The organism is Collinsella aerofaciens (assembly GCF_039062365.1).
In the GTDB taxonomy this organism is placed as follows: Bacteria; Actinomycetota; Coriobacteriia; order Coriobacteriales; family Coriobacteriaceae; genus Collinsella.
The window spans coordinates 1-40374 of record NZ_JBCJBI010000017.1 but is presented as its reverse complement, the minus strand read 5'-3'; the positions used below and the strand labels follow the sequence as shown (position 1 = coordinate 40374).

General features: G+C 59.3%; 31 protein-coding genes. 30 read left to right on the top strand and 1 reads right to left on the bottom strand.

The genetic code is table 11. From position 1 onward, the window contains the following. Nucleotides 1-256 precede the first annotated feature (256 nt). From ABCN01_RS08420 to ABCN01_RS08330, 19 genes are all read left to right on the top strand, one after another. Nucleotides 257-1414 carry an AAA family ATPase gene (locus ABCN01_RS08420; protein WP_343014251.1) on the top strand — a complete coding sequence of 386 codons (1158 nt, stop codon included), beginning with the start codon at nucleotides 257-259 and terminating at the stop codon, nucleotides 1412-1414. Nucleotide 1415: 1 nt separating this feature from the next. Next, nucleotides 1416-2084: an RloB family protein gene (locus ABCN01_RS08415; protein ID WP_342996821.1), complete on the top strand. Its 669-nt coding sequence runs from the start codon at nucleotides 1416-1418 to the stop codon at nucleotides 2082-2084. 314 nt (nucleotides 2085-2398) lie between these two features. After that, nucleotides 2399-3142 (top strand): hypothetical protein, encoded by a 744-nt coding sequence (locus ABCN01_RS08410; protein ID WP_342996822.1) that lies wholly within the window; start codon nucleotides 2399-2401, stop codon nucleotides 3140-3142. Between the two features lie 48 nt (nucleotides 3143-3190). Continuing rightward, nucleotides 3191-3763: an AbiH family protein gene (locus ABCN01_RS08405; RefSeq protein WP_342996823.1), complete on the top strand. Its 573-nt coding sequence runs from the start codon at nucleotides 3191-3193 to the stop codon at nucleotides 3761-3763. Nucleotides 3764-4413: 650 nt separating this feature from the next. Continuing rightward, the gene (locus ABCN01_RS08400; protein ID WP_342996824.1) at nucleotides 4414-5514 is read left to right on the top strand and encodes an AAA family ATPase; all 1101 of its coding nucleotides are present in this window, start codon (nucleotides 4414-4416) and stop codon (nucleotides 5512-5514) included. A 2-nt stretch (nucleotides 5515-5516) separates the two neighbouring features. Further along, nucleotides 5517-6335: a hypothetical protein gene (locus ABCN01_RS08395; protein ID WP_342996825.1), complete on the top strand. Its 819-nt coding sequence runs from the start codon at nucleotides 5517-5519 to the stop codon at nucleotides 6333-6335. A gap of 295 nt (nucleotides 6336-6630) precedes the next feature. Then, the gene (locus ABCN01_RS08390) at nucleotides 6631-8769 is read left to right on the top strand and encodes a DUF4118 domain-containing protein (protein WP_342996826.1); all 2139 of its coding nucleotides are present in this window, start codon (nucleotides 6631-6633) and stop codon (nucleotides 8767-8769) included. After that, the gene (locus ABCN01_RS08385; protein WP_342996827.1) at nucleotides 8766-9671 is read left to right on the top strand and encodes a tetratricopeptide repeat protein; all 906 of its coding nucleotides are present in this window, start codon (nucleotides 8766-8768) and stop codon (nucleotides 9669-9671) included. Before ABCN01_RS08390 ends, ABCN01_RS08385 begins: the two co-directional genes overlap by 4 nt. After that, nucleotides 9668-11548, top strand: a complete 1881-nt coding sequence (locus ABCN01_RS08380; protein WP_342996828.1) for a DUF2194 domain-containing protein — start codon at nucleotides 9668-9670, stop codon at nucleotides 11546-11548. The genes ABCN01_RS08385 and ABCN01_RS08380 overlap by 4 nt, the downstream gene beginning before the upstream one ends. Beyond that, the gene (pelF, locus tag ABCN01_RS08375) at nucleotides 11545-12972 is read left to right on the top strand and encodes a GT4 family glycosyltransferase PelF (RefSeq protein ID WP_342996829.1); all 1428 of its coding nucleotides are present in this window, start codon (nucleotides 11545-11547) and stop codon (nucleotides 12970-12972) included. Before ABCN01_RS08380 ends, pelF begins: the two co-directional genes overlap by 4 nt. Nucleotides 12973-12975: 3 nt before the next feature. Continuing rightward, nucleotides 12976-14520, top strand: a complete 1545-nt coding sequence (gene pelG / locus ABCN01_RS08370) for an exopolysaccharide Pel transporter PelG (protein WP_342996830.1) — start codon at nucleotides 12976-12978, stop codon at nucleotides 14518-14520. Continuing rightward, complete coding sequence (locus ABCN01_RS08365) at nucleotides 14510-16279, top strand: CotH kinase family protein (RefSeq protein WP_342996831.1); 1770 nt, start codon at nucleotides 14510-14512, stop codon at nucleotides 16277-16279. The genes pelG and ABCN01_RS08365 overlap by 11 nt, the downstream gene beginning before the upstream one ends. After that, nucleotides 16266-16541 (top strand): VTC domain-containing protein, encoded by a 276-nt coding sequence (locus tag ABCN01_RS08360; protein WP_342996832.1) that lies wholly within the window; start codon nucleotides 16266-16268, stop codon nucleotides 16539-16541. Before ABCN01_RS08365 ends, ABCN01_RS08360 begins: the two co-directional genes overlap by 14 nt. Further along, entirely contained in the window at nucleotides 16510-17058 is a 549-nt protein-coding gene (locus ABCN01_RS08355; RefSeq protein WP_342996833.1) for a polyphosphate polymerase domain-containing protein, read from the top strand. Before ABCN01_RS08360 ends, ABCN01_RS08355 begins: the two co-directional genes overlap by 32 nt. A gap of 3 nt (nucleotides 17059-17061) precedes the next feature. Further along, nucleotides 17062-17727, top strand: a complete 666-nt coding sequence (locus ABCN01_RS08350) for a DUF4956 domain-containing protein (RefSeq protein WP_195568033.1) — start codon at nucleotides 17062-17064, stop codon at nucleotides 17725-17727. Between the two features lie 271 nt (nucleotides 17728-17998). Next, nucleotides 17999-18970 (top strand): LacI family DNA-binding transcriptional regulator, encoded by a 972-nt coding sequence (locus ABCN01_RS08345; RefSeq protein WP_342996846.1) that lies wholly within the window; start codon nucleotides 17999-18001, stop codon nucleotides 18968-18970. Nucleotides 18971-19154: 184 nt separating this feature from the next. Continuing rightward, the gene (locus ABCN01_RS08340) at nucleotides 19155-20555 is read left to right on the top strand and encodes a PTS transporter subunit EIIC (protein ID WP_342996834.1); all 1401 of its coding nucleotides are present in this window, start codon (nucleotides 19155-19157) and stop codon (nucleotides 20553-20555) included. A gap of 107 nt (nucleotides 20556-20662) precedes the next feature. After that, nucleotides 20663-22195: a glycoside hydrolase family 32 protein gene (locus ABCN01_RS08335; protein ID WP_342996835.1), complete on the top strand. Its 1533-nt coding sequence runs from the start codon at nucleotides 20663-20665 to the stop codon at nucleotides 22193-22195. A 95-nt stretch (nucleotides 22196-22290) separates the two neighbouring features. Beyond that, a complete protein-coding gene (locus tag ABCN01_RS08330; RefSeq protein ID WP_342996836.1) occupies nucleotides 22291-23280 on the top strand; it encodes a PLP-dependent transferase in 990 nt (329 codons plus the stop codon). Between the two features lie 114 nt (nucleotides 23281-23394). On the opposite strand, the gene ABCN01_RS08325 is transcribed toward ABCN01_RS08330, so the two are convergent. Next, complete coding sequence (locus ABCN01_RS08325) at nucleotides 23395-23739, bottom strand: winged helix-turn-helix domain-containing protein (protein WP_342996837.1); 345 nt, start codon at nucleotides 23737-23739, stop codon at nucleotides 23395-23397. Nucleotides 23740-23932: 193 nt separating this feature from the next. Here ABCN01_RS08325 and ABCN01_RS08320 point away from each other — a divergent pair, with 193 nt between their 5' ends. The 11 genes from ABCN01_RS08320 (at nucleotide 23933) to rpoD (ending at nucleotide 40167) form a co-directional block, all read left to right on the top strand. Next, a complete protein-coding gene (locus tag ABCN01_RS08320) occupies nucleotides 23933-25444 on the top strand; it encodes an IMP dehydrogenase (protein WP_342996838.1) in 1512 nt (503 codons plus the stop codon). 369 nt (nucleotides 25445-25813) lie between these two features. Beyond that, nucleotides 25814-28390: a leucine--tRNA ligase gene (gene leuS / locus ABCN01_RS08315; protein WP_342996839.1), complete on the top strand. Its 2577-nt coding sequence runs from the start codon at nucleotides 25814-25816 to the stop codon at nucleotides 28388-28390. Between the two features lie 256 nt (nucleotides 28391-28646). Then, complete coding sequence (locus ABCN01_RS08310; RefSeq protein ID WP_152068090.1) at nucleotides 28647-29141, top strand: ribosome maturation factor RimP; 495 nt, start codon at nucleotides 28647-28649, stop codon at nucleotides 29139-29141. A gap of 1 nt (nucleotide 29142) precedes the next feature. Continuing rightward, nucleotides 29143-30390 carry a transcription termination factor NusA gene (nusA, locus tag ABCN01_RS08305; RefSeq protein ID WP_006234042.1) on the top strand — a complete coding sequence of 416 codons (1248 nt, stop codon included), beginning with the start codon at nucleotides 29143-29145 and terminating at the stop codon, nucleotides 30388-30390. A 91-nt stretch (nucleotides 30391-30481) separates the two neighbouring features. Then, nucleotides 30482-33196, top strand: a complete 2715-nt coding sequence (gene infB, locus ABCN01_RS08300; RefSeq protein WP_342996840.1) for a translation initiation factor IF-2 — start codon at nucleotides 30482-30484, stop codon at nucleotides 33194-33196. An 11-nt stretch (nucleotides 33197-33207) separates the two neighbouring features. Then, nucleotides 33208-33618: a 30S ribosome-binding factor RbfA gene (gene rbfA, locus ABCN01_RS08295; RefSeq protein ID WP_006234038.1), complete on the top strand. Its 411-nt coding sequence runs from the start codon at nucleotides 33208-33210 to the stop codon at nucleotides 33616-33618. Further along, complete coding sequence (locus ABCN01_RS08290; protein ID WP_342996841.1) at nucleotides 33611-34654, top strand: DHH family phosphoesterase; 1044 nt, start codon at nucleotides 33611-33613, stop codon at nucleotides 34652-34654. The genes rbfA and ABCN01_RS08290 overlap by 8 nt, the downstream gene beginning before the upstream one ends. Before the next feature lie 15 nt (nucleotides 34655-34669). Beyond that, the gene (truB, locus tag ABCN01_RS08285; protein ID WP_342996842.1) at nucleotides 34670-35602 is read left to right on the top strand and encodes a tRNA pseudouridine(55) synthase TruB; all 933 of its coding nucleotides are present in this window, start codon (nucleotides 34670-34672) and stop codon (nucleotides 35600-35602) included. Next, a complete protein-coding gene (ribF, locus tag ABCN01_RS08280) occupies nucleotides 35599-36606 on the top strand; it encodes a riboflavin biosynthesis protein RibF (protein WP_342996843.1) in 1008 nt (335 codons plus the stop codon). The genes truB and ribF overlap by 4 nt, the downstream gene beginning before the upstream one ends. Further along, complete coding sequence (gene dnaG / locus ABCN01_RS08275) at nucleotides 36599-38707, top strand: DNA primase (protein ID WP_342996844.1); 2109 nt, start codon at nucleotides 36599-36601, stop codon at nucleotides 38705-38707. The genes ribF and dnaG overlap by 8 nt, the downstream gene beginning before the upstream one ends. A gap of 110 nt (nucleotides 38708-38817) precedes the next feature. Continuing rightward, on the top strand, nucleotides 38818-40167 hold the full coding sequence (rpoD, locus tag ABCN01_RS08270; RefSeq protein ID WP_342996845.1) for an RNA polymerase sigma factor RpoD: 1350 nt from the start codon (nucleotides 38818-38820) through the stop codon (nucleotides 40165-40167). Nucleotides 40168-40374: the final 207 nt, after the last annotated feature.

The window sequence follows — 40374 nt, the reverse complement described above, 5'->3', positions numbered from 1 at the left end:
GGGTATCGGGTTCCCACATTCATCCGCACATGTGCGGATGAATGTGGGAGGTGTTCGGATAAAGTTGATAATCAAGGATTACCTGTATTCCTCTATTCTAAGTTCAGTAAACTCTTGATTGACTAAACTTAAAGTCTATAATCAAAGAAAAAAACTGAAATATCTTTTCAAAATAATGAAAGGAATGTTGAGGACGATGCTTTGCCAGTTCACCTTCAGGAATTATAGATCCTATCGCGACGAGGCGGAGCTTTCCATGCAGGCGACTTCGATGAAGGAGTTTGAGCGCTCTCTCATCGCGTGTCCCGACGGGCAGAGCTTCTTACCGGTGGCTGCGGTTTACGGGCCCAATGCAGGTGGCAAGTCCAACCTTCTAGAGGCTCTCGATTACGTTCGTTCGGCAGTGGCTAGACCGGTCAGGATGTTGTCTGCCCGTGATGGGGGACTCGATGAGGAGTGTCCCTTGATGCCTCGATGTTCAGCGTTTGAGTTTGATGACGTGTCTGTTTCTGAACCTACTGAGTTCGAGCTCTATTACCGCGCAGGCAATCATGAGTATCGCTATGCCCTGTCCGTGCATGCGGATGAAATTGTGTATGAGGGCCTATGGCGACGTAAGCTAGGGGCGTCACGCTCGGCGATGCTGTTCGAGCGCGAGGGCGTTGAGATTAAACTTGGCCCCACACTGCGTAAGCTCGCGACAGCCGCATCTTTTAATCCGAGTCTTCCGTACCTGTCATTTCTCTGTATCAACTTCGATGCCCCGGTGGTCAAGGAAGCTGCCAGCTGGTTTCTTAACGGGGTGTTCTTGAACTATAACTGCTCGTTTTTGGAGCGGGCGCTTGAGCAGATACTCGATGAGGCTGACTCGCCTGAGATCACGCGTTTTCTTAGCGCTGTTGACGTGCGTATCGATGGTTTCAGGGTTGAGAAGGCCTCGGAGGGCCGTAATCGACGCGTGTTCGTGAGGCATAACGTGGGTGGCAAGCACTATGAGCTGCGCTTGCCCGAGGAGTCGGCCGGCACTCAGAAACTCTTGGGGCTGGCGGCTTTTTTGCTGATAGCTTTCAATCGCGGTGCTACCGTTGTGATAGACGAGCTCGATGCCAAACTGCACCCGAAGCTCCTTCGTTATGTGATCCTGCTGTTTAAGGATCCTGAGGTCAACAAGAGTGGTGCGCAGCTCATCTTCTCGTCCCAGGATGTGTCAACCATGCGAAATGACGTGTTCCGCCGCGACGAGATATGGTTTGCAGCGCGCGGCGAGGGGGAGGCGAGCCAGCTGTGGTCGCTTGCCGATATCCACGAGGCAAACGGCAACCTGGTCAGCAGGAATGCGGCCTTCGACAAGCAGTATCTATCCGGCCGTTATGGTGCCGACCCGTACCTCACTCGAATTGAGGAGTGGGATTAACATGGCGGCGAAGAAGTCGAAGAACTGGCGCAGCGGCAAGCGAGAGGTCCGCTCGCGCATGGTCCAGATGACGCGTCATCTCGTAGTGAGCGAGGGCAAGGAGACCGAGCCTCGCTACTTTGAGGGTGTGCGTGCGGCGTTAGGCGCGGCGAACGAGCGTAAGGTTGCCATTGTCGTTAAGGGAACCGGCAAACACACGCTTGATCTGCTTGACTTCGCCGTCGAACACTGCTGCTATGCGCCCGAGACGTTCGACCATGTGTGGCTCGTGTATGACAAGGATGACTTCCCTGCGTCCGACTTTGACGCGATGGAGCGCAAATGCACCGAGCTCTCCGATGGATCGAGGACCTTCCACGCGTTGTGGTCGAACCCCTGCTTTGAACTGTGGCCGCTTCTGCACTTTCGCTACACGACTGCGCACATGTCTGCATCTGACTGCCAGCATTCCCTCGCTCAGGAGATGTCGAAAAGTCTGGGCATCGAGTACCGCAAGAACTTGGACGGGCTGTTCGAAGCGGTGGACGATAAACGGGGCGAGGCACTTCAGCGTGCTGGGCGCCTCGATACGTACCATGGGGAGCTGGGTAACATTAAACCGTCTGCGCAAAATCCTGCAACCAGAGTGGGCGAAATATTCGATGTGATTGGGCCGTATCTGGTTGGATAGTCGAGTTCGATCAGGTTTGCTAGGGCGTGGGGTTCATGAAAGATGTTACATGCTGACTTGCTGTCTTGAATTGGCCCTTTGGGACCCGGGCATTAGAGTAGGGCCAGCGGTACTGACGTAGTCAACCTACGGGCCTGCGTCCTGCGGAGAGGCGGCTGTTCTTTTGGATGGCCGTCTTTCTTCATTCTGCTTATTGTGGGGGGCTTATTACGCCAAGGTTGGCGGACATAAATTCGTTAATTACATCAGAATGGTCTGGATGCCTGAGCGTTATCTGACTGAGAATGAGTTTAAACGGTGTATTAAGGACTAATGTGAGTGCAGAAGATATCAGGCTTACCGGTGAGGGCGATGGGAAGAGATGCCGCAATCACCACCTTATAGTGATTGGCAATGGCTTCGATCTTTCCTGTGGCTTGGCGTCTTCATTTAAAGATTTCTTTGAGCCTCGGATGAGGGTTATTGGCTCTCTTGTTTCGGAAGGGGGCGCTTACGATTATGAAGCCATCAAAGCGAGGGGCCTGACTGCTTGGGATCTAATTCTTAGAAGTCGAAAGGACATGGAGGCAAGAGCCTTCAATGTGAATTGCTGCGATGTCGAGACGTCTATTGCCAATGTGTTTGGCATCAACCTGCCCGAGGACGGCATCGACGATGAGGGCGTAATGATTTCCGACTATGCCGTCTCGTTCGGTTCTTTGCAGGACTACTTTTATCTAGCAAATGAAGCGAACGATCTCGATGCAAGTGACTACATCGAGAATCGGGTCGACGAAATTGAACGGCTCAGAGACGGCATCGACTATGGCGATCAAGGGGTTCTTTCTGAGCTGGGCATTGAAGCTTCTGAAGACTCGGATGTCTCAGAGGCATATTTCGATTTATTCAGAGAGGGGTCTCAACTTTTGGGGCACAGGCCCAATCCTTGGACCGAACGTGTTGGGCATTACCTCGCTTCTGTATTCCCTCGGGTCCTTGAGGATCCCGAGGGGCGGTTATCTTCCATCCTCATGTCAGAACTCGAGCGTATGGAACACTACTTTAATTGCTATCTCTAAGATGAGGTTGCCCGCAAAGATGGCTATTCAGATTGTTCGGACAACTTAATGCGTAAGCTGATTGAGCATACCGTGGTGGCCGATGGTATGCCCGATGATGCGGTGACTGTTCTCAACTTTAACTACACGTCTCCATATCGGTGGCTTAAACAGCGGTTTGGGGATGCCGATCTTGTCAATATCCACGGCATGCTTGATGGTGAAAGCATTTTTGGAATCGACGGTTCCGGTAATTTGGATAATCGGGATATCCTCCCGTTCACCAAGACATATCGTGTGTTGAAGTCTGCTCGAGGGGTTCCAAGTGGCTCGATTGCTTATCCTTCGCAAAGGGGAGGGGATGGTCTTAAGACATCTTCGATTATCTTTTTTGGCCATTCGCTCTCGCGAGCCGATTATTCGTACTTTGAGTCCATTTTTAGCACGGTGGATTTGTATAACGGGCATACCAGCCTGGTCTTCCTATACTCAAACTACGCCAAGGGTGTTCGCGAGTCAGAGGTGGCCAAGGTACTTGCCCTCCTTGATTACTATGGCAGTTCGCTCGGTATTGCTGGACGTAGCAACAACCTCGCACACAAGCTCATGCTGGAGGGCAGGCTCGTCGTTCGGGAGATTTAGCCTGTGGGGGTTCGAAAGCATCGCTTGGGCTATCATAGGCACACAATGAAAAACAGAAGCCTGCTTGCTAAGGCCAAAGTTTTGTAAGGGGGTTCCTTCCCAATGGAGGGCATCCCCTATTTTTATGACGTCTCGACCTTGAGGTCTCCGTTGAAAGACGCGCCTGTAGACAAGCTAAGGATATCAACTAGAATAAAGTCAATTGCGGTGGAAGCCTTCGGGCGACACCTGAAGAGGGTTGATGCGTCGGCCCTCTTTTTGTTTGCATGTAAGACTCGGCCTATCAAAACTTATATCCCAGTTGGGAAAAGGCGAAATTGCGGGTGTTTTTCTGCCAGCATGTAACTTTACTGATGCGTTGTTGCTCAGCCTTAATTCGCTACGGTTTGTCGGTAAAGGATTGACTGGGACTGGGCTTTTCCTTACTGTTCCAGCTGTGATGAGGCCTTGCGACGGTACGTCCGGCTTGGTCCGTGGAAACCGCCGAAAGGCGGTTTTTGCGGTTAAGGGCTGTTTTCCAGCGGCTTTCGTAGCGGGTATTCATGGTCCGCATGGACTCTGCTCACATTACTTTTCTCGTAATGGAGTATTTGATGAGACTCTCCTATCTCTTGCCGTAATATAATTACGGCAAGAGATAGGAGAGTCTAATGCTTAAGTGTTTTACTGTTGAGGGCTATAGGAATTTTTCGACTCCGGTTTCATTTAATTTTGCAGCTTCTCGTGATTACCAGTTTGCAGAAAATAACGTTAAAAACGGAACCGTGAAAACCGCGCTTCTGATCGGCAGAAATGCGTCTGGTAAATCGAATTTCGGTTCAGCTTTATTCGACATTACGTTCGGCTTTCCAGAGGCATTCGATTATTCTGACCAGGATGCTCGTCTGTTTTTGAATGCTGATTGTGGGCGAGGCGCGGCACAGTTCACTTATGTCTTTGAATTTGACGGTCGCGAAATCAATTACAGCTATGAGAAGACTTCTCCGACTACTTGGCTTCATGAGAGCCTATCGATTGATGAGAGTCTCATTTTCGATTTCAATAACGCACGCGGCGTTTTCGAAGAGAACCATCTTGAACGAATCGGTGCTGCTGGGATCAATTTTGAATTCTCCGATACTTCGTTGAGCCTTCTTTCATATATAACGAGCAGTCTTCCAACTAATGTTTTAGGTGTCTTGGCGGAGTTGCGACGATTTGTCTCGCGCATGAGGCTGATTCGCATGGACTTTTTTCGATTAAAAGGGTTTGAAACAAGAAGGGTAATCGACAAGATCATACGCGAGAACAAAGTTGCGGAATTCGAGTCATTTATTCGCAATTTTGGAGTCGATGAGTCTCTGATCGTTATTAAAGAGTCCGACGGCTCGCCTGTTCTGTATTTCAATCACCCTATTCGATGCATCCCGTTTGTCGAGGCATGTTCTAGCGGTACAAGAACCCTGGTTAAGTTGTTCTCTGAGCTTGAGCTTAACGAGTCGGCCAGTTTTTTGTTCATAGATGAGTTTGACGCTTTTTGTCACTTTGAGATGGCAGAGAGCCTTTTGAAGTTCTTTGCTTCAAAGGCATCGTGTCAGATACTGTGCTCGACCCACAATACCTCGCTTGTTAAGAATGGCGTAATGAGGCCTGACTGCGTTTATCAAATCTCTGCAAAAGGGGGCATTCGTACTTTGGCCGATTCCACCGATCGCGAGTTGAGGCTTGGCAACAACATTGAGAAGCTCCTCCGTGCCGGAGAGTTTGACTAGTCATGAACAATGCGTCCGTAAAGAACGTCCTGCTCATTGTCGAAGGTGCTAAACGCGAGCCTCAGCTGATGGAGCGCATGTTTGATACTTTTAGCCTCGCAGATGATCATCAAATTGTTCATGTCGAGATTAATGTTCATGACTTTCTAGACAAGCTCTTTCAAGAATACGGTTGCGATTTTGAGGCCGTTGATCTTAGGTCCTTTGTTGCCGAGCTTCTTCCGGATAAAGATGATGCGACAGAGCTTCTCGAATCCAGTTTTACTGACACCTTGCTCATATTTGACTTAGATCCTCAAGACAATCGGCACGATTTTAAGCGGCTTGAGCTAATGCAAGACTATTACTGCGATAGTACTGATATGGGTCAACTATATCTAAGCTATCCATCGGTTGAAGCATATCGTGATTTTGATCCCCTGAAGTATCGCTCTCTGGATGATGCCCTTGTTCCTTCAGATGTGATTTTTGGTCAGCGATCTTATAAGGACTGGGTTGCCAGGAGGGGAGATTCGCTTGCAGATATTGGGCGTATTGATGGTTTTACATTTGCTTGCATTATTGCCGTCCATGCCCTGAGGTCGCTTTTGCTAACCAGTGAGCAGGTGACGCAAAATGCAAACGAGTCTGTGGCTGACTTGGCTGCGGCTGTGGCCGGCGTCGACCATTCTGAACTTTTGCTCAAGGAGATTGGTCGTTTGCAGAACGGTTCATTTTGTGCTTGTTGCACCTGCATTTTCTTTATCGCAAATTGGCCCAAGAGGCTTAACGACGTTTGGAACAAGGCGATTAAGAGGGGCTTGGGTATTCGTTTGCTCTAAAGAACTCCCTCCGCCTTTTATTTTCGGAAGTGCGGGGAAAAATCGAAACTCGCCGAGCATAGCCCGATTTTAGGTAACAAAATCGCAGGTCGCGGAAGTCTAAATAGGGGCTTGGTCGGCAGTTCTCGGATTTTCACCGCACTTCCGGATTGGGCGCTCATTTAGCGCTCTCGATGTCCCCACATCCTTTAAAAAAGTTCTTAAAACAGCCTTAAAGGCGCCCCAGCTCGCGTTGACAGCGTAAAATACGCATGTTTGACTATGACAAAAGTGGTTTTTAGGGGAGGAGTACGCCATGGAGGTGCTGGTTGTTGGCAACACCGCATATGTTGACGATGACTTTTGTGCCAAGGCGTTCCCCGGGGACCATGTGCAGGTCGTAGCCGCGCAGGACACGCGCCGCGATGAGTCGTCGCCCCATGCCTCGTGGAAAGAGCTGCTTCAGCACTTGGACCAGGCCTACGAGTTCGACCGCGTGGTCTACCTGTCTAATTACCTTACCCCGCATACCGATACCGTGGGCGATATCGAGCTACTGCGCTCGGTCTTTCGTACGTGCGCGGGTCGCCGGGTCCAACTACTGTATGTAGCGGGGCCCGCGGGTGCCGAGGGTGCCGCCGATGCCGCGGGGCGAACGGGCAAGGGCATTATCGCGCACGCAGCCAACGACCTGTGCCGCTACTACGCTGCTCGCGAGGGCGTTCAGACCAAGATCCTGCGCGTGCCGTTCCTGTATACCGCGTCTGCCGCGCTGGAGGACCCGTTTTTGGTGCCGATGTTCGACGCATGCTCAACCGGATCGGCCGCTCTGCAGGGCGCGCAGGATGCCGCGTTTCCCCTGCTGTGTGCCGAGGAGCTTTCGGTGCTGGTACGCCGTATCTTCGACAGCTGGAATGGTAACTTTGAGACGCTCGACGTAGCCGATACCTTCCATCATACGGCGGGCGAGGTGGGCGAGGCCCTCAAGGCACTGTTCCCAGGGCTCTCAGTTGCCTATGGCGATTCCGCCGGCTACACCCTGCCCGCCAGCGACGTCGCTCGCGTGCACTATGGCTGGTTTCAGCGCTACGACTTGCTGCGCGATCTTTCGACCATTCAAACGCGTTGGGATGCTGGTCGCGCAAAGAAGGTCAACCCCTTGCGCGCCGCCATCGACCGCATCCAAATGCGCACGCTGCCTATTAAATGCCTGGAGACGGCAGCCGCCTGGGTCCTGTTCGAGGTGCTTGAGCATCTGTTCTCCCTATCGGCCCAGCTCAACGTGCTCGATTATCGCCTACTCTACGTGGTGCTGATCGGCACGCTGTATGGCTTGGACTTTGGCCTGGTTGCGGCGCTGCTGGCGTCGGTGGGTTTGGCCGCGAGCTACTTTACTCAGTACGGCTATACCTTCCAGGGCCTGTTCTACGAGCCGTCCAACTGGCTGCCGTTTATTGCGTACTTTGTGGTGGGTGCCGTGTGCGGCTATGTGCAGCTGCGCAACAGCGAAGCCATCAGGGCGGAGCGCGATCAAAACGAGCTCGTGCGCAACCGCAATACGTTCCTTACGCAGCTCTACCACGACGCGATCGAGGATAAGCGCGCGTACAGGCGCCAGATCGTGGGTCGCCACGACAGCTTTGGCAAGATCTTTGCCGTGACGCAGGAGCTCGACGTGCTCAACCCGCGCGACATCTATCGCAAGTGCTGCGAGCTTCTGGGCGAGATCCTCGAGAACGATTCGGTGGCGATCTACCATGTTTCGGGCGGGGCATTTGCGCGCCTGGTGGCAGCAAGTCCCGCGATTGCCGAAGATGCCGCACGCTCGCTCACGCTTGAGCAGCTTGCATCTCTTTTGGGCGACGGGGGTCGTTCGAACCTGTGGGTGAACCGCGAGCTGACGCCGGGGCTTCCCATGTTTGGATACACGATCGAGCGCGACGGGGCACCCGCCGTGTTGATCTTTGTGCGTAGTGCAGCCGAAAACCAAATGACCCTCTATTATCAAAACCTGTTCCGCATCTTGTGCGGCCTGGTCGAAAGTGCGCTGGGCCGTGCCTTTGATTATGAGGCGGTGGCGCAGGATAAACGCTGCGTTGACGGCACTTGCGTGCTCAAGCAGGCTGCCTTTGGCCAAGAGCTCGCGGCGGAGCAGGCGCTGGCAGATAGCAAGATGGGGAGTTTTTTGCTCCTGCGCGTGGTACCGGGTATGGAGCCTGTCGGCGATCTGGTGGGCGCAATTGGGTCGGCAATCCGCGAGAGCGACGCGGCGGGCTTGGTCGACGGCGACGTGCTCTACCTGCTTATGCGTCAGGCAAAGGCGTGCGATCTGCCCATTATCCGCGAGCGCCTGAGCGCAAAGCATATTGCGGTGGAGCCCGTCGACGGCGAGGACATCGTGGCGTTGCTGCAGCACATCTCTTACACCGGTGACGGTGAGGGGGGTGCCGCTTGATCTCGCTTGTCGTTGCTGCCGTCTTGCTGCTGATTCATGCGCTGGTTTGCCTGATGCTGTGGACGCTCATGAAGCTGGGCCTGCTGCCGGTGCGCGGACACATGCTGGCTGTGATAGTGCTGGTGCCGCTGTGGGGCCCGTTGCTGGTGGTTCTGCTATCGGTCCGAAGCGCGGTGTTTGGTGAGGGGCTGAAAGAGTCTGCGCTGGAGTCGCTGCGCTTCAACGATGATCTGCATCGCAGTATGTCGGTACCGAGTGGTGAGGACGATGCAGGCGTAGTGCCGCTCGAGGAGGCGCTCATCGTCAACGACCCGGCATACCGGCGCCGCCTAATGCTCTCCATGCTCACCGAGGAGCCCGACGCGTACCTAGCGCAGTTGCAGGCGGCTAAGCTTAACGACGACGTTGAGGTGGCGCACTATGCCGCGACGGCGGTGGCGCAGATCTCCAAGGAGTCCGACCTTAAGCTGCAGCAGCTGGAGCGTGCCTTTAAGACGGACCCGAGCGCTCAAAACCTCAACGAATACTGCGATTTTCTTGGTGAATACTTGGGCTCGGGCTTGGCTGAGGGGCGCGTGGCTCAGATTCAGCGCCAACAGTACGCGCTCCTGCTTGCGCGTCGCTGCGAGCGCGAGGATACCCTTGAGCTGCGCATTCGATACGCGACGGCGCTGGCCGATGTCGGACAGATCGACGAGGCGCAGGCCGTGACCGACCAGCTGGTGCTCGACGTGCCCGACGAGCAGGAGGTTTGGATGCTTTGCCTGCGCCTGGCCGTGATGCGCCGCGACGGTGACGAAGTCAACCGTGTGATCGATGCGATTGACAAGCAACATGTGTATTTAAGCGCCGACAACCGCGAAAAGTTGGCGTTTTGGCGCGACGGGGAGGAGGCCAGATGAGCGTGGCGCAACATATCCGCGACCGAGCAGGCCGCTTTCGTTGGATGGGACTCCTCGTGGTGTGGGCTGTTTTTATCGTCATGGCCGTCGTGCTGCTGGTGGAGCGTGCCGGCGTGCAGTACAGTGCGGGCCAGCATAAGCTGGGGATGCTCGCCGCCAACGATGCGGTGCCGGCCTCCTCGGCAATCTTTGGCCAAAAGCCCACGTGCCTGGTCATTTCCGATTCCGATCAAGCTGGCGTCGAGGACGTAAAGGAACAGTTCGACCAGATCCTGCTTGACATGAAGATCGCGCACCGCGACGTGGACCTTGCCCTGGATGGTGCGGATGCCATTCCCTCACTGACCTCCTTCGATCGCGTGATTTTGCTCATGCCGTCGCTCGATGGGCTCGGTACGCACCTAAGCGACATTATGAGTTGGGTGAGTGCCGGCGGTTCGCTTATGCTCGCCATGCCGCCGGATAACTCGAGCTATCTGCAAGTGATTGCCTCCAAGCTTGGCATTGAATCGGCCGGATATGACTATGTAAAAGCCGAAAGCATTGTGCCGAGTGAGGACTTTATGCTGGGCGGGGGAGAGCGCTACGAGCTCTCGGACCCCTTTGATTCGTCGCTTTCGGTATCGCTGCGCGAGACGGCGCGTGAGTGGGCTAAGACTGGCGATGCGGGCGCCCCACTCATTTGGTCTAATGACTGCGGTAGCGGGCGCACCGTGGTGTGCAATATCGGTATCTATGACAAGGTCATGCGCGGTTTTTACGCCGCGGCGATCAGCTTACTGGGTGATGCCACGGCCTATCCGGTCATCAACAGCGCCGTGTTCTATTTGGACGACTTTCCTAGCCCCGTGCCCTCGGGTGATGGTACTTATATCAAGCGTGACTACGGCCTTTCCATTGCGGATTTTTACACCAAGGTCTGGTGGCCCGATCTGCAAAAGCTCGCGCAAAAATACGGCATTCGCTATACCGGCGTGATGATCGAAAACTACGAGGACGCGGTCAACCAGACCGAGCCCGCGCGCCAACCCGATACCACGCAGTTTCGATATTTTGGCGGCATGCTGCTGCAGATGGGCGGCGAGCTGGGCTTTCACGGCTACAACCATCAGCCGCTCGCGCTCTGGGACACCGACTACGGCACGCTGTACGTCTACAAGACCTGGAAGAACAAAGAGACGCTCGTCGCTTCGCTCAACGAACTTATCGCGTTTCAGGACGAGGTCCTGCCCAACGCTCATGGCTCGGTTTACGTACCGCCGTCGAATATCCTTTCGGTCCGAGCGCGCAAGCTTATCGGCACCGACGTTCCGCGCATTAAGACCATCGCCAGCACGTATTTTGAGGACGGCACCGACCTGCCGTACGTACAGGAGTTTGGCGTGGCGAGCGATGGCATTGTGGAGCAGCCACGTATTGTTTCGGGCGGCATGGTCGACGATTCCTATATGCGCCTGGCTGCCGTGTCCGAGCTCAACATGCACTACGTGAGTACGCATTTTATGCATCCGGACGACCTGCTGGATCCCGATCGCGGCGCCAGGCAAGGCTGGGAGGTCTACAAGGGCGGCCTGACCGACTACCTGGAGTGGCTTACCAAGTCTGCGCCCGACCTGCGGCACCAGACGGCGTCGGAATGCTCCGGTGCCATCCAGCGCTTTTCGTCCGTGACGGTGAGCGTGGATACCAGCGCGGATGCCTGGACGCTCAGCCTGGGCAATTTCCACGACGAGGCGTGGCTCATGTTCCGCGCCAACAACGGCGAGCCGGGTGCGGTGACGGGTGGCGAACTGACGCACCTTACGGGCAATCTGTATCTGCTTAAGGCAAATGATATGACCGTGACGATCGAACGCAAGGAGGGTGGCGACAAATGAGAATCTGCTTGGTACTTGAGGGTTGCTACCCCTATGTGCACGGCGGCGTGTCCACCTGGATGCACGGCTACATTACGGCCATGCCCGAGCACGAGTTTGTTCTGTGGGTGATCGGCGCGCATGCTGCCGACCGCGGCAAGTTTGTCTACGAGCTGCCCGGCAACGTGGTCGAGGTGCACGAGGTGTTTCTGGACGATGCTCTGCGGCTTTCGGGCGAGCAGCACGAAGCCAGTTTTGACGACCGCGAGCGCGAGGCGCTGCGCCGCCTGGTGTCGCTCTCCAATCCGGACTGGGATGTGCTGTTCGATATCTTCCAGCGCCGTCGCGTGCATCCGCTCTCGTTTTTGCAGAGCCGAACGTTTATGGACATCTTCCGCGACGTGTGCCTGACGGAGTACCCCTACACGCCCTTTGCCGACGCATTCCACACCATGCGCTCTATGCTGCTGCCCGTGCTCTATCTGTTGGGCAGCGAGGTGCCGGTGGCCGATGTGTACCATGCCATCTCGACCGGCTACGGTGGTCTGCTCGCCTGCCTGGGCTCAAGCGTTCACCATGCGCCGGTGCTGTTGACCGAGCATGGCATCTACACCCGCGAGCGCGAGGAAGAGATCATTCGCGCCGATTGGGTGGTGCCGTCGTTCAAGGACCGCTGGATCCGCTTTTTCTACCTGCTTTCGGAGGAAATCTACCGCCGCGCCTTCCGCGTGACGAGTTTGTTCCATAACGCCCGCAAGACGCAGGTCTATATGGGCTGCGATGCGGACAAATGCCTGGTTATCCCCAACGGCATCCAGTTCGACCGCTTTAAGGATATTCCCTTAAAGCCCGATGACGGCTGGGTGGACATTGGCGCGGTGGTGCGCTTGGCGCCCATCAAGGACGTCAAGACTATGATCTATGCCTTCTTTGAGCTGCACGAGCGCCTGCCCCGCGTGCGCCTGCACATTATGGGCGGCGTGGACGACGAAGAGTACGGCGCCGAGTGCCACGCGCTGGTCGAAACCCTGGGCGTGCACGACCTGATCTTTACCGGCCGCGTCAACGTGGTCGAGTACATGGAAAAGCTCGACTTTACCATTTTGACGAGCATCTCCGAGGGCCAGCCGCTCAGCGTGCTGGAGTCGCTTGCAGCGTGCCGTCCCTGCGTGACGACCGAGGTGGGCTGCTGCCGCGAGCTTCTCGAAGGCGCCCCGGGCGACGACTTTGGCGTGGCGGGTTTTGTGACGCCGCCTATGTATCGCAAGGGCTTGGCCGATGCCATGGAACGCATGTGCACAAGCCGCGCTCGTCGCATTGAGATGGGGGAGCGCGGCCAGCGTCGCGTTGCCACATACTTTTTGCACGAGCAGATGCTCGCCAACTATCGCGCGCTGTACGACGAGACGGCGTGTGCGTTTAACCTGCCCAGAGAGGGGGAGTAGCCGGTGGCCGGAATCGGTTTTGAGCTCAAACGCCTGTTTAGGCGCAAAGGTCTGTTTGCCACGATGCGCGCCTATGGCTACGCCGGCATTGTGTGCACGGGCCCCATGCTGCTGGGCGTGCTGCTTCAGGTGGGCATTTTGGTGCTGTGCGGTCTGTGGGGCGTGGGTCGCGCCAACCAGGACTTGCTGGTGTGCATGGTGACCTATACACTGCTGGCCTCGCTCACGCTCACGAGCTTTTTCTCCATGCCGGTAACACGCTTTTTGGCGGACATGCTGTTTGCCGAGCGCGAAGAAGAGGTCTTGCCCTCGTTTTGGGGTTCCAACGCCATCATGCTCGTTGTGGGCACGGTGCTCTACGGCGTCTTTTTGCTGTTCTCGGGCTCCACGCTGCTGCAGGGGCTGCTGTGCCTGTGGCTGTTCAACATTATGATCGTCAACTGGAACGGCATGAGCTATCTCACGGCCATCAAGGATTACCGCGGCATTCTGTGCAGCTTTGCGGCCGCCATTGGCGTGGCGTGTCTGTGCGCCCTGGCCGCGCTGGCGCTGGGGCTGCCGCCCGTCGAGGGCCTGCTGGCCTCGATCGCCCTGGGCTACGGTGTGATGCTCGCCTGGGATGTGGTGCTGCTGTACCGGTATTTTCCTCAGAGCGATCGCAGTCCCTGGCTCTTTTTGCGCTGGCTCGACCAGTTTATGCCGCTGGCACTCACGGGCCTATTTACCAACCTGGGACTCTTTGCACATCTGGTAATTATTTGGGCCGGTCCCATTGGCGTGCAGGTCAAGGGCTTGTTTTATGGCGCACCCTACCACGATGTGCCGGCGCTCATCGCGTTTTTGACGATCCTTGTCACGACCGTCAACTTTGTAGTGTCGGTCGAGGTCAACTTCTATCCGCGCTACCGCGACTACTACAGCCTGTTTAACGACGGCGGCGTGGTGGGCGACATTGTGGTGGCCGAGGAGGAAATGCTCGCCACGCTCAACCGGGAGCTGCGGTTTTGCGCGCTCAAGCAGCTATTTGTGACGGCAGCGGTCATCTCGCTCGAGACTACGGTGCTCTCGGCCCTGCCACTGGGCTTTAACAACCTGATGCACGGGTATTTTCGTACGCTGTGCGTGGGCTATGGCCTGTATGCCGTGGGCAATACGGTGATGCTCATCTTGCTGTACTTTACCGACTACAAGGGCGCCGTGCTTGCCTCCGGGCTGTTCGCGGACGTGGCGGGGCTGGCGACCATCGTCTCGCTGTTCTTTCCGCAGCAGTTTTATGGCTTTGGCTTTTTGCTCGGCGCGGCGGTGTTTTTTGTTGTGGCGCTCATGCGGCTCGATACCTATACCGCCAACTTGCCGTATCGTATCCTGAGTCAGCAGCCCATCGTGGCGACCGACAAGACGGGTCGCTTTACGGAGCTGGGCTGCTTGCTCGACCGTGCCGAACAGCGTTACGAGGAGCTGCGTCTAGAGGGCGAGCCGCATGGTGCGTTTGAGCGCGCGGTTGTTCGCGTGTTTCGCAATCGTTGGGGAGGTCCTGATGACCGATAGGATGATATCGCGTCGCCGCTTGATCGAGGCGGCTGCCGGCACATTGCTGCTTTCGGGCTGCTCTTCGCAGGACGAATCCTCGACAAAAAAGACCAAGAAGCAGGACAAGATTAAAAAGGCCGATGCGTCTAGCGAGACCAAGCATCTTCGCGACAAGGATGAGCTGTACGAGGTTTACGACGACTCGGGCATCGTATGCATGTACCTGACGGTCTCGCGCGGCAATAGCTCCGAGAACACCGATCATAGCTGGACCGAGATCAATACCTACTCGGTCTACGACTATGCCGACATGGGCGTGACACGCTATCAGGTTATGGGCCTGCTGCAGCCAGGCGATGATAAAGGCCCCGTTGCTGGCGAGGTGGGCTATGGCGAGGAGGCACCCAACGCCACGGTGCAGGTGCGCGGTCAGACGTCGAGTACCTATACGCAAAAGAACTACAAGGTGGAGCTCAAAAAGGGCAAGGGCACGTGGCGCCAGCAGCGTGCGATTGCGCTTAACAAGCACATGGGCGAGGGCATGCGCTTTCGTAACAAGATGGCCTACGATCTGATTCGTGGCATTCCCCAGATGATGGGCCTGCGCACGCAGTTTGTGCACTTATGGGTGTGCGACCAGACCGAAAAATCTAACGACACCTTTGAGGACTACGGACTGTTTACGCAGGTCGAGCAGCTCAACAAGACGGCGCTCAAGGCCCACGGTCTGGATAAGAGCGGGCATCTCTATAAGGTGAACAGCTTCGATTTCCATCGCTTTGAGGACACCATTAAGCTCACCGATGACCCCGACTATAACCAGACGGCGTTTGAGGGCATGCTCGAGATTAAGGGCGATTCGGACCATACCAAGTTGATCGAGATGCTCGATGCGCTCAACGACGAATCGCAAAAGATCGATAACGTGCTCGACACCTACTTCGATACCGAGAACCTGGTCTATTGGATGGCGTTTCAGATCTTGACGGGCAATTGCGACACGCAGAACCGTAACTGCTATCTGTACAGCCCGCTTAACTCCAAGGTCTGGTACATCCTGGATTGGGATAACGACGGCATGCTGCGCAAGCTCGAGTTGAGCCTGACGGGATTCTCGGATTATGCGAGCTGGGAGCGCGGCGTGAGCAACTACTGGGGCAACGTGCTGTTTAACCGCGCGTTGCGCAGCAAGTCGTTCCGCAGCGAACTCGATAGCGCCGTCAAGGACCTGCGCTCGTATTTGACCGAAGAGCGTCTGAGCAAGATGGTCGAGCATTATCGCGAGGTCACGGAGCCGCTCGTCTTTGCTGCGCCCGACCTGGAGAATCTGCCCGTGACGAAGGACGAATACGAGCAGATTGCCGCGGCGATTCCTTCTGAGATCGAGGAGAACTATAAGAGCTTTCGCGAGAGCTATAAGAAGCCCATGCCGTTCTACATTGGCGTGCCGCAGATCGATAACGGTAAGCTGCGCATCAACTGGGATGCGTCCTACGACTTTAAGGCGCGCGATATTCGCTATACCGTGGAGCTTGCGCGCGACTATGCCATAAGCGACGTGGTCTTTAAGGCCGAGGATGTGCTGCTGCCGGAGGTAACGTGCGATGCGTCCGATGCCGGCCAGTATTTTGTGCGCGTACGCGCCACCAACTCCGACGGCTATACGCAAGATGCGTTTGACTACTATGTGACCGACGGCGGCAAACAGTACGGCATGAAGTGTTTTTACGTGCAAGACGGCGGTAGGGTCGTGGAGGACACGTATGAGGAGGGCTAGCGCGCTTCTCGAGCGCCTGGCGGCACCTCCCGTGCGCACCACGCAGGAGCGTTATCGCCATGAGCTCAAGTACCTCATTAACGAGGGTGAGCACGCCGCGCTTGCCTGCCGCATGGCGCCTGTCTTTAAGCTGGATAAGCATGCGCAGGCGGGCGGTTACACCATTCGCAGCCTGTACTTTGACGACTACTGTAACTCGGCCTACGAGGAAAAAAGACGCCGGTATCCTCATGCGCAAAAAGTATCGCGTGCGCATCTATAACGGCAGCGACAAGGTGATTAAGCTCGAGCGCAAAAAGAAGTACGGCAGCTGGATCTACAAGGAGGACGCGCCGCTCACGCGCGACGAGTTTGAGCAGATCCTAGCCGGCGACTACGACTTTTTGCTGCGGAGCCCCCACCAACTCTGCCGTGAGTTCTACATCGAGTGCATCTGCAACATGATGCGCCCGCGGACAATCGTGGACTACGAGCGCGAGCCGTGGGTGATGGATGAGGGCACCGTGCGCATTACGTTTGACATGAACGTTCGTGCCGCGGTGGGAAGCTTCGATATCTTTGACGCGACGCTGCCCGCGCTGCCGGTCCTGGAGCCCGGCAAGCTGGTGATGGAGGTCAAGTTTACGGAGTTTTGCCCGCAGTTGGTGCGCGATATGGTACCGCCGGGCGCGGCCGAGCTCACGGCGGTCTCCAAGTACTGCCTGTGTTACGAAAAGACCGCCTACTTGCGCGGCTTTAACTACTGGGAATCGGATTTTGAGAACCGAGGGGATATTTAGACCATGAGCACCAGGGACTTTTTTAAGAACTCCGTCTTGGAGGCGTTTGGTCAGGTCGACCCTGCCAAGATCGGCCTGTCGCTGCTCGTGGCACTCGCCATGGGCATCCTGATCTATTACGTGTACAAGCGCTTTTTTACCGGCGTGGTGTACTCGCGAAGCTTTGCCGTGACGCTCGTGGGCATGTGCGTGCTCACCTGCATGGTCACGCTCGCGATCTCGACGAACGTGGTCATCTCGCTCGGTATGGTCGGTGCTCTGTCCATCGTTCGTTATCGTACGGCGGTCAAGGATCCGCTCGACCTGTTGTATCTGTTTTGGGCCATTACCACGGGCATTACGGCAGGCGCCGGCATGTATGCGCTCGTGGGGCTTACGGCGGTGGTGATCGTTGCGATGATCGCCGGCTTTGCGAGCCACCAGGACAAGGCGCGCGTGTACATGATGGTCATCCACTACACGGGCCAGACTACCGGTGATGATATCGTGCGTGCATTTGGGCGCACCAAGTTTACCGTCAAGTCTAAGACTATGCGCGGCGACAAAGTCGAGATGGCCGTCGAAGTGTTCTCGGACGGCGTGGATATGCCCTATGCCGACGCCATCCGCGCGCTCGACGGCGTGGAGGACCTGACGCTCATCCAGTACAACGGTGAATACCACGGCTAACTATGTTCCGGCGTTTTAACAAACGCCGGACCGCTCGACGCTGCGCGGACATCTGCCGGGCGATCTGCCGCTCAAACCGTCGCTCGCGTACATAAAGTACGCTTCGCTCCTCTTTCGCGGCACCTCGTCACGGCAGCTGCCCGCTCGCTGACGTTTGCTCGACCTGGGCGGTTGAAATGATCCATGGGCCCGTCTCATTTGCTCAATTTGCTGGCATGGGTTGGGTATTATGGTGAAAGCGATTTCAACGACAGGGGCTCTCGTGGTAAAGATGAAAGATGTGGCCGAGCTGGCCGGCGTTTCGAGCGCCGCCGTCTCGCGCTACCTCAATGGTGGGTACATATCGGCGGACAAGGCCGAGCGCATTAAGCAGGCGATTGAGCTGACCGGATACGTGCGTTCTAGTCAGGCTCGTGCGCTGCGCACCGGCTCCACCAAGCTCATCGGCGTCATCGTACCCAAGATCAACTCGGAATCCGTGAGCCGCATTACCGCCGGTATTGGCCAGGTGCTCGGTCGCCGTGGCTACCAGATGCTGCTTGCCAATACCGATAACGCCCCCGATCGCGAGCTCGAGTACCTCGATTTATTCCAAAACCACCCGGTCGATGGCATTGTGCTGGTGGCAACCATGATCACCGACGAGCACCGTCGCGCGATTGAGTCGTGCCGTGTGCCCATTGTGTTGATCGGCCAACATGTCGAGGGTGCGGCGTGCGTCTATCACGACGATTACGAGGCTGCCTTTGAGCTGGGCCGTGCGCTTGCGGGTCGCGTGGACGGCAAGATTGCCTACATTGGGGTTACCGAAGAGGACCGCGCGGCCGGTTATGATCGCCGTCGCGGTTTTGAGGCCGGATTGCGCGCCGCGGGTAACCCGCTCGATGCCGCCTTGATTCGTCTGGGCTCGTTTACGCTCGACTCGGGCTATGGTGCGGCGCGTGAACTGCTTTCTGCCGCTCCCGATGTTTCGTTTATCGCCTGCGCGACCGACACCATGGCGGCGGGCGCACTGCGTGCCATCGATGAAGTTCGCGGCATGGGCGAGGGCATACACCGCGTGAGCGGTTTTGGCGACAACGCGTTTTTGAGCGCGCTGACGGGCGGCATTCCCACCGTGCACTATGGCTACCTGACCAGTGGCGTCGAGGCGACCAATATGTTGCTTGACGCGCTTGACGGCGTGGAGGGGGAGGGCGGCCTGCGGACGCTCAAGCTTGGGCATCAGCTCATGAATGTCTAGGCTTTGGGCATTTCTGTGTGTCTCCGACCCCTCATATCTTGCCGCAAAACTACCATTCGCCGGCCTATTCCTACCGTTCACCCTACTGTGAAAACGATTACAGACATATGAGACTGAAAACGATTACAGTGTAAGTGTCAAAGATGGCCGGGCGCAGATGCGCCCGTTGGAGGAAAGGGAAGTCATGGACTACCGCAAATCAGCCCAAGAGGTGCTCGACAACATCGGTGGCGCCGGCAACGTTGTTTCGGCCGCACACTGCGCCACGCGTCTGCGCCTTGTGATTGCCGATAACGCCAAGGTCGACAAGGAGGCCCTCGAGAATATCGACGGCGCCAAGGGCGTCTTTGAGGCCCAAGGCCAGCTCCAGATTATTTTTGGCACTGGCACCGTCAACAAGGTCTACGACGAGTTCATTGCGCTCAGCGGCGTCGAGGCTGCCACCAAGGCCGAGGTCAAGGAGGCAGCGGCGCAGCAGCAGAACATCTTTATGCGTGCCATTAAGGTGCTCGGCGACGTCTTTGTCCCCATCATCCCCGCCATCGTGGCTTCGGGCCTGCTGCTGGGCATTATGAGCGCCCTCAACTTTATGGCCTCCAACGGCTTTATCGCGCTCGACACCAATAACTTTATTTATAAGATTGCCGACCTGGTCTCGGGCACGTCCTTTGGCATTCTGCAGATCCTGATCGGTTACTCCGCGGCTAAGGCCTTTGGCGCCAACCCGTACCTGGGCGCCGTCGTCGGTGGTGCATTCATCAACTCCTCGCTGCAGAGCGCCTATACGGTTGCCTCCGAGGGCGTGCAGACCATGGTCAACGTCATCCCCGGCGTGTACAGCTTTGAGTGGGTCGGCTATCAGGGTCATGTGATCCCCATCGTCATCGCCTGTGCCATTCTCGCCTTCCTCGAGAAGCGCCTGCACAAGATCGTTCCCGAGATGTTCGATCTCTTTGTGACTCCGCTTGTCTCGGTGTTCGTGACCGTGCTCGTGACTCTCGTTGCCGTCGGCCCCATCTTTGTCTGGGCCGAGAACGCCATCCTCGGTCTGATTCAGGCCCTTCTGACCCTGCCCTTCGGCATCGGTTCCTTTATCGTCGGCCTGTTCTATGCCCCCACGGTCGTTACCGGTATCCACCAGATGTACACCGCCATCGACCTGGGCCAGCTTGCCCAGTACGGCGTGACCTACTGGCTGCCCATCGCCAGTGCTGCCAACATCGCTCAGGGTGGCGCCGCACTCGCCGTTGCCTTTAAGACCCGCGATGCCAAGATCAAGGGTCTGGCGCTTCCTTCGGCCCTGTCCGCCTTCATGGGCATTACCGAGCCTGCCATCTTTGGTGTGAACCTGCGCTTCTTTAAGCCCTTCATCGCCGGCTGCATCGGCGGCGGTTGCGGTGCCCTGGTCTGCGCGCTCACTTCGCTGGCTGCCTCCGGCACGGGCGTTACCGGTATCTTCGGTATCCTGCTGTGCCTGGCCCAACCCGTGCAGTACGCGATCATGTTTGCGGTCGCCGCGCTGGTTTCCTTTGCCGTCTCGTTTGTCCTGTACAAGGACGAGCCCAAGGCTTCCGAGCAGGCCTAAGAGCTTTTGATTGAGGGGATGCCCGCGGGTCGTATGCTCGCGGGCGTTTCCCGTATCTGGTGCCGATCTCTTGTGCCTTGTAACTTTCGATCCGTTAGGACTTTGATATGTCTAATGCACTTGGTCGCGACCTTGCAAAGCTGGTCGCCGCTGTTGACGCCGCCGCCTCTGAGTGCGGTCATGGCGCGTATGGCCAACGCTTCCATATTATGCCGCCGGCGGGTTGGCTCAACGACCCCAACGGTCTTTGCCAGGCGGGTGGCGTGTTCCATGCCTATTTTCAGTATGCGCCGTTTGATGTCGAGGGCGGCGTTAAGGCCTGGGGCCATGCGACGAGTCGCGATCTTATGACGTGGGACTACGTTGGCGCCCCGCTGCTGCCCGACGAGCCGTTCGATTGCCACGGCGTGTATTCGGGCTCCGCGCTTGCCGAGGACGGTCGCATTCGCGTACTTTATACGGGCAACGTTAAGCTTTCCGATTCGGACGGGACGTACGACTACGTCAATACCGGCCGCCGCGCCGATACTGTTTATGTCGAGAGCGCCGATGGACAGACGTTTAGCCAAAAGCGCGTGGTGCTGGCTTCCGAGGATTATCCCGAGGATTTGACCTGCCATGTGCGCGATCCCAAGGTGTGGCGTGACGCGGACGGGCGTTATCACATGGTGCTGGGCGCGCGTCGTCGCGTGGATGGGCCGCATGTAGATAGTCGATTTTGCGCCATGCACGGCGAGGGTGCCGGGCGCGATGTGGGCGAGATCCTGGTGTATGGCTCGGCCGATATGCTGAGTTGGGAGCTCGAGAGCCGTGTTTCTACGTCCGAGCGCTTTGGCTTTATGTGGGAGTGCCCGGGGTATCTGGAGCTTGAGGCGGATGGTGGTGTGCCGGCGAAGTGGCTGTCCTTCTCGCCCCAGGGGCTCGAGGGCGGCCGTTGGGACCGCGGCAACGTATACGCTGCTGGCTACATGCCTGTAACGGGCGACATTACCGGTGGTGACGGCGCCTATGAGCTGGGACAGTTCCGTCTGTGGGACGCCGGTTTTGACTTCTATGCTCCGCAGGAGTTTACGTCCGAGGATGGTCGCCACATTTTGATCGGCTGGATGGGCATGCCCGATGAGCCGACCTATGGCAACGACCCCACTGTGGTGTGCGGCTGGCAGCACTGCATGACGGTGCCGCGTGAGCTTTCAGCCGGTGCCGACGGCGTGGTGCTGCAGCGGCCGGCGCGCGAGATTGAGCACCATTATGCCTCGGTGCGTGTGGGGGAGGGCTCGTTGGAGGTTGCTGGCGATACCTGTTTTGACGTTGTTGTTGACGGTGTCGACGGCGCGTTTACCGCGACCGTTGATGGCGAGCTGAAGCTGGCGTTTGTGCCCGCCAATGGCGAGCTGCCCGCGCGCTTTGAGATGCGATTTACCGATGAGGGTCGCGCTTCTGCCGGCTGCGGCCGTACCGTGCGCTGGGAGCCCATCGACGAGGTCCGTAACGTGCGCATTGTCGGCGATGTCTCGTCGGTCGAGGTGTTTGTGAATGATGGCGCGCTCGTGTTTTCGACGCGCATCTATCCCGAGGCCTATGGCGTGACCGTTGACGCTCCGGGTGCGAGCGTGAACTATCACGCGCTCAACATCTAGGCGTTTCGTCGCATATCGGCGCTATACTGCAGCCGTTGCCCACGATGCGGGGAACACCCGCATCGTGGGTTTTTGTTTTGAAGGGACGGTGCCGTGTGGACGTGCAACAGCTAGAAGAGGCCTGGGCTGCAAGGGCCGGCGCGCGTGAGGCGTTTCTTGTCGCTGCTCCGCATGTGCCGGCGGCGCTGTCTCAGCTGGGGATTGTGCGTCCCGGTGACCGCCTGGTTGCGTTTGCCGATGACTTTGCCGATGCGTTTGAGTGCGGCTTTGATGGCTGTGATGTTGTGCTGGTGGGGGAGCCGTCCGCCGAGGCGTATGCCGCCGCATCCGAGGGCTTTGATGCTTCGTTTGATGCCGAGGGGCCGCACCTGTGGTGGTTCGTCAACTCCATCGGCGGGTTTGGTCTGCGTGTGCCCGACCTGCGCGCGTTAGGCCCCGCAGCGCGTGCGGCTCATGCGCTGCTCGTGGTGGATAACACCGTGGTTGGTGTCTTTGGGTGCGACCCGCTGCGTTTGGGTGCCGTGCTGTCGCTCGAGGCGCTCGATCGCGTGTGCGCCGGCAAAGCTCCGCGCAAGCTCGTTGCCGCTTCGGTGGCGCGCTCGCAACTCAAGCGCCATCGTGTGGATGCCGCTGCCGAGTGCGCGCATGCCCTGCTTGAGGGCTGTGGCTTGGCCAGGCTTGATTTGACTGCTGACGAGGCCGGTGTGCTGAAGCGCGGGCTGGACTCGCTCGATGCCCGCATGCAGGCACACTTCGACCGCGCCCGTGCGCTGGCCGAGTATCTGGCCGCCAACGAGATGGTGTGCAACGTGCGCTATCCTGGGCTGAGCTCGCATCCCGATCATGCGGTTGCAACGGGAATCCTCGAGCACGGCTTTGGTCCGGCAGTTGAATTTGACCTTATCGAGCGTAGCGCGGGAGAGCTGTTCGACGCTTTACCGGGAGAGTTTCGTACATCGCCTGCCGGCGGTGCAACGACGCGCCTTTCGGCTCCACGCGGCAAGCAGGGGAGCACCGTTCGCCTCTTCGCCGGCACCGACGACCCCTTGATCGTGGCCGCCACCCTAGACAACGCCCTTCGATGATTATTCTGGGACGGGGATTAAAAAATCATTAGGTACACAATGATTTTTTAATCCCCGTCCCAGAATAATCATCTATGGTGACCGACCAGCTAAAAAGGCCCCGTCCTAAATTGGCTACTCTTTGATGCTGGCGATGAGGGCGTCGGCTTTGGTGGCAATGACTTCATTGATGTCGGTCTGCAGCTCCTCGTAGACCGCTATGGCTCGCTCTCCGGCGGGCGTGAGCGTGGATCCGCGGGCTCCGTCGCGCTCGATGAGTTTGCAGCCCAGCTGACCTTCGGCCTCGTTCACGATGCGCCAGGCCTTGGAATACGCCATGCCCATGCTCTTGGCGGCACGGTTGAGAGAGTGCTCGCGGGCGATGCCCTGCAGCAGTAAGACGCAGCCGTGGCCGAACACGCCCGGCAGATCTTTGTCGCACGCTTGAATGACCAACTTTGCCGTCGTCTTGTACTCCATATGCTCCACGTCTCCCCGCTAAAGTGTTTGCTGGTCAAACGCAAAGCCTGCGTCAAACCCTCGTGTGCTCTTCTTAAATCATGCATTGTAGCAGTCAAAGTGCGTTAAGATACTTCCCCAGTATTGGGCGCCCAAGGTTGGGCTGGGTCCTACGAGGCCTGCAGCCGACCGGTCGCATGGAAAAAGGAGAAACATGGCTACGTTCTTTCCCGGTGAGTCCCACACGTTTTCGGAGTATCTGCTGGTCCCTGGTTACTCGTCCTCGCAGTGCATCCCCAACAACGTCTCTCTTAAGACGCCGCTAACCCGCTTTAAGCGCGGTGAGAAGCCGGCAATCACCCTGAACATCCCCATGGTTTCCGCCATCATGCAGTCCGTCTCGGGCGTCGACATGGGTGTCGCGCTCGCTACCGAGGGCGGCCTGTCCTTCATTTACGGTTCCCAGAGCGCCGAGTCCGAGGCCGCTATGGTCAAGGCCGTCAAGGATCACAAGGCCGGTTTCGTTCAGTCCGATTCCACGCTGACCCCCGACATGACCATGGAGCAGGTCATCGAGCTTAAGGAGAAGACCGGCCACTCCACCATGCCGGTCACCGACGACGGCACTTCCAAGGGTAAGCTCCTGGGCATCGTCACCAGCCGTGACTATCGCCCCAGTCGTGATGACCACCAGACGAAGGTCTCCGAGTTCATGACCCCGCGTGAGCAGCTCATCGTGGGCGACAAGAACATCAGCCTCAAGGTTGCCAACGACGTCATCTGGGACAACAAGCTCAACGCCCTGCCGATCGTCGACGACAACGATCACCTTATGGGCATCGTCTTCCGCAAGGACTACGACAGCCACAAGACCAACCCCAACGAGCTGCTCGATAACGACAAGCGCTACATGGTCGGCGCTGGTATCAACACCCGCGACTATGCCGAGCGCGTGCCGCTGCTCATCGAGGCCGGTGCCGACGTTCTGTGCATCGACTCTTCCGAGGGCTTCAGCGAGTGGCAGAAGCGCACCATCGAGTGGATCCGCGCCAACTACGGCGAGGACGTCAAGGTCGGTGCCGGCAACGTCGTCGACGCCGAGGGCTTCCGCTTCCTGGCCGACTGCGGTGCCGACTTCATCAAGGTCGGTATCGGCGGCGGCTCCATCTGCATCACCCGTGAGACCAAGGGCATCGGCCGTGGCCAGGCCACCGCGCTGATCGACGTCTGCCGCGCTCGCGACGAGTACTACGAGGAGACCGGCGTCTACGTGCCCGTGTGCTCCGATGGCGGCATCGTCTACGATTACCACATGACGCTCGCCCTTGCCATGGGTGCAGACTTTATGATGCTGGGTCGTTACTTCGCCCGCTTTGACGAGAGCCCGACCGAGCGCGTCAACGTGAACGGTCAGTACATGAAGGAGTACTGGGGCGAGGGTTCTGCGCGTGCTCGCAACTGGCAGCGCTACGACCTGGGCGGCGCCGCGAAGCTCAGCTTCGTCGAGGGCGTCGACTCCTACGTTCCCTACGCCGGTTCCCTCAAGGACGGCGTGGGCGGCACGCTCTATAAGGTCAAGTCCACGATGTGCAACTGCGGTGCCCTCTCGATCCCCGAGCTCCAGGAAAAGGCACGCCTGACCCTGGTGAGCTCGACCTCGATCGTCGAAGGCGGCGCCCACGACGTAGTCGTGAAGGATTCCCAGCAGAGCGTTTCCTATCGATAAGCGGCTTTCCCAAGCACCGCACCTTGCCGTTCAAACCGTCGCTCGCGTACCAAAGTACGCGTCGCTCCTCTTTCACGGCAATCTGCGGCACTTGGAAAACCCGACCATGCTTGGGCTGGTAACAATTAGCGGTTGATTCTCAGCCACGTTATTTAGATAAAGCGAGATGCCCGCAAGTCGCAGGCATCTCGCTTGTTGTATTTGCTAGAATCATCCAAGTTAACCCTAGGGTCGGGCGGCTAGGCTTTGCTCGCTGCAAGTTCCGCACGAGCCGAAGGCCACTTAATGTGGCCTTCGTGCGAGCAGGACTGTCCGCAGCAGCGAGTAAAGCCTAGCCGACCGGCCCCAATCAAGTTAAAAGGAGCTGATATGTGCGATTGCGCAGATCATAAGGACGAGATCCCTGCCTACGACGCGCAGGCCATTGAGTCCCGATGGATGAAGGCCTGGGAGGACTCCAACCTCTTTGCCGTCGACACCGACGACAGCAAGCCCAAGAAGTACGTGCTCGAGATGTTCCCGTATCCGTCGGGCGACCTGCATATGGGCCACGCGCGCAACTATACCATCGGCGATGCCATGGCCCGTCAGGCCCGCATGCGCGGTTACGACGTGCTGCATCCCATCGGCTTTGACGCCTTTGGCCTGCCTGCCGAGAACGCCGCTATCAAGCACAACACGCAGGCTGCTGCCTGGACGTATAAGAACATGGACCAGGCGCTCGCCACGATGAAGCGCATGGGCTTCTCCTACGATCTGGATCGCATGGTCAAGACCTGCAGCCCCGACTACTACCGCTGGGGTCAGTGGATCTTTGAGAAGCTGTGGGAAAAGGGCCTGGTCTACCGCAAGAAGAACCCGGTCAACTGGTGCCCCACTTGCAAGACCGTTCTGGCCAACGAGCAGGTTACCGAGGGTAAGTGCTGGCGCTGCGGCACCGAGCCCGAGAAGCGCGACCTGGAGCAGTGGTACTTCAAGATCACCGAGTACTCCCAGGAGCTGCTCGATGATCTGGAGAAGCTCCCCGGCTGGCCCGAGCGCGTCAAGCAGATGCAGGCCAACTGGATCGGTCGCTCCGAGGGCGCCGAGGTCGACTTTACCCTGTGCGACCGGGATGGCGAGCCCATCGAGGGCGACGAGGGCAAGATCACCGTCTTCACCACGCGTGCCGATACGCTCTTTGGCGTTTCCTTCTTTGTCCTGGCTCCCGAGTACGCCGGCCTGCACGAGCTCGTCGAGGGCACGGAGTACGAGGAGGCCGTCACCAAGATCGTCGAGGACTCCAAGCATATCTCTGCCGTCGAGCGTGCCCAGGGCACCCTCGAGAAGCACGGTGCCTTCACGGGCCGCTATGTGGTAAACCCCGTCAACGGCGAGAAGGTCCCCGTGTGGGTTGCCGATTATGTCGTTGCCGACTACGGTACCGGTGCCGTCATGGCCGTTCCCTGTGGCGACCAGCGCGACTTTGAGTTTGCCCGTAAGTACGACCTGCCGATCGTGCCGATCATCCTGGATGACGATGACCGTGCTGCCGTCGAGGCCAGCGGCGAGACCATCGATACTTTCCATGCCGAGACCGTCGACTGGGATTGCGCTCACGCTGCCGAGGGCACGCTCGTCCAGTCCGGCAAGTACACCGGCATGCGCGGCGGCAAGCACTCCGAGGGCGAGGCTGCGATCGTGGCCGACCTCGAGGCCATGGGCTGTGGTCGTCGCAAGGTCGAGTTCCGTCTGCGCGACTGGCTCATTTCCCGTCAGCGCTATTGGGGCAACCCCATCCCGGCCATTCACTGCGAGCACTGCGGTATCGTGCCCGTGCCCGAGGATCAGCTGCCGGTGACGCTGCCCGAGAACCTGGACTTGGGCGCCGGCGAGACCCTCGCCGAGTGCAAGGAGTTCTACGAGACCACCTGCCCGGTCTGTGGTCGCCCGGCCAAGCGCGAGACCGATACCATGGACACCTTCACCTGCTCCAGCTGGTATTACCTGCGCTATACCGATCCGCACAACACCGAGCTGCCCTTCTCACGCGAGGCCGCCGACCGTTGGATGCCCGTCGATAACTACATCGGCGGCATCGAGCACGCCATTCTGCACCTGCTCTACAGCCGCTTCTTTACCAAGGCACTGCGCGACCTGGGCCTGCTGAGCGTGGACGAACCCTTCACCAACCTGCTGTGCCAGGGCATGGTCAAGGACGAGAACGGCGACACCATGTCCAAGTCCAAGGGCAATGTCGTGCCCCCGAGCTCGGTCATCGAGCCCTACGGCGCCGACACCATGCGTTTGGCGATTCTGTTTATCGCCCCGCCCGAGAAGGACTTCGACTGGGATCCCAAGGCCGTTGAGGGCGCCAACCGCTTCATCAAGCGCGCCTGGCGTATCGTTTGGCAGCTCGTCCAGTCCGGCGACGCCAACGTGGCCTTCGACAAGTCCGCGCTCGACGAGGTCGCGATGAAGCTCTATCGCGAGCGTCACCGCACCATCGCCAAGTGCACCGAGGACTTCGACCGCGGCCAGTTCAACACTGCCATCTCGGCCGTCATGGAGCTCGTCAACGCGGCGAGCGCCTACCTCAACGCCACCGAGGGTACCGCCCGCGACAAGGCGCTGTGCTACGGCGTGGCCAAGGACATTGTGAGCGTCCTTGCCCCCATCTGCCCGTTCTGGGCCGACGAGCTGTGGCATGAGGCACTCGGCTGCGAGGGCAATGCCTACACCGCCGCCTGGCCCGAGTTCGACCTGGCCGAGTCCATCGAGGACACGGTGCAGATCGTCGTCCAGGTGCTCGGCAAGGTTCGTGGCCGCATCGATGTCGCCCGCGACGCCTCCAACGAGGAGATGCAGGCTGCCGCCGAGGCCGCCGTCGCCAAGTGGCTCGAGGGCAAGACGGTCGTCAAGGCCATCTGCGTGCCCGGTAAGCTGGTCAACCTGGTGGTCAAGTAAGCACTGCGCGCTTAGCTGACGCATAAAAGACGAGGGGCGATCCGATTGGGTCGTCCCTCGCTTTGGTTATGGATACTTGCGACAACACCCAATTATCTATTTCTTGTGGAGAAGCTGTGCGCACGCTGACCTGCAGATTCGTACTATGCTTGCACGTTTCCGCAGCTATTGGTATAGTTTGCTTGCAAATGAAGTTGTAATTGAAAGAAGTGGGGTTTCGGCCCCGCTTCTTTTTTGTATGGATGGAGGTGCCGCAATGGTCAAGACCAAGACCGAGCAGGCGATCATCGACGCGCTCGAGGCCGTCGCTCCCCAGCACGATATCGACATCGTCGACGTCGAGCTCGTGGGTGCCACCAAGGCCCCCTGCGTGCGCGTGCGTATCGAGGGTGCCGAGGGTCAGAGCCTGTCGCTCAACGACGTCACGGCCAACACCAAGTGGGTCGGCGATGTGATTGAGGAGCTCGACCCCATCTCTTCGAGCTATACGCTCGAGGTGTCGAGCCCGGGCATGGCGCGCCCGCTGCGCCGCCCGTGCGACTTTGCCCGCTTTGTGGGCGAGAACTGTGAGCTCACCTCCACCGCTACCGAGGGCCGTCGCAAGTACGCCGGCAAGATTGCCGCCGCCACCGAGACGAACGTGACCCTCGAGCTCGAGGACGGCGAGTCCGTTACCCTCGATTTCTCTGATGTTAAAAAGTGCAAGTTGAAGCCCACCTACGACTTCAAGCCCGCGAAGGAAGGAAAGTAAGATGGCAGCATCCGACATGATGTCCGCCCTGATGGAGCTTTGCCAGGAGAAGCACATCGACCAGCTCTACCTGATCGACCGCCTGGAGCAGTCGCTCGCCAAGAGCTATGCCGAGATCCTGCATCTTGAGTGGGGCGCCAAGGTGACCATCGACCGCACCACCGGCAAGATCTACGTCTACCGCCTGGAGCCGATCGACGATTCCATGGACGAGGAGGGCAATTTCACCGAGTTTGAGGAGATCGACGTCACCCCCAAGAATACGAGCCGCATCGCCGCCCAGCACGCCAAGGCCGAGATCAACGCCATCGTGCGCAACTCCGCCCGCGAGCAGATCTACGAGGAGTTCTCAGGCCGCATCGGTGACCTCATCAGCGGTACCGTGTTGCAGTCCACGCCCGACTTCACGATTGTCAAGATTCGCGAGGGCGTCGAGGCCGAGCTTCCGCACTTCGACCAGCGCCGTTACGAGAACGAGCGCAACGAGCGTCCGATGGGCGAGCGCTACCTGCACAACCAGCACATCAAGGCCGTGATCATCGACGTTCGCGACCCCAACTCCAACCTGCAGCCGGTTCGTGGCGAGCACAGCCGTCCGCCGATTGTCATCTCCCGTACCCACCCCGAGCTCATGCGTCGTCTGTTTGAGCAGGAGGTGCCCGAGATCTATGAGGGCACCGTCCAGATCAAGTCGATCGCCCGCGAGCCCGGCCAGCGCTCCAAGGTCGCCGTCCACTCGCTCGACGACCGTCTGGATCCCGTGGGCGCCTGCGTCGGCCCCAAGGGCAGCCGTGTTCGCGCTGTCGTGGGCGAGCTCCGTGGCGAGCGCGTCGACGTCATCCTTTGGGATGCCGATCCTGCCGTCTACGTTGCCAACGCCCTTTCGCCTGCCAAGGTCACCCGCGTCCTCATCGACGAGGAGAAGGCTTACGCCGGTGTCATCGTGCCCGACGACCAGCTGTCCCTCGCCATCGGCAAGGAGGGCCAGAACGCCCGCCTCGCCGCGCGCCTGACCGGCTGGCACATCGACATCAAGTCCGAGACCCTTGCCGCCGACATCCTCAAGAACGTTCCCGTTCACGAGGAGCCCGCCGCCGACCTGATCGGTGACGAGGAGGACGAGGACGTCCGCCGTTGCGAGTATGTGTCCGAGGACGGCATCCAGTGCCGCAACCAGGCTCGTCCCGGCTCCCGTTTCTGCGGTGTCCACGACACCGACGCCTTCGATGATGCGGAGGACCTGATCTAGCGCGCGGTCGCGCCGGGCAGGTCCCGGCGCATCTCCCACGCTCGTTCAGTCTCTAGGCACCCAAGGTGCCAGAAAGGGTAGGTGAAGTCATATGGCAAAAGTCCGTGTGTCCACCCTGGCCAAAGAGTTCGGCATGACCTCCAAGGAACTGATGGGTCATCTCGCCGATATGAAGATTCCCGCTAAGTCCGCTTCCTCCACTCTGGAGGACGCCTACGTCGCCATGGTCCGCAAGCAGCTCGCCTCGGTGATCGAGGCCCGCGCCCAGGAAGTCGAGGCCGCCAAGCAGGCCGAGGAGCAGGCAGCTGCCGCCGAGGAGGCCGCTCGCGCCGCCGAGGCCGAGCGCGAGCGCATCGCCGCCGAGAAGGCCCGCGAGGAGGAGCGCCGCCAGTTTGCCGCAGCCCAGGCTGCTGAGGAGGCTGCCCGCGCCGAGGCCGAGGCCAAGAAGAAGGCCGAGCAGGAGCGCCTTGCCCGTGAGAAGGAGGAGGCTGCCCGCGAGGCCCAGCGCCGCGCCGTTCCCGCTTCCGACTCCGGTTCGCGCTTCCGTTCGCTGCTCGACCAGATCGCCGCACAGGAGACCGTGCTCAAGGAGAAGAAGGACGCCGAGGACAAGGCCAAGGCCGAGCGCGCCGCCGAGCGCGGTAACCGTCGTGGCGGCAACAACGACCGCCGCGGTGGCCGTCGTAACGATCGCAACGCCTCTGACAACAACTCTGAGCGCAACGCCTCCGAGAGCCGTCCGCACAGCCATCGCACCAACGCCAGCAACAACGTTGCTGCCGGCATGGACTTCCCCAACCCCGATAAGCAGAGCAAGGGCAAGAAGCGCAAGGGCGGTCACAACAACGAAGAGGACCACTACAGCCGCATGGCTCGCGAGGCCGAGGAGTACAGCCGCGAGAAGGTGCTCGAGGAGGCTCGTGCCGCCGTCGAGGAGGCCTCACGCGAGTCCACCGGTCGCCGCAAGAAGCGCAAGGAGAAGCGCGAGCGCGAGGCTGCCAAGGCTCAGGAGGAGCGCAAGATAGAGGAGGCGCTGGCCCAGGGCGTGAACCCCGAGGACCTCGACGCCATCAAGGTCTCCCAGGGCGTTACCGTCCAGGAGCTTGCCGAGGCGCTCGACGTTCCGGCCAACGACATCATCAAGCGCCTGTTCCTGCTTGGTACGCCGCTTACCATGACGCAGTCCATGTCCGACGACCTCGTCGAGCTCGTCGCCGACGACCTGGGCCGTCAGATCAAGATCATCACCCCCGAGGAGGAGAACACCTTCTCGTTCTACGACGATCCCGCCGACCTTAAGCCGCGCGCCCCGGTCGTCACCGTCATGGGTCACGTCGACCACGGCAAGACGTCGCTGCTCGACGCCATCCGTCACACCGGCGTTGCTGCCGGCGAGGCAGGCGGCATTACGCAGGCCATCGGCGCTTCGCAGGTCATGATCAACGACCGCAAGATCACCTTCATCGATACCCCGGGCCACGCTACCTTTACGGCCATGCGTGCCCGTGGCGCCAAGGTGACCGACATCGTCATTCTGATCGTGGCTGCCGACGACGGCGTCATGCCCCAGACGGTCGAGTCGATCAACCACGCCAAGGCCGCCGGCGTTCCCATCGTCGTCGCCGTCAACAAGATCGATAAGCCGGGCGCCAACCCCGACCGCGTGCGCCAGGAGCTCACCGAGTACGGCGTCATCCCCGAGGAGTGGGGCGGACAGAACATGTTCGTCAACATCTCGGCCAAGCAGAAGATCGGCATTGATGACCTTCTGGAGACCGTGCTGCTCCAGGCAGACGTGCTCGAGCTCAAGGCTAACCCGGACACCTTTGCCTCCGGCAACGTCCTCGAGGCCAAGCTCGACAAGGGTCGCGGCTCGGTCGCTACCGTGCTCGTGACCCGCGGTACCCTGCACGTGGGCGATACGCTGGTCGCTGGCCTCACCTACGGCCGCGTCCGCGCCATGCTCGACCCCAAGGGTCGCGCCGTCACCGAGGCCGGTCCCTCCGACGCTGTCGAGATCCTGGGCCTGCAGTCCGTGCCCAACGCCGGTGACGAGTTCCGCGTGTTTGAGGACGAGCGCGAGGCTCGCGCCCTGGCCGACGAGCGTTCGCTCAAGGCCCGTATCGAGGAGCAGAGCCGCGTCAAGCACGTCACGCTCGAGAACCTCTTCGAGACCATCGCCGACGCCGAGGTCAAGGAGCTCAACCTGATCATCAAGGCCGACGTCCAGGGTTCCATCGAGGCCCTTCAGGACTCGCTCGACAAGATGGATCAGTCCGAGGTTCGCATCAACACGATCCACTCCGCCGTTGGCGCCATCAACGAGACCGACGTCGTCCTGGCCGACGCCTCCAACGCCATCATCATCGGCTTTGGCGTCCGTCCCGACGGTAAGGCCCGCTCCGCCGCCGAGCGCGAGGGTGTCGAGATCCGTTGCTACGACGTCATCTACAAGTGCCTCGAGGAGCTCGACGCGGCCCGTATCGGCATGCTCAAGCCCACCGAGGTCGAGGTCGCCACGGGTACCGCGACCGTCCTGGACACCTTCAAGGTGCCCAAAGTCGGTATCGCCGCCGGTGTCCGCGTCGAAGAGGGCGAGATCGCCGCGACCGATTCCGTGCGCCTGGTGCGCGACGGCATCGTGGTCTTCAACGGCAAGATCGCCTCGATGCGCCACTACAAGGACGAGGCCAAGAGCCTCAAGAGCGGTTCCGAGGGCGGCATTGGCCTGGAGAACTTCCAGGACATCAAGCCCGGCGACCAGATCGAGGGTTACCGCATCGACCAGGTTGCCCGTACCGAGTAGGGGGTAGCGCTATGAAGCAAACGCAGGCAACCCGCCGTCTGGGCGAGCAGCTTCGCGAGAAGCTTGGTTATATCCTGCTCTTTGAGGTTTCCGATCCGCGTCTCGACCTGGTTACTTTGACCGCGGTCGAGGTCGCGGTGGACCGTTCGTTCGCGCGTGTGTACGTGTCGTGCGATGCAAGCCGCTACGACGAGGTCATGGAGGCGCTCGCAAGCGCCAAGGGCCGTATTCGCAGCCTGTTGGCTCGCTCGCTCGATTGGCGTGTTACGCCCGAGCTCGATTTTCGCATCGATCGCTCGACCGATGAGGCCGAGCGCATCACGCGTGCGCTGGAAAACGTTCCCGCCACGCTTGCGATCGAAAAGGACGAGGACGGCTATCCGATAGCGGATGCCGCCCAGGAGGCAGCTTTAGATGACTAATTCCGCCGACCTCGCCTCGTGCGAGTCTGCAGATATTCAGCGACGCATCCTCGAGCTCATCGAGGGTGCGTCCTCCATTGCGATTTCGGGACATACTTCTCCCGATGGCGATGCCCTGAGCTCCGTATTGGGTCTGGGGCTTTCGCTCATGAAATTTTTCCCCAACAAGGACATTGCGCTGCTGCTGGCAGACGATGACCCGGTTCCGCGCATCTACCGATTTATGGAAGGCTCCGACCGTCTGGTGCCGGCATCTACGTACACCGGCAATCCGGACCTGTTCATCTCGGTGGACGTGCCGGTCGTCGAACGCCTGAATAACTCCGCCGAGGTGCTTCGTCGCTCCAAGCATGTGGTGTGCTTCGATCACCATCCGGCGCGCGAGGAGTTTGCCGAGCTGAGCCTGAGACGCGTCGAAGCTGCAGCCTGCGCCATGATAATTGACCGTTTCTTGGACAATTGTGGCATTGTCGCCCGTGATGGCGTCGCGACTTGCTTGCTGTGCGGCTTGGTGACCGACACCGGTCGTTTCCAGTACCAGAACGCCGATGCCGCCGCGTTCCATGCGGCCTCGCGACTGGTTGCCCACGGTGCCGATCCGGCGCGTGTGGCACTCGAGGTATATCAGAGCATGCGCGTTGAGTTTTTGCACCTCAAGTCCATCGTTATGGGCCGCATCAAGACGGTGGCCCACGGGCGCGTCGCGTATAGCTACGCGTACCAGAGCGACCTTGAGGCTTGCGGTGTCACCTCGGATGAGTGCGACGGCCTGGTTGACGTGGTGCGCTCAGTGATGGGCGTGGAGGTCTGCCTGTTCCTGAAGGGTATCGAGGGCGATACCAAGGTGCGCGGCAACCTGCGCTCCAAGGGCGACCTCAACGTGTCCGAGATCGCTGCTGCCTTTGGCGGAGGCGGACATCCCGCTGCCGCCGGTTTCTCCAACAACGGAACGATTCTCGAGACGCTCACCGTGGCACTTCCCATGCTGGCCGAGCTGGTAGGGGAGGATCCCGCTTCGGTGACCGTCGAGCTTTAACTTTTTGGATGGTACATGGCTCGTCGTACGCCTTCACAACTGAATATGCTGCTCGCCGTCGATAAGCCGGTGGGCTGCACGTCCCACGATGTGGTCTCGCAATGCCGGCGCGCCCTCCATGAGCGGCGCGTCGGCCATGCCGGCACGCTCGACCCCATGGCATCGGGTGTCATGGTGGTGGGCGTGGGCCAGGCCACTCGTCTGCTGGGCATGCTCACGCTCGATACCAAAAGCTACGTCGCCGATATTTCGTTTGGCGCCGAGACGAATACCGATGACGCGGAGGGCGAGGCGGTCCGCACGGTGGCTGTTGCCAACGAGCTCCGCGATCCTGCCTATGCCCGTGAGCACTTGGCCGCCATGCTGGGTCCGCAGATGCAGGTGCCGCCGGCGTTTTCGGCTATCTCGGTCAATGGCGTTCGCGCCTATAAGTCTGCTCGCGAGGGCAATGCGGTGGACCTACCTCCGCGCCCCGTCGAGGTCTATGCCGCCGACCTGATCGCCGTGGGCGGCGAGGGCGATTCGTGTGTGTGGACCGTGGCGTTCTCGGTGAGCAAGGGCACCTACATTCGTGCGCTCGCTCGCGACCTGGGCCGCGCCTGCGAGAGCGCCGCGCACATTTCCGCGCTGCGCCGCACGGCCTCCGGTGTTGTTTCCATTGGCGCCTGTCATGCGGTCGAGGAGCTTTCTCCCGAGTCCGCCGCTGGCTTTGCCCTGGATCCCATTGTGGCCCTGGGCGCCACTCGCGTTGACTTGCCGGGCAATCTTGCCGACGACCTGCTCTGCGGCCGACGCATTCCCGTTGAGCGTGCGCTTGCCGATTTCGATGCCTCGAAGGCGCCGTTTGCGTTGGTGCTCGATGGGGGACTCAAGGCGCTCGCTCGCATTGAGGGCGGCCGCTTTGTCATGGAGCACGTGTTTCCGCAGGCAATCGGCGGTGTTCGATGATGTTGTCCGCTCGCGTGCTCGGCCGTATCTTTTTCGCGGGTGAGTCGGACGAGGCTCGCATCGTTACTGCCGATACGTTTGATGAGTGCGAGCACTTGGGTGCCGCCTCCATCGCCATCGGCGTGTTCGACGGCGTTCACCGTGGACATCAGGAACTCATCGAAGCGCTTGTCCGTGATGCCCGTGCCCGTGGCTGTAAGGCGGTCGTGGTTACCTTCGATCCCGACCCGGACGTTGTGGTGAGCCCTTCGCCCGCTCAAAAATTGATGACGACGGCCGACCGTCTGCATGCCCTGGCTCAAACCGGGGTCGATGCGGTGGTGGCCGTTCCCTTTACGCCTGAGGTTGCGGCGCTTGACCATGTTGATTTTCTCTCGCTGGTGTCGCGTCTGGTTGACATTCGTTCGATTCGCGTTGGCAGTGACTTTAGACTGGGTCGTGGCGGTGCTTCTGGTGTTGCCGAGATGCGCGCCTGGGGTGCCGAACATGGCGTTGACGTGTATGGTCACGACTTGCTTTGCGAGGGCGGTGAGGCCATTTGCGCCACCCGTATCCGTCATGAGCTCGGACAGGGCCATGTGGAGCTGGCTGCTGAGTTACTCGGCCGTCCGTATATGGTGCGTGGCGGTGTTATTCGCGGCCGTCACGAGGGCTCTGGCATGGGCTTTCCCACGGCAAACCTACAGGTTCCCGACGGTATTCAGGTGCCTGCCGATGGCGTGTATGAGGGTCTGGTGCTGGTCGATGACACCGCGTGGCCCGCTGCCGTGAACGTCGGACTGCCGCCGACGTATGCCGACGATGCGGCATCTGCGCATCTCGAGGCTAATTTAATTGGTTATACGGGCGACCTCTATGGCGCTTCCGTTTCGCTGGGGTTTACGCGCTGGCTACGTCCCTCGCGTGTGTTCGATTCGCTGGATGAGTTGATTGCGACCGTCGAGGGTAATATCGAGGACATTCGTCACAACTTGGGTGAGCAGGGGGTGAGCATCCGTGATTAGCGATGAGGAAAAAGACCAGGTACGCGCTGCGTCTGACCTGGTTGCCATCGTGCAGGAAACGGTCGAGCTCAAGCCCCGCGGCCATGAGTTTTGGGGATGCTGCCCCTTCCATGGCGAAAAGACGCCGTCCTTCCACATTATCCCCGCCACGCAGGTGTGGCATTGCTTTGGCTGCGGTGAGGGTGGCGACGTCTTCACCTATATCATGAAGCGCGAGAACCTGAGCTTTCCCGAGTCAATCCGTTATTTGGCCGATCGCGCAGGTATTGAGCTGCACGACACCGGAGATCGCTGCGAGCGCGGTACTAAGCGTGCCAGAATCTACGATCTGTGCGCCGAGACCGCCCAGTTCTACCACACCATGCTTATGCGTGGTAAGGACGGCCGTCCGCGTGAGTACTTTGCCAGCCGCGGCATGGGTGGCGACGTCTGCCGCCGCTACTGCCTGGGCTTTGCGCCGGGCCGCAACGCGCTGGTGTCGCACCTGTCTCAGGCGGGTTTTACTCCGCAGGAGATGATCGATGCCAACGTTGCCGTGAGCCGCGGGCGCGGGCAGCTTGCCGACCGCTTCTACGACCGCGTGATGTTTCCCATCTTTGACGAGCAGGGTCATAACATCGCCTTTGGTGGTCGCATCATGGGTGACGGCCAACCCAAGTACCTCAATACCGCCGAGACGAGCGTGTTTCATAAAAAGCGAAACCTCTACGGCTTTAATTGGGCCAAAGAGTTTATCGTCGCGCAGGATACCGCCATTGTGGTGGAGGGCTATACCGACTGCATCGCCTGTTGGGAGGCGGGGATCAAAAACGTTGTCGCCACTTTGGGCACTGCGCTTACGGAGCATCACGTCAAGACGCTCACCCGCTTTGCCAAGCGCATCGTCTATATGTTTGACGGAGACGCCGCGGGCCAGAAGGCCGCTCGCCGTGCGATTCAGTTTATCGAGCAGGATTCTATGGACCTGCGCTGCGTGGTGCTGCCCGACGGCAACGACCCTATGGAGTTCATCACGGCGCACGGCGGCCAGGAGCTGCAGGCGCGCATCGACGCGGCCGAGCCGCTTATGGACTTTGTTTACCGTTCGCTGCAGGAGTCGAGCGATATTACCACGCCGGGCGGTCGCGCAAAGGCGCTGGAAGATGCGCTGACGCTTATCTATCCGCTGCGCGACAGCTATATGATCGACACGTACTTTATCCAGATTGCCGACCTGCTGGGTTTGGATCTGGAGACCGTGCGTGCGAGCTCGGGCCGTGTGTTTCGTGATGTCGCCAAGCGCGAAGATGCTGAGCGCCGTCGCGAGCAAAACTATGAGCGCCAGCGAGCACAAGCCGAGCGCTCTGGTAGCGCGGGCGGTCGGGCATCGGGTTCTCACGATGCCGGTCGCGGTGCTTGGGCGTCGGGCGCTACGCCGCCGGTGTCCGCGCCGGTCGAAGAAGAGCCGTACGACTACGTCCCGCTCGATGCCTACGATGCCGCGCCCGTGGAGGTCGTCGACGACCTGCCGCCGATCGACGTGCCTGATGGTATGGGCTCTGTTCCTGTGCCAGATGGTTCGGACGCACCGGCTGCGGCGGCCCCTATGGTTCTGACCGATTTGGAACGCAAGTCCTTGGCGGGAGAGCGTGAGCTGCTGACCATGCTCACGAGCTACCCCGACCTGTTCCGCACGTATGCCGACCGCATCTGCTCCATCGAGTGGGTTGACCCACGTCACGAGTCCATCGCGTGGGCTGTTCTGGCAACGCCGCCGGGAACCGATCCTGCAGCCTGCATGGATGCGGCGCGCTCGGTGTGTCCCGAGGCGGCAACGCTTGTGAGTGCCGGGCGCATCTCGGCGACGAGCAAGCACCCCACCGAGACGAACATCGTGTTTATGCTCGATACGCTCGAGCTCTACACCATCAAGCGCCGCATGCGTGCCGCACAGGCCAAGCTGCGCCAGGATCGTTCGCTCGATGATGAGGCCCGCCGCGCGCTGACCGTACAGGCCGCGCAGGATTCGCAGCGTCAACGCGAACTGCAAAAGTCGATCGGTGGCGTGGCAGACCCGTTCCGTTTGATCGGCCTGGAGGTCGCAGGCACCGAACAAGCCTAGATGTTGTGGTCAACCAGCGTATTCTCGCCTATATCCAGCCCTCTTTTTGGGTATAGACGTCAATGTGTGTGCTAAAGTATTGAGTCCTGTGGACTATGAAGGGAGAATCTGTGCCAAAAAAGACTGAGAGCACGGGTACTGGGCTGGAATCCTACGTTGCAAAGCTCATGGGCAACGGCTCAAACAGGACTTCGGTAACCGAGGACGAGATTCAGGTCGCCCTGAAGGATATCGATGTTTCTGACGAGCAGCTCACCGCGGTGTATTCCGCGCTGCGCAACAGCGGCATCCAGATTATCTCCGCGAGCGGTAACGACGACGCCCCCATGGGCGTCGACGATGACGATAACGATACCGATACCGACGATTTCGATGACGACGACGAGCACGATTCCGGCTCGCTCGACGATCATGAGCTCAAGATGGCCCGTCAGGCCGACGCCGAGATGGGTTCTTCCAAGAGCAAGAAGAAGCGCACCGTGCGCACGTCCCGTTCGCGTTCGCGCGTGCGCGGCATCGATGCCTCCACGGTGATGCTGACCGGCGACCCGGTCCGTATGTACCTCAAGGAGATTGGCAAGGTCGACCTGCTGACCGCCTCGGAAGAGGTCGATCTGGCCATGAAGATCGAGGCCGGTCTCGAGGCCACCGAGAAGCTCGAGGCTGCCGATGCTGGTGAGCTCGAACTCACGCGTGCCGAGATGCGTCGCCTTACGCGCATTGAGAACGTGGGCCTCGAAGCCAAGCAGGCGCTCATCAGCGCAAACCTGCGTCTGGTCGTCTCCATCGCCAAGCGCTATGTTGGTCGCGGCATGCTGTTCCTGGACCTGATCCAGGAGGGCAACCTCGGTCTGATTCGCGCCGTCGAGAAGTTTGACTACCAGAAGGGCTTTAAGTTCTCCACGTACGCCACGTGGTGGATCCGTCAGGCCATCACGCGCGCTATCGCCGACCAGGCCCGTACCATCCGTATTCCCGTGCACATGGTCGAGACCATCAACAAACTCGTCCGCGTGCAGCGCCAGCTTCTTCAGGACCTTGGTCGCGACCCGACCCCCGAGGAGATCGGTGCCGAGATGGACATGAGCGCCGACCGCGTCCGCGAGATCCAGAAGATCTCGCAGGAGCCCGTGTCGCTCGAGACCCCCATCGGCGAGGAAGAAGATTCCCAGCTGGGCGACTTCATCGAGGACTCCCAGGCCATCGTTCCGCCCGATGCCGCCAGCTTCTCCATGCTGCAGGAGCAGCTCACCCAGGTGCTCGATTCGCTTGCTGATCGTGAGCGCAAGGTTATCGAGCTGCGCTTTGGCCTTGTCGACGGTCATCCCCGCACGCTCGAGGAAGTCGGCCGCGAGTTTGGCGTCACGCGCGAGCGCATCCGCCAGATCGAGTCCAAGACCCTGGCCAAGCTTCGCCACCCGAGCCGCAGTAGTAAGCTGAAGGACTATATCGAAAGTTAGTCAAGCAAGAAGCGCCCTCAAGCACATCCGCTTGAGGGCGCTTTCATGTAGTTGTTGGGGACGTTCTAATGTAGTCGTTGGGGACGTTCTTGAATGACTAGTCGTTTAAGAACGTCCCCAATGATTAGGTGGTTGATTTTCAATCTCAATGCAACAGCCTGAACGGGTCCCGCGTTTCCGCAGCTAGCGCAACGCGGAAATAGCTCC

Excerpts from the sequence above, each read along its gene's own strand:
- ABCN01_RS08420 (WP_343014251.1), top strand. The coding sequence starts at position 257 with ATGCAGGCGACTTCGATGAAGGAGTTTGAGCGCTCTCTCATCGCGTGT.
- ABCN01_RS08415 (WP_342996821.1), top strand. The coding sequence starts at position 1,416 with ATGGCGGCGAAGAAGTCGAAGAACTGGCGCAGCGGCAAGCGAGAGGTC.
- ABCN01_RS08405 (WP_342996823.1), top strand. The coding sequence starts at position 3,191 with ATGCGTAAGCTGATTGAGCATACCGTGGTGGCCGATGGTATGCCCGAT.
- ABCN01_RS08400 (WP_342996824.1), top strand. The coding sequence starts at position 4,414 with ATGCTTAAGTGTTTTACTGTTGAGGGCTATAGGAATTTTTCGACTCCG.
- ABCN01_RS08395 (WP_342996825.1), top strand. The coding sequence starts at position 5,517 with ATGAACAATGCGTCCGTAAAGAACGTCCTGCTCATTGTCGAAGGTGCT.
- ABCN01_RS08390 (WP_342996826.1), top strand. The coding sequence starts at position 6,631 with ATGGAGGTGCTGGTTGTTGGCAACACCGCATATGTTGACGATGACTTT.
- ABCN01_RS08380 (WP_342996828.1), top strand. The coding sequence starts at position 9,668 with ATGAGCGTGGCGCAACATATCCGCGACCGAGCAGGCCGCTTTCGTTGG.
- pelF (WP_342996829.1), top strand. The coding sequence starts at position 11,545 with ATGAGAATCTGCTTGGTACTTGAGGGTTGCTACCCCTATGTGCACGGC.
- ABCN01_RS08365 (WP_342996831.1), top strand. The coding sequence starts at position 14,510 with ATGACCGATAGGATGATATCGCGTCGCCGCTTGATCGAGGCGGCTGCC.
- ABCN01_RS08360 (WP_342996832.1), top strand. The coding sequence starts at position 16,266 with ATGAGGAGGGCTAGCGCGCTTCTCGAGCGCCTGGCGGCACCTCCCGTG.
- ABCN01_RS08355 (WP_342996833.1), top strand. The coding sequence starts at position 16,510 with ATGCGCAAAAAGTATCGCGTGCGCATCTATAACGGCAGCGACAAGGTG.
- ABCN01_RS08350 (WP_195568033.1), top strand. The coding sequence starts at position 17,062 with ATGAGCACCAGGGACTTTTTTAAGAACTCCGTCTTGGAGGCGTTTGGT.
- ABCN01_RS08345 (WP_342996846.1), top strand. The coding sequence starts at position 17,999 with ATGAAAGATGTGGCCGAGCTGGCCGGCGTTTCGAGCGCCGCCGTCTCG.
- ABCN01_RS08340 (WP_342996834.1), top strand. The coding sequence starts at position 19,155 with ATGGACTACCGCAAATCAGCCCAAGAGGTGCTCGACAACATCGGTGGC.
- ABCN01_RS08335 (WP_342996835.1), top strand. The coding sequence starts at position 20,663 with ATGTCTAATGCACTTGGTCGCGACCTTGCAAAGCTGGTCGCCGCTGTT.
- ABCN01_RS08325 (WP_342996837.1), bottom strand. The coding sequence starts at position 23,739 with ATGGAGTACAAGACGACGGCAAAGTTGGTCATTCAAGCGTGCGACAAA.
- ABCN01_RS08320 (WP_342996838.1), top strand. The coding sequence starts at position 23,933 with ATGGCTACGTTCTTTCCCGGTGAGTCCCACACGTTTTCGGAGTATCTG.
- leuS (WP_342996839.1), top strand. The coding sequence starts at position 25,814 with ATGTGCGATTGCGCAGATCATAAGGACGAGATCCCTGCCTACGACGCG.
- ABCN01_RS08310 (WP_152068090.1), top strand. The coding sequence starts at position 28,647 with ATGGTCAAGACCAAGACCGAGCAGGCGATCATCGACGCGCTCGAGGCC.
- nusA (WP_006234042.1), top strand. The coding sequence starts at position 29,143 with ATGGCAGCATCCGACATGATGTCCGCCCTGATGGAGCTTTGCCAGGAG.
- infB (WP_342996840.1), top strand. The coding sequence starts at position 30,482 with ATGGCAAAAGTCCGTGTGTCCACCCTGGCCAAAGAGTTCGGCATGACC.
- rbfA (WP_006234038.1), top strand. The coding sequence starts at position 33,208 with ATGAAGCAAACGCAGGCAACCCGCCGTCTGGGCGAGCAGCTTCGCGAG.
- ABCN01_RS08290 (WP_342996841.1), top strand. The coding sequence starts at position 33,611 with ATGACTAATTCCGCCGACCTCGCCTCGTGCGAGTCTGCAGATATTCAG.
- truB (WP_342996842.1), top strand. The coding sequence starts at position 34,670 with ATGGCTCGTCGTACGCCTTCACAACTGAATATGCTGCTCGCCGTCGAT.
- ribF (WP_342996843.1), top strand. The coding sequence starts at position 35,599 with ATGATGTTGTCCGCTCGCGTGCTCGGCCGTATCTTTTTCGCGGGTGAG.